General features: G+C 73.8%; 42 protein-coding genes and 1 rRNA gene (1 of these 43 running past the window's edge). 31 read left to right on the top strand and 12 right to left on the bottom strand.

The window, feature by feature from the left end; translation table 11 throughout:
• Nucleotides 1-87, top strand: a 5S ribosomal RNA gene (rrf, locus tag AC07BF_RS23140); the annotation flags it as partial.
• A 98-nt stretch (nucleotides 88-185) separates the two neighbouring features.
• Complete coding sequence (locus tag AC07BF_RS23145; protein WP_478317815.1) at nucleotides 186-1031, top strand: phosphatase PAP2 family protein; 846 nt, start codon at nucleotides 186-188, stop codon at nucleotides 1029-1031.
• Here AC07BF_RS23145 and AC07BF_RS23150 read toward each other — a convergent pair.
• Both AC07BF_RS23150 and AC07BF_RS23155 read right to left on the bottom strand, forming a co-directional pair.
• Nucleotides 1024-1587: a GPR1/FUN34/YaaH family transporter gene (locus tag AC07BF_RS23150; RefSeq protein ID WP_363584619.1), complete on the bottom strand. Its 564-nt coding sequence runs from the start codon at nucleotides 1585-1587 to the stop codon at nucleotides 1024-1026. The genes AC07BF_RS23145 and AC07BF_RS23150 overlap by 8 nt on opposite strands.
• A gap of 304 nt (nucleotides 1588-1891) precedes the next feature.
• Entirely contained in the window at nucleotides 1892-4453 is a 2562-nt protein-coding gene (locus tag AC07BF_RS23155; protein ID WP_400808589.1) for a SpoIIE family protein phosphatase, read from the bottom strand.
• Nucleotides 4454-5023: 570 nt separating this feature from the next.
• Between AC07BF_RS23155 and AC07BF_RS23160 the strand changes: the two genes are divergently transcribed.
• From AC07BF_RS23160 to AC07BF_RS23200, 9 genes are all read left to right on the top strand, one after another.
• Entirely contained in the window at nucleotides 5024-9532 is a 4509-nt protein-coding gene (locus AC07BF_RS23160) for a HAMP domain-containing protein (protein ID WP_400808729.1), read from the top strand.
• A 294-nt stretch (nucleotides 9533-9826) separates the two neighbouring features.
• Nucleotides 9827-10465 (top strand): response regulator, encoded by a 639-nt coding sequence (locus tag AC07BF_RS23165; RefSeq protein WP_063351395.1) that lies wholly within the window; start codon nucleotides 9827-9829, stop codon nucleotides 10463-10465.
• A 146-nt stretch (nucleotides 10466-10611) separates the two neighbouring features.
• The gene (locus tag AC07BF_RS23170; RefSeq protein WP_478333868.1) at nucleotides 10612-13299 is read left to right on the top strand and encodes a DNA translocase FtsK; all 2688 of its coding nucleotides are present in this window, start codon (nucleotides 10612-10614) and stop codon (nucleotides 13297-13299) included.
• Between the two features lie 263 nt (nucleotides 13300-13562).
• The gene (locus AC07BF_RS23175; protein ID WP_363584611.1) at nucleotides 13563-14426 is read left to right on the top strand and encodes a helix-turn-helix domain-containing protein; all 864 of its coding nucleotides are present in this window, start codon (nucleotides 13563-13565) and stop codon (nucleotides 14424-14426) included.
• Nucleotides 14427-14543: 117 nt separating this feature from the next.
• Nucleotides 14544-16037 (top strand): 30S ribosomal protein S12 methylthiotransferase RimO, encoded by a 1494-nt coding sequence (rimO, locus tag AC07BF_RS23180; RefSeq protein WP_363584609.1) that lies wholly within the window; start codon nucleotides 14544-14546, stop codon nucleotides 16035-16037.
• The gene (pgsA, locus tag AC07BF_RS23185) at nucleotides 16034-16672 is read left to right on the top strand and encodes a CDP-diacylglycerol--glycerol-3-phosphate 3-phosphatidyltransferase (protein WP_363374405.1); all 639 of its coding nucleotides are present in this window, start codon (nucleotides 16034-16036) and stop codon (nucleotides 16670-16672) included. Before rimO ends, pgsA begins: the two co-directional genes overlap by 4 nt.
• Before the next feature lie 32 nt (nucleotides 16673-16704).
• Nucleotides 16705-17181 carry a CinA family protein gene (locus AC07BF_RS23190; RefSeq protein ID WP_478333875.1) on the top strand — a complete coding sequence of 159 codons (477 nt, stop codon included), beginning with the start codon at nucleotides 16705-16707 and terminating at the stop codon, nucleotides 17179-17181.
• A gap of 381 nt (nucleotides 17182-17562) precedes the next feature.
• Entirely contained in the window at nucleotides 17563-17931 is a 369-nt protein-coding gene (locus AC07BF_RS23195; protein WP_049660741.1) for a helix-turn-helix domain-containing protein, read from the top strand.
• A 55-nt stretch (nucleotides 17932-17986) separates the two neighbouring features.
• Nucleotides 17987-18271, top strand: a complete 285-nt coding sequence (locus AC07BF_RS23200) for a hypothetical protein (protein ID WP_363584605.1) — start codon at nucleotides 17987-17989, stop codon at nucleotides 18269-18271.
• Between the two features lie 77 nt (nucleotides 18272-18348).
• Here the strand turns inward: AC07BF_RS23200 and AC07BF_RS23205 are convergent, their stop codons facing one another.
• The gene (locus AC07BF_RS23205; protein ID WP_478333869.1) at nucleotides 18349-23100 is read right to left on the bottom strand and encodes an ATP-dependent helicase; all 4752 of its coding nucleotides are present in this window, start codon (nucleotides 23098-23100) and stop codon (nucleotides 18349-18351) included.
• Nucleotides 23101-23272: 172 nt separating this feature from the next.
• Between AC07BF_RS23205 and AC07BF_RS23210 the strand changes: the two genes are divergently transcribed.
• The 7 genes from AC07BF_RS23210 to rny all read left to right on the top strand — a co-directional run bounded on the left by AC07BF_RS23210 (nucleotide 23273) and on the right by rny (nucleotide 31065).
• A complete protein-coding gene (locus tag AC07BF_RS23210; protein WP_478333870.1) occupies nucleotides 23273-24874 on the top strand; it encodes a S8 family peptidase in 1602 nt (533 codons plus the stop codon).
• Between the two features lie 53 nt (nucleotides 24875-24927).
• Nucleotides 24928-25518, top strand: coding sequence for a GNAT family N-acetyltransferase (locus tag AC07BF_RS23215; protein WP_363584599.1), 591 nt, complete (start codon nucleotides 24928-24930; stop codon nucleotides 25516-25518).
• A complete protein-coding gene (locus AC07BF_RS23220) occupies nucleotides 25515-25709 on the top strand; it encodes a DUF3046 domain-containing protein (protein ID WP_363584597.1) in 195 nt (64 codons plus the stop codon). The genes AC07BF_RS23215 and AC07BF_RS23220 overlap by 4 nt, the downstream gene beginning before the upstream one ends.
• A 207-nt stretch (nucleotides 25710-25916) precedes the next feature.
• Complete coding sequence (locus AC07BF_RS23225; protein ID WP_363584633.1) at nucleotides 25917-27050, top strand: AI-2E family transporter; 1134 nt, start codon at nucleotides 25917-25919, stop codon at nucleotides 27048-27050.
• A 177-nt stretch (nucleotides 27051-27227) separates the two neighbouring features.
• The gene (recA, locus tag AC07BF_RS23230) at nucleotides 27228-28346 is read left to right on the top strand and encodes a recombinase RecA (RefSeq protein WP_363630360.1); all 1119 of its coding nucleotides are present in this window, start codon (nucleotides 27228-27230) and stop codon (nucleotides 28344-28346) included.
• Between the two features lie 4 nt (nucleotides 28347-28350).
• Nucleotides 28351-29439 carry a recombination regulator RecX gene (gene recX, locus AC07BF_RS23235; protein WP_400808578.1) on the top strand — a complete coding sequence of 363 codons (1089 nt, stop codon included), beginning with the start codon at nucleotides 28351-28353 and terminating at the stop codon, nucleotides 29437-29439.
• A 156-nt stretch (nucleotides 29440-29595) separates the two neighbouring features.
• Complete coding sequence (gene rny, locus AC07BF_RS23240; protein WP_363630359.1) at nucleotides 29596-31065, top strand: ribonuclease Y; 1470 nt, start codon at nucleotides 29596-29598, stop codon at nucleotides 31063-31065.
• Between the two features lie 58 nt (nucleotides 31066-31123).
• Here rny and AC07BF_RS23245 read toward each other — a convergent pair whose 3' ends face one another.
• The 5 genes from AC07BF_RS23245 to AC07BF_RS23265 form a co-directional block, all read right to left on the bottom strand.
• On the bottom strand, nucleotides 31124-32872 hold the full coding sequence (locus tag AC07BF_RS23245) for an FAD-dependent monooxygenase (RefSeq protein ID WP_363584591.1): 1749 nt from the start codon (nucleotides 32870-32872) through the stop codon (nucleotides 31124-31126).
• A 122-nt stretch (nucleotides 32873-32994) separates the two neighbouring features.
• Nucleotides 32995-33846, bottom strand: coding sequence for an amino acid ABC transporter permease (locus AC07BF_RS23250; RefSeq protein ID WP_363584589.1), 852 nt, complete (start codon nucleotides 33844-33846; stop codon nucleotides 32995-32997).
• Nucleotides 33843-34493, bottom strand: coding sequence for an amino acid ABC transporter permease (locus AC07BF_RS23255; RefSeq protein ID WP_363623182.1), 651 nt, complete (start codon nucleotides 34491-34493; stop codon nucleotides 33843-33845). The genes AC07BF_RS23250 and AC07BF_RS23255 overlap by 4 nt, the downstream gene beginning before the upstream one ends.
• 55 nt (nucleotides 34494-34548) lie before the next feature.
• Nucleotides 34549-35451, bottom strand: coding sequence for a glutamate ABC transporter substrate-binding protein (locus AC07BF_RS23260; protein ID WP_363623184.1), 903 nt, complete (start codon nucleotides 35449-35451; stop codon nucleotides 34549-34551).
• A 120-nt stretch (nucleotides 35452-35571) separates the two neighbouring features.
• Entirely contained in the window at nucleotides 35572-36345 is a 774-nt protein-coding gene (locus AC07BF_RS23265; RefSeq protein WP_363584583.1) for an amino acid ABC transporter ATP-binding protein, read from the bottom strand.
• Between the two features lie 371 nt (nucleotides 36346-36716).
• Here AC07BF_RS23265 and AC07BF_RS23270 point away from each other — a divergent pair, with 371 nt between their 5' ends.
• Both AC07BF_RS23270 and AC07BF_RS23275 read left to right on the top strand, forming a co-directional pair.
• A complete protein-coding gene (locus tag AC07BF_RS23270; protein ID WP_478333871.1) occupies nucleotides 36717-37472 on the top strand; it encodes a response regulator transcription factor in 756 nt (251 codons plus the stop codon).
• A gap of 6 nt (nucleotides 37473-37478) precedes the next feature.
• Nucleotides 37479-38912 (top strand): sensor histidine kinase, encoded by a 1434-nt coding sequence (locus tag AC07BF_RS23275; RefSeq protein WP_363630357.1) that lies wholly within the window; start codon nucleotides 37479-37481, stop codon nucleotides 38910-38912.
• An 88-nt stretch (nucleotides 38913-39000) separates the two neighbouring features.
• Here AC07BF_RS23275 and AC07BF_RS23280 read toward each other — a convergent pair whose 3' ends face one another.
• Entirely contained in the window at nucleotides 39001-40020 is a 1020-nt protein-coding gene (locus AC07BF_RS23280) for a TAXI family TRAP transporter solute-binding subunit (RefSeq protein ID WP_363584579.1), read from the bottom strand.
• An 85-nt stretch (nucleotides 40021-40105) separates the two neighbouring features.
• Here AC07BF_RS23280 and miaB point away from each other — a divergent pair, with 85 nt between their 5' ends.
• Nucleotides 40106-41608, top strand: a complete 1503-nt coding sequence (gene miaB / locus AC07BF_RS23285) for a tRNA (N6-isopentenyl adenosine(37)-C2)-methylthiotransferase MiaB (RefSeq protein WP_363584577.1) — start codon at nucleotides 40106-40108, stop codon at nucleotides 41606-41608.
• 117 nt (nucleotides 41609-41725) lie between these two features.
• Complete coding sequence (locus tag AC07BF_RS23290) at nucleotides 41726-42424, top strand: class III extradiol dioxygenase subunit B-like domain-containing protein (protein ID WP_363584575.1); 699 nt, start codon at nucleotides 41726-41728, stop codon at nucleotides 42422-42424.
• Nucleotides 42425-42439: 15 nt separating this feature from the next.
• Here the strand turns inward: AC07BF_RS23290 and AC07BF_RS23295 are convergent, their stop codons facing one another.
• A complete protein-coding gene (locus AC07BF_RS23295; protein WP_363584573.1) occupies nucleotides 42440-42703 on the bottom strand; it encodes an antitoxin in 264 nt (87 codons plus the stop codon).
• Nucleotides 42704-42891: 188 nt separating this feature from the next.
• Between AC07BF_RS23295 and miaA the strand changes: the two genes are divergently transcribed.
• From miaA to hflX, 5 genes are all read left to right on the top strand, one after another.
• Nucleotides 42892-43857 (top strand): tRNA (adenosine(37)-N6)-dimethylallyltransferase MiaA, encoded by a 966-nt coding sequence (miaA, locus tag AC07BF_RS23300; protein ID WP_363584571.1) that lies wholly within the window; start codon nucleotides 42892-42894, stop codon nucleotides 43855-43857.
• 226 nt (nucleotides 43858-44083) lie between these two features.
• Entirely contained in the window at nucleotides 44084-44584 is a 501-nt protein-coding gene (locus AC07BF_RS23305) for a hypothetical protein (protein WP_363374361.1), read from the top strand.
• A gap of 98 nt (nucleotides 44585-44682) precedes the next feature.
• The gene (gene dapF, locus AC07BF_RS23310; RefSeq protein ID WP_363584569.1) at nucleotides 44683-45594 is read left to right on the top strand and encodes a diaminopimelate epimerase; all 912 of its coding nucleotides are present in this window, start codon (nucleotides 44683-44685) and stop codon (nucleotides 45592-45594) included.
• Between the two features lie 197 nt (nucleotides 45595-45791).
• A complete protein-coding gene (locus tag AC07BF_RS23315; RefSeq protein WP_363584567.1) occupies nucleotides 45792-48131 on the top strand; it encodes a RelA/SpoT family protein in 2340 nt (779 codons plus the stop codon).
• Nucleotides 48132-48235: 104 nt separating this feature from the next.
• Nucleotides 48236-49738, top strand: coding sequence for a GTPase HflX (gene hflX, locus AC07BF_RS23320; protein ID WP_363584565.1), 1503 nt, complete (start codon nucleotides 48236-48238; stop codon nucleotides 49736-49738).
• A gap of 142 nt (nucleotides 49739-49880) precedes the next feature.
• Here hflX and AC07BF_RS23325 read toward each other — a convergent pair whose 3' ends face one another.
• The gene (locus AC07BF_RS23325) at nucleotides 49881-51005 is read right to left on the bottom strand and encodes a trypsin-like serine peptidase (protein WP_478333872.1); all 1125 of its coding nucleotides are present in this window, start codon (nucleotides 51003-51005) and stop codon (nucleotides 49881-49883) included.
• A gap of 67 nt (nucleotides 51006-51072) precedes the next feature.
• Nucleotides 51073-52245: a trypsin-like serine peptidase gene (locus AC07BF_RS23330; RefSeq protein ID WP_363584561.1), complete on the bottom strand. Its 1173-nt coding sequence runs from the start codon at nucleotides 52243-52245 to the stop codon at nucleotides 51073-51075.
• A 334-nt stretch (nucleotides 52246-52579) separates the two neighbouring features.
• Here AC07BF_RS23330 and AC07BF_RS23335 point away from each other — a divergent pair, with 334 nt between their 5' ends.
• The 4 genes in view from AC07BF_RS23335 to AC07BF_RS23350 are tightly spaced (at most 9 nt apart) and all read left to right on the top strand, a layout consistent with a single transcriptional unit that may run on beyond the window.
• Nucleotides 52580-54376 carry an IucA/IucC family protein gene (locus AC07BF_RS23335; RefSeq protein ID WP_363630351.1) on the top strand — a complete coding sequence of 599 codons (1797 nt, stop codon included), beginning with the start codon at nucleotides 52580-52582 and terminating at the stop codon, nucleotides 54374-54376.
• Nucleotides 54373-54942 (top strand): GNAT family N-acetyltransferase, encoded by a 570-nt coding sequence (locus AC07BF_RS23340; RefSeq protein WP_478333873.1) that lies wholly within the window; start codon nucleotides 54373-54375, stop codon nucleotides 54940-54942. The genes AC07BF_RS23335 and AC07BF_RS23340 overlap by 4 nt, the downstream gene beginning before the upstream one ends.
• A gap of 9 nt (nucleotides 54943-54951) precedes the next feature.
• Complete coding sequence (locus AC07BF_RS23345; RefSeq protein WP_400988748.1) at nucleotides 54952-56391, top strand: lysine N(6)-hydroxylase/L-ornithine N(5)-oxygenase family protein; 1440 nt, start codon at nucleotides 54952-54954, stop codon at nucleotides 56389-56391.
• Nucleotides 56369-57671: the 5' portion of an IucA/IucC family protein gene (locus AC07BF_RS23350; protein WP_400335081.1), read on the top strand. Its footprint extends 521 nt past the window's final position; 1303 of the gene's 1824 nt are visible here — the first part of the coding sequence; it begins with the start codon at nucleotides 56369-56371; its stop codon lies beyond the right edge, outside the window. The genes AC07BF_RS23345 and AC07BF_RS23350 overlap by 23 nt, the downstream gene beginning before the upstream one ends.

Below are 57671 nucleotides of genomic sequence, written 5' to 3' on the forward strand. Positions count from 1 at the left end.
GGTTACATTCCGAACCCGGAAGCTAAGCCTTACAGCGCCGATGGTACTGCAGGGGGGACCCTGTGGGAGAGTAGGACGCCGCCGAACAATCATTCCGAAAAGACCCCCTCCCGTCCGGGAGGGGGTCTTTTTGCGTTAACCTCTGCCAACACACGAACCAGAGTTTGTCGGAGAGGCGCGATCCGTTGCAGAACCTGACCCTTACCTGGCAGTCCGCCGGGGGCGCCGCGGTCGCTCTCTACGGCGGGGCGTACGCCGCCGCCAGGGTCCGGAAGCCGTCCTTGTCGGCGCTGTTGCGGGAGGCCGGCACGCTGCTGGCACTGTTCGCGCTCTGGCAGCTGGTGGGTCACCTCTCGGTGATGAGCGGGGACCACGCGCTGGACCGGGCGGATTGGATCCACCGCACCGAGTCGGCGATCGGTCTACCGGACGAGGCGTCCTGGCAGGCGGCCGTCACGCCGTACCCGGTGCTGGTGAGGCTCGCGAACTACTACTACGCGGCGATGCACTTCGCGGTGATGCTGGCGGTGCTGCTCTGGGTGTTCGTGCGGCACCGGGAGCGGTACGCGTGGGTGCGGAACACGGTGGTGATCACCACGGCGGTCTGTCTGCTGGTGCAGTTCATCCCGGTGGCGCCGCCCCGGATGCTGCCGCAGCACGGGTTCGTCGACGTGGCCGCCGAGTACGGGCAGTCGGTGTACGGGGGCGCGGTGGGCGGTGTGGTGGTGGCCGACCAGTTGTCGGCGATGCCCTCGGTGCACGTCGCGTGGTGCGTGCTGGCGGCGGTCGCGGTGGTGCGGGTCTCGCGGAGCCCGCTGCGGTGGGCGATGGTGCTGCACCCGGTGCTGACCGTCGCGGTGGTCGTGGTGACCGCGAACCACTTCTGGGCGGACGGCATCGTCGCCGTCGTGATCCTGCTGTTCGCGTACGCCGCCCAGGCCCTGGTGGCACGTCGCCGGGGTCGGGCCTCCGTCGACACGGAGGTCCGACCCCGGCGCGCCACGGCGGATCAGCCGCAGCGGGTCACTTGACGGGCAGGGCGATCCTGCCCCAGGAGCCGTTGCTGAGCGCGGAGGTGGCCCAGTACCAGGCGGTGAGCCCGGAGACGGCCGCGATCCAGCCGGCGAACTTGGCGAGGCCGCTGTAGCCGCCGAAGGCGGCGATGGCGTTCAGCAGCAGGGACAGCGTCAGCAGGCCGTAGACGGCGCGGCTGAACAGGCCCGCGCCCCAGCTGGCGGCGGTCAGGGTGAGGGCGAGCAGGGCCCAGAGCAGGAGGAACAGGCCGGCGGCGTTCTTGCCCGCCCCGCCGGCCGCCGACCAGGTCGCCCAGAAGGCGCCGAGGCTGGTGAAGGCCGTTCCGGTGAAGCCCTCGCCGCCGCGGAGCTGCCACAGGCCCGCGATGAAGAGGGTGACTCCGCCGACCAGGTGGGCGAGGTGTGCCGCGTCCCCGACCCCGGTGCCGCTCAGGACGCCGGTGGAGAGCAGGCCGTAGGCGAGCAGTGTGAGGCCGAGTGCGAGGTAGCCGAGGTTACCCGCGTCGGCTCCGGTGGAGCGGGCGTTCGTTGCCCCGGTAGCTTCGTTGCTCACCGGAGGCTCCTTTCACTTTGGGCGCGCGCAGGGCGCAGTCAACGCAGTGGTGTGGTCCGATGAGGTGGATGCGCGCGACCGCGCCGAGGGCGCACGGCTGGAGCGTGCGCGGGCTGCGGTCAGAAGTGATGGGCCGGCGGAAGAGCCGCCGGTCGTGTCCCCGCCGGGGGATTCCCCGGTGAGATCGGTGTACCCGGCCGTACTCGCTTGTACCCTTGTGAATATAACAATTTGTGACGATGTCAGTTGTGGAACGCTCAGGGCCGACCGGGACGCCGGGGGCTGACCGAGAGGCGGCGTCGGCTCACGAGGTGCGCTGGGTCGGCACCCGCAGGGTCAGGATGGCCATGTCGTCGGACGGCGGTTCCGGGGCGAAGCGCTCGACGGCGCGCTGCACCCGCATCGCGACCGCCCCGGCGGTCAGGCCGGTACAGCCCGTGAGCACCTCGGCGAGGCCGTCGTCGCCCAGCATCCGGCTGCCCTCGCGGCGTTCGGTGACGCCGTCGGTGACGCACAGCAGGACCTCGCCGGGGGAGAGCACCAGGCGCTCGGCGGTGAGGTCGAGGTCCTCCATGACGCCGAGCAGCGGCTGCGGGGTGGCGGCCCGGTCGACCTGGCCGTCGGTGCGCAGCCGGAGCGGCAGCGGGTGGCCGGCGCAGACCAGGGACAGCTCGGTGCTGCCGTCCGGGCGGGGCGTCAGCTCGCCGTAGAGCAGGGTGAGGAAGCGGCTGCGCGAACCCTCGTCCAGGATGGCCGCGTTGAGGCGGCGGAGCACCTGCGGTGCGTCCAGGCCCTCGCGGGCGAGCAGGCGCAGCGAGTGCCGGGCGAGGCCGGTGACCGAGGCGGCCTCGGGGCCGGTGCCGCAGACGTCGCCGATCGCGAAGCCGTAGGTGCCCTCGCGGATGGTGAACAGGTCGTAGAAGTCGCCGCCGACCTCGTTGCCCTCACCGGCGGCCTGGTAGTAGACGTCGACCTCGACGCCCGGGATCTCGGGCAGGTCCGGCGGGAGCAGGCTGCGTTGCAGGGCCTGGCTGGTGGCGGTGCGCTCGGAGTAGAGGCGGGAGTTGTCGAGTGCGAGGGCGGCCCGGCGGGAGAGGTCCTCGGCGAGTTCGAGGATCTCCTGGCGGAACCGGACGCCGGCCGGGACGCCGAGCGCGAGCAGCCCGATGACCCGGTTGCGGGCGGTCAGCGGCAGGACGACGGTCTCGCCGAGCAGTCCGGCGAGTTCGGGGCTGTCGGTGAGGCCGCCGGCGGCGGCGGTCTCGGCGGGCGCTGACCAGAAGCGGACGCCGTGGGTCGGACCGGCGTCGGGGGCCGGGGTCTTGTCGAGCAGGTCGCGCAGCGGGTCGATCCGGTCCTCGTCCTCGTGCAGGACGAAGGCGAGGCCAGCCGCGGCGCGGTGGTCGCCCTTGGTGTAGACGGCGCACCAGGAGGCGAGGGTGGGGACGGCCATCTGGGCCATCAGGGCGAGGGTCTGCTCGTGTTCGAGGGTGCCGGCGAGCAGGTCGGAGGCCTCGACGAGGAAGGACAGCGAGCCCCGGCGGAGTCGTTCGAGCTCGGTCAGCCGGGTGCTCTCGACGGCGAGGGCGACCCGGTCGGCGGCGAACTGCAGCCGCAGGGCGTCCTCGTTGTCGTAGCGGCCGGGCGCGGCGGTGGCGATGCCGAGCGAGCCGATCAGCCGGCCCTCGACCTTGAGCGGGACGGTGACCAGGGAACGCATGCCGCTGCCGGTGAGCAGGGGCAGGCCGGTCGGGCGGGCGGTGAGGTCCTCGTGGACGGAGGGCAGCCGGGCGGAGTCGTAGCGGCTGCCGGTGTCGACCGGGAAGCGGGTGTGCCGACGGTGTCCGGAGGTGAAGCCGGTGGCGGCGCGGACCTCGAACTCGGTCTCGTCGTCGGTGGTCAGCAGCAGGTACGCGGCGTCGGCGTCGAGCAGGTCGCGGGCGCGTTCGACGGTGCGCTGGAGCAGGGTGTCGAGGTCGTCGGTGGCGACCGGGCCAGCCAGCAGGTCGAGTCGGGGGCCGGTCGGGTCGGAGCGCTCGCCGGGCAGGGCGCGGGCGGGGGAGCGGAGCACCGCGCGGTCGGGTTCGAGGACGAGCAGGCAGAGGGTGGAGGGGACGCCCTCGGTGTCGCGCACGCGGACCTGGACGCCGTACACCTCGACCTCGTGGCCGTCCGCGCGGCGGACGCCGTAGCTGCCCTCCCAGCGGGCCAGTCGCAGGGTGTCGGCGAGGCCGAGGCCGCGGCCGGCGGACTGCGGCCAGACGGCGAGGTCGGCCCAGGGGCGGCCGAGGACGGTGGTGGCGGGGTACTGGAAGAGCGCCTCGGCGTCCGGGTTCCAGGCGAGGACGCGGCCGTCCTCGTCGAGCTGGACGACGGCGACGTGCACCGGGCCGGGGCCGCTGGGCAGGTCGCTGCCGGGGGTCGCGGGGACGGCGTAGCGGGTGCCGGCCACGGGGGCGGGCAGGGCGAGCCGGAACCAGACGGTCTTGCGCCCGGCCGCGTACTCGACGCCCCAGCGCTCGGCGAGGGCGGAGCACATCAGCAGGCCGCGGCCGCCCTCGCCGTCGGGGTCGGCGTAGCGGTCGGAGGAGGTGACGGGGCCGTCGCCGAGGGAGGGCAGGCCGCGTTCGGGGTGGTGGTCGGTGACTTCGATCCGGACGGTGCCCTCCTCGCGCAGGCAGCACACCTCGGCGGCGGTGCCGGCGTGGACGACGGCGTTGGTGACCAGTTCGCTGACCAGGACGACGGCGTCGTCGACGACCTCGGGCAGACCCCAGCCGAGCAGCGCGTCCCGTACGAAGCCCCGGGCGGCGGCTGCGGACCGGCCGTCGGGGGCGAAGGTGGCGGCTGCGCGCGCGGTGACCACGTTGCCACTTCTCCTCTGCTGCTCTGGCCTTGACTGTCCGGGGCGTGGCGCCGACTCCCGGTGCGTGCCGCCGGGGTGGCGGCGCTGGGTCGGGTCATGGCCCGGTGCAGCGCTCCACCCTACTTTCCGCTTGGTTCCCCGTGGGGGCGGGGCGTTGAAACAGGCACCTGAGAGTGATTCTGCCCACCTGTTTCGGACGGTCGGCTACCAACCGGGCGCAACCGGCCGTATACCCGGCGCCGGTGCTGCCAGACTGGGGGGTCCGCGACGGCCGGTCGGAGCAGTACGGTCGATGCGGGTGCCGGTGTGCCGCGTGGGGCGCCGGTACGCAGCCCGACCGGGCCGGTGCCCCGGTGCGTGCCGTACCGGCACGGACGGTCACCGGAAAGTTCACGATGTGGGAGGGGCCCGTTGAGTTCGGCCACCAAGGACGCAACCGGTACGACGCCGCCCGTTCCGCGCGGTGGGCGGTCCGGGACCGCGCCGCGGAACGCGGCCGGCCGGCGAGTGAGCCACAACCGGGGGGCGGAGCCGGCCGAACTGCGGAAGCTGTTGGCCGCGCTGACCGCGATGCGGGACGGCAACTTCCGCCGCCGGCTGACGGTTCCGGGGGACGGGCCGCTGGCGGAGATCGCCGCGGTGTTCAACGAGGTCGCCGAGCGCAATCAGCACCTGACCGGAGAACTGGCCCGGGTGCGGCGGGCGGTGGGCCGCGAGGGCCGGCTGAACGAGCGGCTGGAGACCGGCGCGGGCGAGGGCGCCTGGATGGCGGCCGTCGACAACTGCAACGCGCTGATCGACGATCTGGCCCGTCCGATGGCCGAGGTGGGCCGGGTGCTCTCGTCGATCGCCGAGGGCGACCTGGACCAGAAGATGGAGCTGCGCTCGCTGCACAGCAACGGGGTGAGCCACCCGCTGCGCGGCGAGTACCTCAAGATCGGCCGGACCGTCAACGGGCTGGTGGACCAGCTCTCGGAGTTCACCGACGAGGTGACCCGGGTGGCCCGCGAGGTGGGTACCGAGGGCAAGCTGGGCGGCCAGGCCAAGGTCCGCAGTGTGTCCGGCAGTTGGAAGGACCTGGCGGATTCGGTCAACACCATGGCCGGCCGGCTGACCGCGCAGGTGCGCAACATCGCCCAGGTGACCACCGCGGTGGCCAAGGGCGACCTGTCCCGCAAGGTCACCGTCGAGGTGGCCGGCGAGATGCTGGAGCTGAAGAACACCGTCAACACGATGGTGGACCAGCTGAACGGGTTCGCCGCCCAGGTCACCGGGGTGGCCAGGGACGTGGGCACCGAGGGCCGGCTCGGCGGCCAGGCGCAGGTGCCGGGCGTGGCCGGGGTCTGGCGGGACCTGACCGACTCGGTGAACTTCATGGCCGACAACCTGACCGGCCAGGTGCGCAACATCGCCCAGGTGACCACGGCGGTGGCGCGCGGGGACCTCTCGCAGAAGATCGAGGTGGACGCGCGCGGCGAGATGCTGGAGCTGAAGAACACCATCAACACGATGGTCGACCAGCTCTCCGGCTTCGCCGAACAGGTGACCAGGGTGGCCCGCCAGGTGGGCACCGAGGGGCGGCTCGGTGGCCAGGCGCAGGTGCCCGGGGCGGCCGGGGTGTGGCGCGACCTGACCGACAACGTCAACTTCATGGCGAACAACCTCACCGATCAGGTGCGCAACATCGCGCAGGTGACGACCGCGGTCGCCAAGGGCGACCTGTCGCAGAAGATCCAGGTGGACGCGCGCGGGGAGATCCTGGAGCTGAAGAACACCATCAACACGATGGTGGACCAGCTGGGCGCCTTCGCCGACGAGGTCACCAGGGTGGCCCGGGACGTCGGCACCGAGGGCATCCTCGGCGGTCAGGCGAGCGTGCCCGGGGTGTCCGGGACGTGGAAGGACCTGACCAACAGCGTCAACCTGATGGCCAACAACCTGACCAGCCAGGTCCGCAACATCGCCGAGGTGACCACGGCGGTGGCGCGCGGCGACGTGTCGAAGAAGATCACCGTCGACGCCCGGGGCGAGATCCTGGAGCTGGTGACGACCGTCAACACCATGGTCGACCAGCTGTCGGCGTTCGCCGACGAGGTGACCCGGGTCGCCCGCGAGGTGGGCACCGAGGGGATCCTGGGCGGCCAGGCGCGGGTGCGCGGGGTGTCGGGGATCTGGAAGGACCTGACCGACAACGTCAACTTCATGGCCTCCAACCTGACCGGGCAGGTCCGCAACATCGCCGAGGTCGCCACCGCGGTGGCCCGCGGCGACCTGTCCAAGAAGATCACCATCGAGGCGCAGGGCGAGGTCGCCGCCCTCGCCGGGACCTTGAACACCATGGTCGACCAGCTCTCCTCCTTCGCGGTGGAGGTGACCAGGGTGGCCCGCGAGGTCGGCACCGACGGCACCCTGGGCGGTCAGGCGAGCGTGCCGGGCGTGGCCGGCATCTGGAAGGACCTGACCGACAACGTCAACCTGATGGCCAACAACCTCACCGGCCAGGTCCGCAACATCGCGCTGGTGATCACGGCGGTGGCCCGCGGCGACCTCTCGCAGAAGATCGACGTCGACGCGCGCGGCGAGATCCTCCAGCTCAAGACCAGCATCAACACCATGGTCGACCAGCTGTCGGCGTTCGCCGACGAGGTCACCCGGGTCGCCCGCGAGGTGGGCACCGACGGGCGGCTCGGCGGTCAGGCCCGGGTACCCGGCGTGGACGGCACCTGGCAGGACCTCACCGAATCGGTGAACGAACTGGCCAACAACCTGACCCGGCAGGTGCGCGCGATCGCCCAGGTCGCCACCGCCGTGACCAGGGGCGACCTGAGCCTGCGGATCGACGTGGACGCCGCGGGGGAGCTCGACGAGCTCAAGGACAACATCAACCAGATGATCGCCAACCTGCGCGAGACCACCCGCACCAACCAGGAGCAGGACTGGCTCAAGACCAACCTGGCGCGGATCTCCGGCCTGCTCCAGGGCCGCCGGGACCTGGAGGCCGTCGCCTCGCTGATCATGACCGAGCTGACCCCGGTGGTCTCCGCCCAGCACGGCGCCTTCTTCCTCGCCCAGCCGGCCGGCCGCACCGCCGAGCTGATCACCGAGGACGACGACGAGAACGACACCGTCCTGCGGCTGATCGGCAGTTACGGCTACCAGCGGCGCGCGATGCCGACCACCTTCCGGCCCGGCGAGTCGCTGATCGGGCAGGCCGCGGTGGAGAAGCGGGCGATCATCCTCAAGGAGGCGCCGCCCGGATACCTCAAGATCGCCTCCGGCCTCGGCGAGGCCTCGCCGGCCCACATCGTGGTGCTGCCGGTGCTGTTCGAGGGCCGGCTGCTGGGCGTGATCGAGCTGGCCACCTTCAGCTCCTTCACCACCGTCGCGCTGGACTTCCTCAACCAGATCGCCGACCTGATCGGCGTCACCGTCAACACCATCAGCGTCAACACCAAGACCGAGGGCCTGCTGCTGGAGTCCCAGCGGCTCACCGCCGAACTCTCGATGCGATCCGCCGAGTTGGAGGCGCGCCAGGAGGAACTGGAGCGCACCAACGAGGAGTTGCAGGAGAAGGCCGAGCAACTCGCCCAGCAGAACCGCGACATCGAGATCAAGAACAGCGAGATCGAGGAGGCCCGGCAGGTCCTGGAGGAGCGCGCCGAGCAGCTCGCCCTGGCCTCCCGGTACAAGAGCGAGTTCCTCGCCAACATGTCGCACGAGCTGCGCACCCCGCTCAACTCGCTGCTGATCCTGGCCAAGCTGCTCTCCGACAACAACGAGGGCAACCTCTCGCCCAAGCAGGTCGAGTTCGCCGACACCATCCACGGCGCCGGATCCGACCTGCTCCAGCTGATCAACGACATCCTCGACCTCTCCAAGGTCGAGGCCGGCAAGATGGACGTCCGCCCGGCCCGGATCGCCCTGGTCCAGCTGGTCGACTACGTCGAGGCCACCTTCCAGCCGGTCGCGCTGGACAAGAACCTGGACTTCGCCGTCCGGGTCTCGCCCGCCCTGCCGGTCACCCTGCACACCGACGAGCAGCGGCTCCAGCAGGTGCTGCGCAACCTGATCTCCAACGCCGTCAAGTTCACCGACGCCGGCGCGGTCGACTTCTCGATCTCCCCGGCCGGCGCGGAGGTCCCGCAGCACGTGCGCGAGCGGCTGCTGGAGTCCGGCTCGATCAAGGACCCGGACGACGAACTGATCGCCTTCGCGGTCTCCGACACCGGCATCGGCATCCCCGGCAACAAGCTGCGGGAGATCTTCGAGGCGTTCAAGCAGGCCGACGGCACCACCAGCCGCAAGTACGGCGGCACCGGGCTCGGCCTGTCGATCAGCCGCGAGATCGCGCGGCTGCTGGGCGGCGAGATCCACGCCGAGAGCGAGCTGGGCAAGGGCTCCACGTTCACGCTCTACCTGCCGCTGCGCACCGAGGCCCCGGACCCGACCCAGGTCGAGCGCCCGGTCGTGTCGAGCGTCCCGGCGCTGCGCGCCTCCGTCGGCGTGACCCCGATCGGGGTGCCCGTGCCGGTCGGCGAGAACCCGGCCGACCACTGGGCCCAGGAGGTCCGCGAGCTGGCCGAGGAGCGCCGCCGCGGCGCGGTGGAGCGCCGGCGCAGCGCCTCCCTGGAAGCCGCCGCCGGGACCCGCCCGGTGGAGCCCGCGCCGCCCCGCCCCAGCCGCAGCGACGTGCGTTTCGACGGCCAGCAGGTGCTGATCGTGGACGACGACGTCCGCAACGTGTTCGCCCTCACCAGCGTGCTGGAACAGCACGGCCTGACCGTCCTGTACGCCGAGAACGGGCGCGAGGGCATCGAGATGCTGGAGCAGCACGAGAACGTGGCGCTGGTCCTGATGGACATCATGATGCCGGAGATGGACGGCTACGCGACCACCGAGGCGATCCGCCGGATGCCCCAGTTCGCCGGCCTGCCGATCATCGCGCTGACCGCCAAGGCGATGAAGGGCGACCGCGAGAAGTCGCTGGAGGCGGGCGCCACCGACCACATCACCAAGCCGGTGGAGACCGACCACCTGCTGGCGGTGATGCGCGAGTGGCTGCGGGCGGACCGCGCGTAGCGCCAGGGGAGGGCGCGAACTCCGGGGCGGGCTCCGGAGTTCGCGCCGTCCGGTGGGCCGGTTTGCTGGCGGTCGGGCCCGGGAACCGGGTAGGGTCACCGATCGTTGCGAACAGTGACCGGACGGCGACACATTGCTGAGCGTGCGCCGGAGCACTGGGCGCGCGCCGCTCCGGATCGGGTCACGACGGAGCGATGTGCCGGGCGAGGGGGTGCGGCTAGCATGACCGGGGTAGCGGTGGGCAGTACGCGAGTGCCATCACCGGGCGGCAGGCAGGCGACAGGAGGGCGAGCCCTGATGCAGAAGGCGAAGATCCTCCTGGTCGACGACCGACCGGAGAACCTGCTGGCGCTGGAGGCGATCCTCTCCGCGCTGGACCAGACGCTGGTGCGCGCCGTCTCCGGCGAGGAGGCGCTCAAGGCGCTGCTCACCGACGACTTCGCGGTGATCCTGCTGGACGTCCAGATGCCCGGGATGGACGGCTTCGAGACGGCCGCCCACATCAAGCGCCGCGAGCGCACCCGGGACATCCCGATCATCTTCCTGACCGCGATCAACCACGGCCCGCACCACACCTTCCGCGGCTACGCGGCCGGCGCCGTGGACTACATCTCCAAGCCGTTCGACCCGTGGGTGCTGCGCGCCAAGGTCTCGGTCTTCGTCGACCTGTACGTGAAGAACTGCCAGCTGAAGGAGCAGGCCGCGCTGCTGCGGCTGCAACTGGAGGCGGGCGGCGGCGAGCCGCCCCTCGGCGGGGCGCTGCTGGGCGAGCTGTCCGCGCGGCTGGCGGCGGTCGAGGAGCAGGCGGAGGCGCTGGGCAAGCAGTTGGACGGCGTCGAGGACGCCGGGGTGGCGGCCACCGCGGCGCACCTGGAGCGCAAGCTGGCGGGGCTGCGCCGGGCCCTGGACGCGCTCCGGCCGGGAACCGCGTAACCGATCGTCGGGGTTCACTCCTGCGGGTGAATTTCCGACGCGGCCGGGTGAAACCGGGTCAGCGTGACGGTGTGTCTGCGACACGTCCCCGAGCCCCGGCTCGGGCACATGTGCACTGGTGGCCCACCCCGGTAGGCTGCTGACCCATGGCCACTCGTACGCCCGGAAGCGCGGCACGCAACCCGAGTCCGGGACCGTCCAAGAAGGCCGCGGCGAAGGCCCCGGGCAAGCCGCCCGCGAAGAAGGCGGCGGCCAAGAAGGCGGCCCCGGCGAAGAGGGCGGCGGCCAAACCGGCCCCGCCGTCCCCGCCGCCGCCCAAGCCGATACTCTTCCGGGCCGTCCGGGCCGTCTGGCTCGGCGTGGCGAACAGCATCGCCGCGATCTTCCGGGGCTTCGGCGACGGGGCCAAGAACCTCCACCCCGCCCACCGCAAGGACGGGCTGGGCCTGCTGCTGTTCGCACTCGCGCTGGTGACTGCCGCCGGCACCTGGTTCAGCCCGCAGGGCTGGCTGGGCGAGGCGGCCACCGCCGTGGTGTCCGGGCTGTTCGGGCGGCTCGACGTGCTGGTGCCGTTCCTGCTGGCCGGGATCGCGGTCCGGCTCTGGCGCCACCCGGAGCTGCCGGAGGCCAACGGCCGGATCATGATCGGCCTGAGCGCGCTGCTGGTCGGCGTCCTCGGCCTGGTGCACATCGGCTGCGGCGCGCCCATGATGGGCAGCGGCGCCTCGCGGATACGGGCGGCCGGCGGGATCATCGGCTGGGCCGTGTCCACCCCGATGATGGCCGCCGCCGGGCCGGCGCTGGCCGTGCCGCTGCTCCTGCTGCTGTCCTTCTTCGGCCTGCTGGTGGTCACCGCCACCCCGGTCAACCGCATCCCCGAGCGGCTGCGGTCGGCCGGCGTGCGGCTCGGCGTGGTGGAGCCCGGGCCGGAGGACGAGCTGCGCGAGGGGCGTACGCCGGAGCGCGACCTGTCCACCGAGCCGCCCGAGGACGCGGACCCCTCCGCGCTGCCGTTCACCGTGGGCAGCGAGGACCCGGGCGACGAGGTGGCGGCCCGCCGTCGGCGCCGCCGCCGCAAGCCGGCGGACGACGAGGACCAGCCCGATGCCGTCCGGGTGTCCCTGGACAAGGAGCCGCTGGACCCGTACGCCACCCGCGACCTCGCCGCCGGCGCCGCCGCCGACCTGGACGGGGCACTCGTCTACGGCGTGCCCGCCTCCTCGGCGGTGGCGAACATGATGCACCAGGTGCAGGACCGCACCGTCCCGCCGGAGGAGGCCGCCGTCCCGGCCGCCCGCAGCGCGGGCCCGGGCGCGCCCGAGGAGCACGGCCCGGCGCCGGTGCGGATGGAGCAGCTCCAGCTGGCCGGCGACGTCACCTACGCGCTGCCCCCGCTCGACCTGCTGGAGCGCGGCGGCCCGGCCAAGGCCCGCAGCGCCCTCAACGACGAGGTGGTGGCCCAGCTCAGCAGCACCTTCACCGAGTTCAAGGTGGACGCCAGGGTCACCGGTTTCACCCGGGGCCCGACGGTGACCCGCTACGAGGTCGAGCTCGGCCCGGCCGTCAAGGTGGAGCGGATCACCGCGCTCGCCAAGAACATCGCGTACGCGGTGGCCAGCGCCGACGTGCGGATCATCAGCCCGATCCCGGGCAAGTCCGCGGTCGGCATCGAGATCCCCAACCGGGACCGCGAGATGGTCAACCTCGGCGACCTGCTGCGCTCGCGCACGGCCGCCGAGGACACCCACCCGATGGTCGTCGGCATGGGCAAGGACGTCGAGGGCCAGACCGTGATGGCCAACCTCGCCAAGATGCCGCACATCCTGGTGGCCGGCGCGACCGGCGCGGGCAAGTCGTCCTGCATCAACTGCCTGATCACCTCGATCCTGGCCCGGGCCACCCCGGACGAGGTGCGGATGGTGCTGGTCGACCCCAAGCGGGTCGAACTGACCGCGTACGAGGGCATCCCGCACCTGATCACGCCGATCATCACCAATCCGAAGAAGGCCGCCGAGGCCCTCCAGTGGGTGGTCCGCGAGATGGACCTGCGCTACGACGACCTCGCGGCGTTCGGCTTCCGGCACGTGGACGACTTCAACGCGGCGGTGAAGGCCGGCACGGTCACCCCGCCGCCGGGCAGCGAGCGCGAGCTGACCCCGTACCCGTACCTGCTGGTGATCGTCGACGAGCTGGCCGACCTGATGATGGTGGCGCCGCGCGACGTCGAGGACTCGGTGGTCCGGATCACCCAGCTGGCCCGCGCGGCCGGCATCCACCTGGTGCTGGCCACCCAGCGGCCCTCGGTGGACGTGGTCACCGGTCTGATCAAGGCCAACGTGCCGTCCCGGCTGGCCTTCGCGACCTCCGCGATGGCCGACTCCCGGGTCATCCTGGACCAGCCCGGCGCGGAGAAGCTGATCGGCAAGGGCGACGCGCTGTTCCTGCCGATGGGCGCCGGCAAGCCGATCCGCCTCCAGGGCGCGTTCGTCACCGAGGCGGAGATCGCCGCGGTGGTGCAGCACTGCAAGGACCAGCTGACCGCCGTCTACCGGGACGACGTGACGGTCGGCGGCGGGGCCAAGAAGGAGATCGACGAGGAGATCGGCGACGACCTGGACCTGCTGATCCAGGCGGCCGAGTTGGTGGTCTCCACCCAGTTCGGCTCGACCTCGATGCTCCAGCGCAAGCTCCGGGTCGGCTTCGCCAAGGCGGGGCGGCTGATGGACCTGATGGAGTCGCGCGGGATCGTCGGGCCGAGCGAGGGTTCCAAGGCCCGCGACGTCTTGGTGAAGCCGGACGAGCTGGACGGGGTGCTGGTCGGCCTGCGCGGTTGACGACCCGCGCCCGCGGCGAGTGTTCACTCGTTCGGAGGAGGGTAGGCGCGTGCAGGGGAACCGAACGTCCGTACGCCGCGTCACAGGCCGGAAAGCGAACCCCCCGGGTTCCCCGTGCGGGCCCGCTGACGGCCGTTCAGCGGGGAGCCGGGCCCCCGTCGGGGCGGGCGCGCGCATTCGGGCCTGTTCCGCTTGAGAAACGATCCGCCCGCGCCCCTAGACTGTTCCCCAGCAGGTGGCCATCCGCTCGAAAGGCGTGCCCCGTGACCATCGGCAAGTCCCCCGACCGCGAGAACGCCCCGTCGTCCGTCGAGTCGACCGACGACGCGGTGCAGGCGGCCGATGCCCCGAGCATCGGCCGGGTGCTGTCCACCGCCCGGATCGAGGCCGGGCTCACGGTGGACCAGGTGAGTACGGCGACCCGGGTCCGGGTGCCGATCGTCCATGCCATCGAGGAGGACGACTTCGGCCGCTGCGGCGGCGACTTCTACGCCCGCGGGCACATCCGCGCGATCGCCCGCGAGGTCGGCGTCGACGGCGAGGCCCTGATCGCCCGGTACGACGCCGCGCACGGCGGCTCGCCCGCCTCCAAGCGGCCGACCCAGCTGATCGACAGCGGCCCGATCAAGGTGCCCGGCCGCGGCCGGCCGAACTGGGCGGCGGCCATGGTCGCCGCGATCGTCGTGGTGGTCGTCCTGATCGGCTTCAACCTGGTCAGCGGCAAGGACGGCCACACCGGCACCGGCTCCGCCAGCGCGCCGCTGCCCAGCGGCTCCGGCACCGGCTCGGTCGCCTCCGTGCCCTCGCCCACCGTGCAGCCGCCGGCGCCCGTGCCGAGTGCGGCCGCGATCGCCGCCGTCCCGGCCGACAAGGTCACCGTGAAGCTGGTCGCCGAGGGCAGCACCAGCTGGGTGTCCGCGGTGGACGGCAGCGGGAAGTCGCTGTTCCAGAACAACATCAGCGACGGCCAGGACCAGACCTTCACCGACGCCAAGCAGATCAAGCTGGTGCTCGGAAACGGCGGGGCCGTGCACGCGTACGTCAACGGCAAGGACCTCGGCCTCCTCGGCAAGGACGGCCAGGTGGTGCACGTCACGTACACCCCCGGCGATCCGCAGGCGGGCTGACCACAGGCCTGCGGAGGCCCTGGAGAGCGGCCCTGCGGCCTGGCGAAGATCTGGTAATCCGAGGCGCGCGGCCTCCGGGGCGAACGGCACCGGAGGCCGCGCGTTAATCTTGGCCCTATGCCTGAACGCCGTACTGTCGCCCTTGTCACGCTCGGATGTGCCCGCAACGAGGTGGACTCCGAGGAACTCGCCGGGCGACTGGAAGCCGACGGCTGGTTGCTCGTCGACGACGCCGCCGAAGCGGACGTCGCCGTCGTCAACACCTGCGGCTTCGTCGAGGCCGCCAAGAAGGACTCCGTGGACGCCCTGCTGGAGGCCAACGACCTCAAGGGGCACGGCCGCACCCAGGCCGTCGTCGCGGTCGGCTGCATGGCCGAGCGGTACGGCAAGGAGCTCGCCGACGCCCTGCCCGAGGCCGACGGCGTGCTCGGCTTCGACGACTACTCCGACATCTCCGACCGCCTCCAGACCATCCTCTCCGGCGGCCACCACGCCCCGCACCTCCCGCGCGACCGCCGCAAGCTGCTGCCGATCAGCCCGGCCGAGCGGCAGTCCGCCGCCGAGGCCGTCGCGCTGCCCGGCCACGGCGCTGCCGAGACCCCGGCCGAGCCGATCGCCGACCTGCCCGAGGGCCTCGCCCCGGCCTCCGGCCCGCGCACCCTGCGCAAGCGGCTCGACGACAACCCGGTCGCCTCGGTCAAGCTCGCCTCCGGTTGCGACCGGCGGTGCTCCTTCTGCGCCATCCCGGCGTTCCGCGGCTCCTTCATCTCCCGCCGCCCCTCCGACGTGCTGCACGAGGCCCAGTGGCTGGCCGAGCAGGGCGTGCGCGAGGTCGTCCTGGTGAGCGAGAACAACACCTCGTACGGCAAGGACCTCGGCGACATCCGGCTGCTGGAGACGCTGCTCGGCGAGATCTCCGCGCTCGAGGGCGTCGAGCGGGTCCGGGTCTCCTACCTGCAGCCCGCCGAGATGCGCCCCGGGCTGATCGACGCGATGACCGGGACCACGGACGTGGTGCCCTACTTCGACCTGTCCTTCCAGCACTCGGCGCCCGCCGTGCTGCGCCGGATGCGCCGCTTCGGCTCCACCGACCAGTTCCTGGACCTGCTGAAGACCATCCGCGACCGGGCCCCGCAGGCCGGCGCCCGGTCCAACTTCATCGTCGGCTTCCCCGGCGAGACCGAGGCGGACTTCGCCGAGCTGGAGCGCTTCGTCACGCACGCCGGGCTGGACGCGATCGGCGTCTTCGGCTACTCCGACGAGGACGGCACCGAGGCCGCGACCTACGACGGCAAGCTGTCCGAGGACGTGATCGCCGACCGGCTGAACCGGCTCAGCCGGCTGGCCGAGGAGATGACCGCCCAGCGGGCCGAGCAGCGCGTCGGCACCGAGGTCGAGGTCCTGATCGAGTCCATCGAGGACGGCGTGGTCGAGGGCCGGGCCGCCCACCAGGCCCCCGAGACCGACGGCCTGACCACCCTCACCGGCGTCGAGGACCCGCAGATCGGCCAGTTCCACCGGGCCAAGGTGGTCGCCAGCGAGGGCGTCGACCTGATCGCCGAGGCGCTGGAGCCGGTCCGGGTCCGTCAGGCCCCGGGAGCCGGGGAATGACCAAGGGGCCCGGCGCCCCGGCCGCGGCCCATCCGGGCAGACCGCCGGCCGCGGTGCCGCCGGCGCCGGCTGTCTGGAACATCGCCAACATGCTCACGATGCTCCGGCTGCTGCTGGTGCCGGTCTTCGTGTCGCTGCTGTTCGCCGACGGCGGGCACGACCCCAAGTGGCGCTCGGTCGCCTGGGCGTCGTTCGCCATCGCGATGATCACCGACCTGTTCGACGGCGAGCTGGCCCGGCGCAAGGGCCTGGTCACCGACTTCGGGAAGATCGCCGACCCGATCGCCGACAAGGCGATCATGGGCTCGGCGCTGATCGGCCTCTCGCTGCTCGGCGACCTGCCCTGGTGGGTCACCGCGGTGATCCTGGCCCGCGAACTCGGCATCACCCTGATGCGTTTCTGGGTGATCCGCTACGGCGTCATCCCGGCCAGCCGGGGCGGCAAGATCAAGACGCTGACCCAGGGCATCGCGGTCGGCATGTACGTGCTGGAGCTGACCGGCTGGCTGGCCACCGCCCGGGCCGTGCTGATGGCCCTGGCGGTACTGCTGACCATCGGCACCGCGCTGGACTACGTCGGACAGGCGCTGCGCATGCGCCGCGAGGGACTGGCCGCGGAGCGCGCGGGCCGGTGAGTGACGGGGGAGACCGGGTGACGGACCACGAGCTGGCGGTACGGGCGCACGAGGCGCTGCGCTCCAGGGGCGGCACGCTGGCCGTCGCCGAGTCGCTGACCGGAGGGCTGCTCGCGGCCGCCCTGGTCGACGTCCCCGGGGCGTCCGCGACCTTCCGGGGCTCGGTCACGGCGTACGCCACCGAGCTGAAGGCCTCGGTGCTCGGCGTGGACGAGGGGCTCCTGGCGGTGTATGGGCCGGTCCACCCGGTGGTGGCGGGGCAGATGGCCGAGGGCGTGTGCCGGCTGCTGGGGGCCACGTACGGGATCGCGACGACCGGGGTGGCCGGGCCGGACCCGCAGGACGGGCAGCCGGTGGGCACCGTACACCTGGCGGTCGCCGGTCCGGAGGGAACTCTGGTCAGTTCGCCCCGGCTGTCGGGCGGGCGTGCCAGAATCCGTCACGGGGCGGTGACCGCCGCTCTGGAGCTGTTCGTCGAGCGGCTACGGGCCGCTACGCCCACGACCTGAACCCCGCGGGGCCCGCACCCGGGCGTCCCGCAGCCCGTGTGGAGGCGCCGCGGAGGCGTGGTGGAGCCCCGATCGCGGCGATCTCCACCGAACCGCGATCTGCCGATCCGGTCCGCGGGCATGGCACAGCTGGAGGATCGTGTTACATCCAACGGCCTGGTTGGGCAGAAACCAGGTGGCGAACGAGTTGCGTGACGGTGGCCGGGCGGCCCACGGCGGGTACCACGAGGGGCCCGCGGACCCGGGAACGACACCGGAACGAGGAGGGGGACAGCCTTGCAGCCCAGAGTGAACACGACCAGGGTCCCCGCACGCGATGCGGGCAAGGCGGTACGGTGGGGTCGTGACATCTCGATCCGCAGTCCGAGGAGGGAGGCACCGATGATCCTGCTTCGTCGCCTACTGGGCGATGTACTGCGTCGGCAGCGCCAGCGCCAGGGCCGCACACTCCGCGAGGTGTCGGCGGCAGCCAGGGTTTCGCTCGGTTACCTCTCCGAGGTCGAGCGGGGACAGAAGGAGGCCTCCTCGGAGCTGCTCTCCGCCATCTGCGACGCGCTCGACGTCCGGATGTCCGAGGTCATGCGCGAGGTCAGCGACGAACTGTCGCTCGCCGAACTTGCGGCGATGGCCACCCTCTCCGAAGGTGATCTGCTGAGGCCGGTACTCGAACCGGTTCCGCTGCCCGCCCCCGGCACCGACCGGGCGAACATGTCGCCCAAGGCCGCCGCGATGGACGTGGTCGCCGCCTGAACCCGGCCTCGACTCCCGGGCTCCTGGTGCCCGGGGCGAGCGAAGGAGGGCGGTCGTGCGCAGAGCCGCGACGGCGTGCACGGAGGCTCGAATACGGCTGCGGCGACTGATGCCGTGGCCGGCCCGCCGGGTCCTGGTGATCCTGACGGCAGGGCTGGTCTGGTGGCTGCCGGCGGTCCGGGGACAGTTGGCCGACGGCGCCGCGCTGGGGTTGCTCGCGGCCGGCGGCTGGGGACTCGGCCTGATCCCGGTCCACGCCGACCGGGACGCCACCGGGCCGGAGCGGCGCCCATCGGCGGCCGTGGCCCGGGTGGAGGCGCAACCGCCGACGGTCGGCTGAGCCACTCGAACGGGTGATACGAGCGAACGAAGGCCGCGGGGCACCGGATGCCCCGCGGCCTTCGGTGTCGGCGGACCTCAGGAGGACCGCAGGCGCAGGCCGCGCGGGGTGGCGTGGAAACCGGCCTCCTCCAGCGCGGCGCCCAGCGCCGAGCCGAGGGCAGGCTCGCCGTTCGCCCGCTCGACCGTGACGCTGCCGAGCGCACCCTCGCGGACCGCGGCCGCCAGCGCGCCCACCGCCAGCGCCCGGGTGGCGCCGTCCTCCGGCCAGGCCAGCAGTGACTTGCCGCCCCGCTCGACGTACAGCGCCAACTCGCCGTCCACCAGCACCACCAGGGCGCCCGCCTTGCGGCCCGGGCGGTGCGCCCGGGCCTCCTTGGCTCCGGGGGCCGTCGGCGGCTCCGGCCAGGGCAGCGCGGAGCCGTAGGCGTTCGCCGGATCGGCGGCGGCCAGCACCAGCACCTGCGGCGGCTCGGTGGCCGGGGCGGCCGGCCACTCGGCGGCCCGGGCCCGCTCCAGTCGTCCGTTGACCGAGCGCAGCCGGTCGGCCGCGCCCTCCATGGCGAACTGGGCGCCGCCCAGCCCCTCGACGAAGTAGCCCCGGCGGGCCCGGCCGCGCTCCTCCATCGCGGCGAGCACCCGGTACACCCCGGCGAAGCCGCCCGGCACCCGCTCGGCGGCCACCGCGCCCCGGGTGACCAGGCCGTGCCGGTCCAGCAGGCTCTGCGCCTGGGTGGTGGCCCGGACCGTCGGGTCGGTGGTGAAGGCGGGCAGCAGTGACCAGCGCCCGGCCACCGTCGGCGGGCCGCTGCGCAGCGCGCCGCCGACCCGGCCGAAGGCGCGGCCGGCGCCGCCGTAGCGGCCGCGCGGGGTCGCCCGGGGCGCGCGGTGGGCGGTGGCACCGGCCGTCCGGCCGGAGCCGAGCAGGGCGCGCAGCGGGGCGAGGGTGTCGTTGGTGACGTACCCGGCCCAGACGAGGTCCCAGAGCGCCTCGACGACCTCCGGCTCCGGGGTCTCCTCCGGCAATTGCTGGACCAGCTGGCGGAAGAACAGGCCGTAGCCGCCGGCCAGTGCCGCCATCAGCGCGCTGTGCACGGGGGTGAGCGCGGGCGGGACGGGCTCGGGGCGCAGCAGGTGGGCGTGCTCGGCCAGGTGCAGGCTGAGCCAGCCGTCCTTGCCGGGCAGTGCGCCGGCCCCGCACCAGCCGATCTCGCCGGCCGCCGTCAACTCGTCCAGCAGGCCGGGGGAGTAGTCGGTGAGCCGGGCCGGGAGGATCAGCTTCTCCAGGGCGGAGGCGGGCAGGGCGGTGCCCTGGAGCTGTTCGACCACCCGCAGCAGGCCGTCCGGGCCGCGCAGTCGGTGGCCGGCCAGGTGCTGCCACTGCGGGAGGAACGCGGCCAGGGCGCGCGGTGGGACGGGTTCGACCTCCTGGCGCAGGGCGGCCAACGAGCGGCGGCGCAGCCGGCGCAGGACCTCGGCGTCGCACCACTCGGTGGTGGTGTGGTCGGGAGGGGTGGTGTGGAGCGCCTCCGGCGAAGGGTGTTGGCGGGCGACGGGTGGGCGGAACTGGCCCTGGACCAGTCGGCCGGCGGCGGTGAGCCGGTGCAGGGTGCCGGTGACGACGGCGGTGCCGAGGCCGAAGCGGGCGGCCGCCTCGGCGGCGGCGAACGGGCCGTGGGTGCGGGCGTGGCGGGCGAGCAGGTCTCCCAGCGGATCCTTGACCGGCTCGGTGAAGGCCTCGGGGACGCCGACCGGCAGCGGGGTGCCGAGCGCGTCGCGCAGCCGCCCGGCGTCCTCGACGGCGGACCAGCGCCGCTCGCCGGCGATCCGGACCTGGATCACCCGGCGGGCGGCCTCCAACTCCAGTGCCCAGAGCGGCTCGGCGCCGCGGGCCGCCAGCTCGGCCTCGGTGAGCGGGCCGAGCAGGCGCAGCGCGTCGGCGACGCCCTCGGCGTCCTTGATCCGGCGCTCGGGGGTGAGGCGCTGGAGCTCGGCCTCCAACTCGGCGATGACCTGCGGGTCGAGCAGTTCGCTCAGCTCGGCCTGGCCGAGGAGTTCGGACAGCAGCCGGGAGTCGAGCGAGAGGGCGGCGGCGCGGCGCTCGGCGAGCGGGGAGTCCCCCTCGTAGAGGAACTGGGCGACGTAGCCGAACAGGAGGGAGCGGGCGAAGGGCGAGGGCTCGGGGGTGGTGACCTCGACCAGGCGGACGGCGCGGGATTCGAGGTCGCCCATCAGCTCGACCAGGCCCGGCACGTCGAAGACGTCCTGGAGGCACTCGCGGACGGCCTCCAGGACGATCGGGAACGAGCCGTACTCGGAGGCGACTTCGAGCAGTTGGGCGGCGCGCTGGCGCTGCTGCCAGAGCGGGGTGCGGCGGCCGGGGCTGCGGCGCGGGAGCAGCAGGGCACGGCCGGCGCACTCGCGGAAGCGGGAGGCGAACAGGGCGGAGCCGCCGACCTGGTCGGTGACCAGCTGCTCGATCTCGGCGGCGTCGAACAGGGCGGCGTCGGCGCCGACCGGGGCCTCGTCCGAACCGGACCGCTCCGAAGGGCTGTTGAAGTCGAAGTCGGTGGCGAGGAGGTCGGCGTCCGGCAGGCGCAGCACGATGCCGTCGTCGGCGTGCATGACCTGGGGGTCGAGGCCGTGCTTCTCGCGCAGCCGGGCGCCGAGCGCGAGCGCCCAGGGGGCGTGCACCTGGGCGCCGAAGGGGGAGTGGATGACGATCCGCCAGTCGCCGAGCTCGTCCCGGAAGCGCTCGACGACGATGGTGCGGTCGTCCGGGAGGTGGCCGGTGGCGGCGCGCTGCTGGGCGAGGTAGTCGAGCAGGTTGGCGGCGGCCCAGTCGTCCAGGCCGGCCCGGTGCAGCCGGGCGGTGGCGGCCTCGGGCGTCAGGGCGCCCAGCTCGCGGGTGAACGCGCCGAGGGCGCGGCCGAGTTCGAGTGGGCGGCCGAGGGTGTCGCCCTTCCAGAACGGGAGCCGGCCGGGCACGCCGGGGGCGGGGGTGACCAGCACCTTGTCGTGGGTGATCTCCTGGATCCGCCAGGAAGTGGTGCCGAGGGTGAACACGTCGCCGACGCGGGACTCGTAGACCATCTCCTCGTCGAGCTCTCCGACCCGGCCGCCGCCCTTCTTGCCCGTCTTCGAATCGGACCCGGTGGCGCCGGCGATGAAGACGCCGAACAGGCCGCGGTCGGGGATGGTGCCGCCGGAGGTGACGGCGAGCCGCTGGGCGCCGGGCCGGCCGGTCACGGTGCCGGCCACCCGGTCCCAGACCACCCGGGGGCGCAACTCGGCGAAGGCGTCCGAGGGGTAGCGGCCGGCCAGCATGTCGAGCACGGCTTCGAAGGCGGACTGCGGGAGGGTGGCGAAGGGCGCGGCGCGGCGGACCACGGTGAGCAGGTCGTCCACCGGCCAGGCGTCCAGCGCCGTCATCGCGACCAGTTGCTGGGCGAGCACGTCCAGCGGGTTGCGCGGGACGCGCAGCGCTTCGATCCGGCCGGCCCGCATCCGCTCGGTGACCACGGCGGACTGCACCAGGTCCCCGCGGTACTTGGGGAAGAAGACGCCGGTGGAGACGGCGCCGACCTGGTGGCCGGCCCGGCCGACCCGTTGCAGGCCGGAGGCGACCGAGGGCGGGGACTCGACCTGGACGACCAGTTCGACGGCGCCCATGTCGATGCCCAGTTCCAGGCTGGAGGTGGCGACCACGGCGGGCAGCCGGCCAGCCTTCAACTCCTCCTCGACCAGCGCCCGCTGCTCCTTGGAGACCGAGCCGTGGTGGGCGCGCGCGATGACCGGCGGGGCGCCCTTGGCGACGCCGGACTCGGCCATCAGCTGGGCGGGGGAGTGCGCCTCGGGCAGCCGCTCACCGGTGGCCCGTTCGAGGGCGATCTCGTTCAGCCGGTTGCACAGGCGCTCGGCGAGGCGGCGGGAGTTGGCGAAGACGATGGTCGAGCGGTGCGCCTGGACCAGGTCGACGATCCGCTCCTCGACGTGCGGCCAGATCGACGCCTGCCGCTGCGGGTCGGCGTCGGAGGAGGCGCCGGTGGCCGGGGCCGCGGGCAGGTCGTCCAGGTCGGGGACGGGGACGACCACCGACAGGTCGAACTCCTTGGCGGCGGCGGGCTGGACGACGACGGCGCCGCGCTGCGGGCTGAGGTAGCGGGCCACCTCCTCGACCGGGCGGACGGTCGCGGACAGGCCGATCCGGCGGGCCGGGCGCTCCAGCAGTTCGTCCAGCCGCTCCAGGCTGAGCGCGAGGTGGGCGCCGCGCTTGGTGCCGGCGACGGCGTGCACCTCGTCGAGGATCACCGTGTCGACGCCGCGCAGTGCCTCCCGGGAGGCGGAGGTGAGCAGCAGGAACAGCGACTCGGGGGTGGTGATCAGAATGTCCGGCGGGTGGGTGGCGAAGCGGCGGCGGTCGGCGGCGGGGGTGTCGCCGGAGCGGGTGGCGACCTGGACCTCCGGCTCGGGCAGGCCGAGCCGGACGGCGGCCTGGCGCAGGCCGGTCAGCGGGGCACGCAGGTTGCGCTCGACGTCCACCGCGAGGGCCTTGAGCGGCGACACGTACAGGACCCGGCAGCGGCGCTTGGGGTCCGCCGGGGGCGGGGTGCTGCTCAGCCGGTCCAGGGCGGAGAGGAAGGCGGCGAGCGTCTTGCCGGAGCCGGTGGGGGCGACCACCAGGACGTCGGTGTCCTGCCGGATGGCGCGCCAGGCCTCGGCCTGGGCGGTGGTGGGGGCGGAGAAGGCGCCGGTGAACCAGGCCCGGGTGGTCGGGGCGAATCCGGCCAGGGGGTCGTCGTTCGGCGGGGTCGGGTGCGGGGGCGCCATGCCCCCATGGTGCCGGGTGGCACCGACAACCGGGGTGGGGGAGCGGAGGTCGCACGGGTGTGGTGAGCCCGGGTGTAGTTAAAGGAGCAAAAAGGCAAATCCGCTCATATGGTGATGAATCAGGCCAGTGATCCACCCCCGACCCACCGGACCGACGAGCGGAGACCGTGCGATGGCGCAGGTGAACCCGTCCGGCAGTCCCGCCCGTGCCGCCCGCCGCCGCGTCCGCGGGCCCGCCCGGGCGCTGCTCGCGATGCTGCTCACCGCACTCGTGGTCGGCGGCGCCGTCCCGTACGTGTCCGGATCCGGCCGGCCCTACCTCAGCTACCTGGTGCTCGCCGGGCAGGAGGACGCCGCCGGGGCCGCCCTGGCCGGGGCCGAGAGCCGGGCGGCGGGCGGGCAGGTGGTCCAGGAGTACCCGCAGATCGGGGCCGTCCTGGCGTACGCCACCGGCGGCTTCGCGGGCACGCTGCGGGCCCGGCCCGGGATCGCCGCCGTCGGCACCACCCGGACCGAACCGGTGGTCGCCCCGCCCCGCCTGCTGGACGGCGCCGGGGACTTCGCCGCCGGTACCGACCGCGCCGACCGCGCCGGCCGCAGCAGCACCGATCAGGCCCGTCGCGACAGCGATCACGCCCGTCGCAGCAGCACCGACAGGGCCCGTCGCGACAGCACCGACCGGCAGGACGGCGGCACCGTCACGGTGCCAGACCCGGGCGAGGGCGACCCGTGGAACCTCGCCATGCTCGGCGGCGCCGGCGCCCGGGCCGGCGACGCCTCCACCGGGATCCGCGGTCCCGCCGGCGCGCCGACCGCCGACGCGCTGCACAAGGTGCTCGTCGCGGTGCTCGACTCCGGCGTCGACGACACCCACCCGGACCTGCGCGCCGCCGTCGACCCGAAGGCCTCCGTCTCCTGCGCCGACGGCCGGCCCGACGCCCGCTCCGGCTCCTGGCGGCCCGACCCCGGGGTCAGCGAGAGCGGCCACGGCACCCACGTCGCCGGGATCGTCGGCGCCACCCGGGACGGCCACGGCGTCACCGGGGTCGCGCCGGGCGTGCGGATCGCCGCCGTCCGGCTGCTCGGACCGCTCGGCCAGTACTACGCCGAGAACATCGTGTGCGGCATGCTCTGGGCCGCCGACCACGGCGCCAAGGCGATCAACAACAGCTACTTCGCCGACCCGTGGAAGTACAACTGCCCGGAGGACCAGGACCAGGCCGCGCTGATCGCCGCCGTCGGCCGGGCCTCCGCCTACGCCCAGCGCAAGGGCGCCGTCGTGGTCGCCTCGGCGGGCAACGACGGGCAGGACCTCGGTGCCGCCCGGACGGACGAACGCAGCCCCAACGACCGGGTCTCCGGCCCGGCCCGCTCCCGCTACCTGGGCACCGAGTGCATCCGGCTGCCCGGCGAACTGCCCGGCGTCGTCACCGTCACCGCCGTCAACCGGGACGGCCGCCCGTCCGGCTACTCGAACTACGGCCGCGGCCGGGTCTCGCTGGCCGCCCCCGGCGGCGACCCGGACAGCGGGCCGCAGGGCGCGGTCGTCTCCGACTGGCCGGGCGGGCAGTACGCGGCACTGGCCGGCACCTCGATGGCGGCGGCGCACGTCACCGGCGTGGTCGCGGTGGCCGCCGCCCTGCACCCGGACTACGGCTCCGCCCCGCTCGCCGCCCTGCTCGCCGGCACCGCGGCGGCCGCCTGCCCGCCCGGGCCGTACGCCTGCGGGGCCCGGCAGTACTTCGGTGCCGGGCTGCTCGCGCTGCCGCGCTGAGGCGGGCGGAAAACCGGGTGACGCCGCCCGGGCCGGCGGGTGAGGATCGGGGCGTGACCGTCTTCCTCACCACCGAGCGGCTGGTGCTGCGCCGCTTCACCGCAGCGGACGTCGACCACCTGGTCGAACTGGACGGCGACCCGGAGGTGATGCGCCACCTCACCGGCGGGCGGCCGACCGCGCGGGAGCGGGTCGAGGGCGAACTGCTGCCGCTGTACCTCGCGCACCACCGGCGGTACGGAGACCTCGGCTGGTGGGCGGCCGAGGAGCGGGACGGCGGGGCCTTCCTGGGCTGGTTCGAGTTCCGGCCGACGCGGGACGGCGACCGCTCCGAGGTCGAGCTGGGGTACCGGCTGCGCCGGGCCGCCTGGGGGCTCGGGTACGCGACCGAGGGGGCGCGGGCGCTGGTCCGCCGCGGCTTCACCGAACTGGGCGTGCGGCGGGTGGTGGCGTACACGATGACGGTCAACGCGGGCTCGCGGCGGGTCATGGAGAAGACCGGGCTGTCGTTCGTCCGCACCTTCCACGAGGACTACCCGGAGGCGATCCCCGGCAGCGAGCACGGTGAGGTCGAGTACGCGCTGACGGCCGGGCAGTGGCGGGCCCGGAGCGGGGCCGCGCGGTCCGGGATACTGGAGCCATGAGGCTGACGGAGTTCTGGCGACGGATGCACGCGCACTTCGGGGAGGCGTACGCGGAGTCCTTCGCCTCCGACCACGTGATGAGCGAACTCGGCGGGCGGACGGTGCGGCAGGCGCTGGAGGCGGGCTGGGAGGCCAAGGACGTCTGGCGGGTGGTCTGCGAGACCCAGGGCGTCTCCGGCGTGCTGCGCTGACCACCGCCCGCCCGCGGGACCGACCCCGCCCCGGCGGGGTGCCCGGTGCTCGGGCGGTTCCGGGGGATGGGTGAGACTGTCGGAGTGACAAGCAGCGCAGAAGCACAGAATTCGGACAGGACGGCGCGGGTCGCCGACGAGGCTCCGGGCCCGCCGCCCGAACCGCGGCTGCCGGAGGGCGCGGCCGGCGGCCTCTGGGGTGGCGGGATGCCGCGCTGGCTGCCCCGGGCGATGGTGCTGGCCCTGGTGCTGGTCGGGCTGTTCCAGCTCGCCGACTGGGCCTTCCACCAGCTGATCGACCTCTTCGTGATGCTGCTGGTGGCCTTCTTCCTCTCGCTGGCGCTGGAGCCGGCCGTCGACCGGATGGCGGCGCGCGGGGTGCGTCGCGGGATCGGCACCTTCCTGGTGTTCGTCGCGGTGGGGATCGCGGTGATCGGGTTCCTCGCGGCGCTCGGCACGCTGCTGGTCGATCAGGTCGCGAAGATCGCCGGGGACCTGCCGCACCTGGTCGACAACCTGATCAACTGGGTGAACCGGACGTTCCATCAGGACCTGTCGCTGGGCGAGCTGCAGAAGAAGCTGCTCAAGGACTCCGGCGCGATCGAGAGCTACGCCCAGCAGGCCGCCGACAACGTCTGGGGCCTCTCCTCCACCGTGATCGGCGGGCTCTTCCAGGCCTTCACGGTCGGGCTGTTCACCTTCTACTTCACCGCCGAGGGCCCGCGGGTCCGCCGGACGGTCTGCTCGATGCTGCCGCCCGCCAAGCAGGGCGAGGTGCTGCGGGCCTGGGAGATCGCACTCGCCAAGACCGGCGGCTACCTGTACTCCCGGGCGCTGCTCGCGGTGGTCTCCGCGATCGGGCACTGGGTGATGTTCGCGCTGCTCGACCTGCCGTACGCGGCCGCGCTGGCGGTCTGGGTCGGCGTCATGTCGCAGTTCGTGCCGACCATCGGGACGTACCTGGCCGGCGCGCTGCCGGTGCTGGTGGCGCTCACCGTGCAGCCGGTGGACGCGCTCTGGGTGCTGATCTTCGTGGTGGTCTACCAGCAGGTCGAGAACTACCTGCTGCACCCGAGGATCACCGCGCGGACGGTGGACGTGCACCCGGCGGTCGCGTTCGGCGCGGTGATCGCGGGCGCGGCGCTGCTCGGCGCGGTGGGCGCGCTGATCGCCATCCCGGCGGCGGCCACCTTGCAGGGCTTCGTCGGGACGTACGTGCGGCGGTACGAGGTGGCCACCGACCCGCGGATCGACCGGGGCGAGCAGCGGCGGGCCCGGCGGGAGCTGCGCCGGGAGGCGGCGCGGCGGCTGCGGCGGATGGTCGGCGGCGACGGGAGGTGACCCGGCCGGCGGTGGCGGTACCGTTCGGACGTGCGAGGCTTGAATCGAACAGTTGTTCTCTATACTCTCCGGCGAGGAGTTTTCCACAGGCGGAGCCGGGTCGGGCTCGTTTGTCAGTGGGACGCGCTAGCGTCGAGGACGATGAAGCGCACAGCACAGAACCCGAGGGTGGAAGCCATGGCAGGTACGGACCGCGAGAAGGCCCTTGAGAACGCACTCGCTCAGATCGAGCGGCAGTTCGGCAAGGGCTCGGTGATGCGCCTGGGCGAGAAGGCCAACGAGCCGATCGACGTGATCCCCACCGGGTCCACCGCCCTGGACGTCGCCCTCGGTGTCGGCGGTATCCCGCGCGGCCGGGTGGTCGAGATCTACGGCCCCGAGTCCTCCGGCAAGACCACCCTGACCCTCCACCTGGCGGCCAACGCCCAGCGGGCCGGCGGCACGGTCGCCTTCGTCGACGCGGAGCACGCGCTCGATCCCGAGTACGCCAAGAAGCTCGGCGTGGACACCGACGCCCTGCTGGTCAGCCAGCCGGACACCGGTGAGCAGGCGCTGGAGATCACCGACATGCTGATCCGCTCCGGCGCGGTCGACCTGATCATCATCGACTCGGTCGCGGCGCTCGTCCCGCGCGCGGAGATCGAGGGCGAGATGGGTGACTCGCACGTCGGTCTGCAGGCCCGGCTGATGAGCCAGGCGCTGCGCAAGATCGCCGGTGCGCTGAACCAGTCGGGCACCACGGCGGTGTTCATCAACCAGCTGCGCGAGAAGATCGGCGTCATGTTCGGCTCGCCGGAGACCACGACCGGTGGCCGGGCGCTGAAGTTCTACGCCTCCGTCCGGCTGGACATCCGCCGGATCGAGACCCTGAAGGACGGCACCGAGGCGGTCGGCAACCGCACCCGCGTCAAGGTGGTCAAGAACAAGGTCGCCGCGCCGTTCAAGCAGGCCGAGTTCGACATCCTCTACGGCGTCGGCATCAGCCGCGAGGGCGGCCTGATCGACATGGGCGTCGAGCACGGCTTCATCCGCAAGTCCGGCGCCTGGTACACCTACGAGGGCGACCAGCTCGGCCAGGGCAAGGAGAACGCCCGCAACTTCCTGCGGGACAACCCGCAGCTCGCCGACGAGATCGAGCGGAAGATCAAGGGCAAGCTCGGCATCGGCCCGAAGACCGAGGAGCCGGCAGAGGGCGAGGCCGCGGCCGCTGCCGCCGACGGCGCCGCGAAGCCGATCACCGCGACCGCCGCCAAGACGGCCGCGGCGAAGAAGACGGCGGCGGCCGCCAAGGCCTGAACCGTTGACGCAGCACGACGCAGTGGGTGAGGGCGGACCGGCGGGTCCGGACGGCGACGACTACGGGCCGCCGGACTGGTTCGCCGCCGTGGCGGGGGAGCCGGAGCCGCCGTTCGAGGCGACGCCCCGGGCGCGGTCGCAGTCCCGGAAGGGGCGGCGGCGGGAGCGGTCCTCCGCCGCACAGTGGGCATCCGGTCCGGAGCCGGAGTTCGACCGGGCGCCGGCCCGGGCGGTGCGCGGCGCGGCGCCCGGGCCGGCTCCGGCGGAGCCGACGGTGGACGAGCTCGGGCTCGTCTCCGCCTCCGAACTGCCCACCGGCCGCCGCAGGCGGCGATCGGCACTGGCGGCCGAGGAGTTCGACGAGGCCGGCTCCGCGACGGCGGGCAGCGGCCGGGGCGAGGCCGGGGCGGTCGGTCACGGGGGTGTGACCGCCCCGGCCCCGCGCACCGGTGCCGGGGCGCGTCGTGGGCGGCGCACTGCGGCCGGGCGCTCCGCCGGGCACGCCTCGGACGAGGCGGGCGCTCCGGGTGACGAGCGAGACCCCTCCGCCCGTACCGGCCGAACCGCGCGGAAGCGGGCCGGGGCCGAGGAGACGGCCGATCCCGAGGGCCGTGCCCGCGACATCTGCCTGCGGCTGCTCACCGGCGCCGCCAAGAGCCGCAAACAGCTCGCCGACGCCCTGCGCAAGCGGGAGATCCCGGACGACGTCGCCGACGAGGTGCTCACCCGGCTCGAAGAGGTCGGGCTGATCGACGACGCGGCCTTCGCCGCGGCCTGGGTGGAGTCCCGGCACGCCGTCCGGGGGCTGTCCCGGCGGGCGCTGGCCCAGGAACTGCGCACCAAGGGCGTGACCGCGGACCTGGTCGAACAGGCCGTCGCCCAGCTCGACCACGACGACGAGACCGAGGCCGCCCGGGCGCTGGTGGACCGCAAGCTGCGGTCCACCCGGGGGCTGGACCCGCAGGTCCGGATACGGCGGCTGGTCGGCGTGCTGGCCCGGCGCGGCTACTCCGAGGGGCTGGCGTTCCGGGTGGTGCGGAGCGCGCTGGACGAGGAGGAGCCGGGCGAACCGTCGGGAACCGGGAGGGACTAGTGGCCGTCCGGTAGCTATTGCGTACGCTTCTTGGTCCAGTCCAGGTCGAGTCTTGACCGTTTCGTGACCCGCGCCTAGCCTCGCACTCAGTGCGGGGGCGCTTCCGGACGGCGGTCCACGCCGGGCGGCGGACAGCGGTGACGGGGAGTGGGCGGCATGAGGATCTCTGCGGGCACCGGATCGGACGCCTCCCTGCTGCTCCTCGCCGGGTCGGCCGGCGCCGTCCTGCTGCTCCTCGCCGTCCTGGTCGGGTTGCTGGCCAAGCGGCTCCGGGCCGCCCAGCGGCGCGCCGGCGTCGAGGCCGAGCGCGTTCGCGGCTGGGCCGAGCAGCAGACCTCCCGGCAGCGGGCCGAACTCGACCGGCGTGAGGAGCAGTTGGCCGAGGAGCTGCGCCGGGTCCGGACCAGGGAGGACGAACTCGCCGCGCGCTCCGCCGAGCTGGAGCGCGCCCGGGGCGAGGCCGAGGCGCTGGTGACCCGCCGGGTGGCGGTGCTGGAGCGGGCCGGCGGACTCTCCGCCGAGCAGGCCCGCGCCGAACTCCTGCGCGAGGCCGCGACCACGGCCCGGCGGGAGGCCGCGGTCACGGTCCGGGAGCTCGAGCGCGAGGCCAGGGAGGAGGGCGAGCGCCGGGCCCGGGGCATCCTCGCCGGGGCGATCCAGCGGCTGGCGACGGTGCAGACCGCCGAGACGGCGGTCACCGTCTTCCGGCTGCCGAGCGAGGACATGAAGGGCCGGATCATCGGCCGCGAAGGCCGCAACATCCGTGCCTTCGAGGCGGTCACCGGCGTCAACCTGATCATCGACGACACCCCCGCGACGGTGCAGCTCTCCTGCTTCGACCCGGTCCGCCGGGAGACCGCCCGGCTCACCCTGGAACAACTGGTCGAGGACGGCCGGATCCACCCGACCCGGATCGAGCACGTCCACGAGCGCAGCCGCGAGGAGGTCGAGCAGTGCTGCGTCCGGGCCGGTGAGGACGCCCTGCTGGACGCCCGGGTCGGCGGGATGCACCCCGAACTCGTCCGCACCCTGGGCAGTCTGCGCTACCGGGTCTCGTACGGGCAGAACGTGCTCGGGCACCTGCTGGAGTCCGCGCACCTGGCCGGGATGATGGCCGCCGAGCTCGGGGTGGCCCCGGAGCCGGTACGGCGGTCGGCACTGCTGCACGACATCGGCAAGGCGCTCACCCACGAGGTCGAGGGCAGCCACGCGGCGGTCGGCGCGGACTTCGCCCGCCGGCACGGGGAGTCCCCGGAGGTGGTGCACGCGATCGCCGCGCACCACGGCGAGGTGGAGCCGCGCACCGTGGAGGCCGTGCTCACGCAGGCCGCGGACGCCTGTTCGGGCGGGCGGCCCGGGGCGCGCAAGGAGTCGCTGGAGGTGTACGTGCGGCGGCTGGCGCGGCTGGAGGAGATCGCCCGCGCGCACGAGGGCGTGGCCGAGGTGTATGCGATGCAGGCGGGGCGCGAGGTACGGGTGATGGTGCGGCCGGAGGAGGTGGACGACCTCGGGGCGCAGCTGATCGCCCGCGAGGTCGCCCGGCAGGTCGCCGAGGAGCTGACCTATCCCGGCCAGATCCGGGTGACGGTGGTCCGGGAGAGCCGGGCCATCGCGGTGGCGAGTTAGGCCCTGCCCGGCCCTGCCAGGCCCTGTCCGGCGCACGCCCGGGGCGCGCGCCAGGGCCCTACGCGCGGGGTGAGTCCACCTGCCGGGGCGCCTGGCGGACGGCGGGCTCCGGCGCGGGGTCCTGGTCGGGCTCGGCTTCGGGTGCGCCGGCGAGCGGGGCCGGCCCGCCCCGGGCGCGGTCGGCGAGCGCCAGCAGGTCTTCGGCGGCGGCGCCCTGGGTGGCGCCGACCAGGTGCCCGTCCGGCCGGATCAGCAGCACGGTGTGCGGCCCGGCCTCCGGGTACTCCTCGGTGACCAGCACTTCGGCGGGCACCGGCAGCGCGGCGGCGACCTCGGCGAGCCGGGGCATCAGGCCGGCGCCCAGCCAGTGCTCGGCGGACCAGACGGCGGTGCCGGGGGCGACCAGCAGCAGCAGGAAGGTGACGCCGAGCCGGGCGTGCAGGTGGTCCGGGGTGCCGTCGGCGGCGAGCACCGGCAGGTCCGGGACGAGCACGCCGGGGGCAGTGGCCGGCAGCAGTTCGCTGAGCGAGGTGGTGCCGCGGGCGCCGCGCTGGACCGGCACCCGGCCGGGGACGCCCGAGGGCGCGGCCGGGTAGGCGGGCGCGCCGCCGAAGCGGCCGGTGCCGAGCTGTCCGTCGGCGAGCAGCGGTGCGTGCTTGCGGAAGCCGCCGACCAGCAGCGAGCGCCGGGTCTGCTGCCAGCCGCGCAGCGGGCGTAGCAGCGGCATGGACTGGTCGACGGCGCGCAGCCGGGCGCCGACCGCGCCGCGCCGTTCGGCCTCGTAGCCGTCCAGCAGGGAGCCTCCGGGTTGTGGGCCGCCGGAGTGGAGGTGCCAGGCGAGGGAGAGCCGCCAGGCGAGGTTGTCGGCGTCGCGCAGCCCGTCGGCCAGGTTCTGCATGCCGAGCGCGCCGTGCAGGTGGGCGGCGTCGCCGGCGAGGAAGCAGCGGCCGCTGCGGAACCGGGCGGCGAGGCGCTGCTGGGCGGTGTGGTCGGCGGCGGCGAGCAGGTCGAAGCGGGGGAGTTCGCCGCACCAGCCGGTGAGGGTGGCGGTGACCCGGGTGAGCAGGGTGTCGCCGGTGACGACGCCGGGCCAGGTGGCGTGCGGGTCGACGGTTTCGGTGGGGGCGGGCCGCCCGGGGGGCAGCCGCCAGTCGAGCCGCCAGACGCCGTCCGGCAGCGGGCGTGCGGAGGCCTCGCGGTCGCCGCGCCACGGGGGCTCGCGGTGCAGCCGGGCCTCGTGGAAGGGCAGGTCGACCCGGACGGTGGCGATGGCGTTGCGGTCGACGGCGGGGCGGCCGGGGAAGCGGATCTTCAGGAGCTTGCGGACGGCGGATCTGGCGCCGTCGCAGCCGACCAGGTGGCTGCCGCGCCACCAGGTGCTGGAGCCGTCCTGGGTGCCGTGGGTGCGGACGCTGACGCCGTCGCGGTCCTGTTCCAGTTCGACGACCCGGCTCAGCGGGACCAGCCGGACCAGCGGGGTGCCGGTGAGGGCGTCGCGCAGGCCGCGCTGGAGGCGGTGCTGGGGCAGGTGGAAGGCGGGGGAGTCGGTGAGGTCGATCCGCAGCACCTCCTGGCGGCGGCGCCAGACGGTGAAGGAGTCCCAGAGGGCGGAGTCCGAGACGGCCCGCGGGTAGCCGATCCGGGTGAGGAAGGCGGCGGTGTCGGCCCCGAGGACGACGCTGCGCGGGCCCTCGGGGCAGAGCCCGGAGCCCTCGTCCAGGACGATGGTCGGCACCTCGTGCCGGGCGAGGGCGAGGGCCAGGGCCAGACCGACCGGTCCGGCCCCGACCACGATCACCGGGTCCATGTGGTGACCTCCGGGCACGAACCGGCCGATGGGCCGGCGTCAGTTACCGCTGCCGCATATGCCGCGTGGATGCTCCCGGGAGGTGTCACGAAGAGCAATGCAACAGTTCACCTGCGTGTGCGTCAAGCAGCAGCTGAAGTGCGCCGGTTCGCGCCGCGACGGCCGCGCGCTTCGATCCACCGGGCGAGGGCGGTCAGCAGCAGGCACATGGCGATGTAGATCGGACCGATCACCAGCACCACGGGGATGTAGGGGAAGCCCGCGGCGTTGATCGGCTGGCTGGCGATCGCCTTGCCGACGAACAGCAGCTCGTGGAAGGTGATGACGAAGCCGAGCGAGGTGTCCTTCAGGGTGACGACCAGCTGGCCGATCATCGAGGGCAGCATCGAGCGGATCGCCTGCGGCACCAGGATGCCGGCCATCACCTGGGTCTTGCGCATGCCGAGCGCGTAGGCCGCCTCGGCCTGGCCGCGCGGGACGGCGTTGACGCCGCTGCGGATGATCTCGGCCTGCACCGAGCCGTTGTAGAGGGTGAGGCCGAGCACCAGCGCCCACATCGGCTCCTTCGCGAAGAACGCGTAGTAGAGCGCGACGATCAGGATCAGCAGTGGCATCGCCCGGAAGAACTGGACGAAGCCGACGGCCGCCCAGCGGACCGGCTTGTGGTCGGAGAGCTGCCCGGCGGCGAGCAGGCCGCCCAGGGCGAGCGAGAACAGTGCGGCCAGGCCGAAGGCCTCCAGGGTGGAGAGCAGGCCGTCCACGATGCGCTGCTGGACGGTGTTGTACTGGAACGCGTCCCACATCTGCGGGTCGAACTGGCCGTTGTCGGAGAGCGCGGCGAAGACGTACCAGAGCAGGGCGGCGACACCGATCAGCGCCAGCACCCCGAACAGCCGGTACCGGGTGCGGGCCCGCGGGCCGGGGGCGTCGTAGAGGACGCTGGCCGTGGGGGTGCGGGTGAAGAGGTTGCTCATCGGGCCACCGCCAGTCGGGATTCCAGGACGCGGAACAGCGTGGCGACCGTGGCACTGATCACCAGGTAGGCACAGGCCACCCAGAAGAAGATCCCGAAGATCGCGTAGCCGCGCTCGGAGAGGGTCTGCTGCACGCTGTACAGCTCGCTGACGCTGAACGCGCCGGCGATCGCCGAGTTCCTCGGCAGCGCGATGAACACGCTGCTCAGCGGGGCCAGGACGGTCCGGGTGGCCTGCGGCAGGATGACCAGGGTGAGGGTCTGGCCGAAGCTCATGCCGAGGCTGCGGGCCGCCTCGGCCTGGCCGAGCGGCACGGTGTTGATGCCCGAGCGGATCACCTCGCAGACGAACGAGGCGGTGTAGCCGCCGAGCGCCAGCACCGCGAAGGTGAGGTGGCCGAAGTGCACCCCGAGCGGCGGCAGGCCGAAGGTGACGGCGAAGAACAGCAGGGTCAGCGGGGTGTTGCGGAACAGCGTGACCCAGGCGGTGCCGAAGGCACGCAGGACCGGCACCGGGGAGACCCGGAAGGCCGCCAGCAGGGTGCCCAGCAGCAGGGCGAGCAGGGCGCTGAGCGCGCTCAGCTCGATCGTCTGCAGGAAGCCGTCGCGGAACAACGCGAAGTTGTCCTGCTCGAACAGGAACCCCATCCGGCGGCCCTCCTCTCATCAGATGGTCAGGACGGATGGTCGGGCGTGGACCGGATCAGTAGCGTTCGAGGGCCGGCACGGCCGGCGCGGCGGAGCCGGACGCGCCCAGGGTCGCGTCGTAGGCCTTCTTCCAGTCGCCGTTGTCCTCGTGGGCCTTGAGCGCGTCGCTGATGGCGTTGCGCAGGACCGCGTCGTCCTTGTTGAGACCGACGCCGTAGTTCTCCTTGGTGAACGGCTTGCCGACCACCTTGAGCTTGGGGGCGTACTTGGAGGCGTAGCCCTTGAGGATCGCGTCGTCGGTGGTGACCGCGTCGACCTCGCCGGACAGCAGCTTCTCGACGCAGGCCGAGTAGGTGTCGAACTGCGTGATCTTCGGGTTGTACTGCTGGATGTTCTTGATCGAGGTGGAGCCGGTGGCGGTGCAGATGTTCTTGCCGCCGACGCTCTCCGGGCCGGTGATCGAGGTGTTGTCGGCCTTCACCAGGAAGTCCTGGCCGGCGATGTAGTACGGGCCGGCGAAGGAGACCGTCTTCTTGCGCTCGTCGTTGATGCTGTAGGTGCCGACGTAGAAGTCGATCTGGCCCTTGGCGATGGCCGGCTCGCGCTGCGAGGAGACCAGCGTCTGCCACTTGATCTGCTGCGGGCTGAAGCCGAGGTCGGCGGCGATCATCTTGGCGATCTCGATGTCGAAGCCGCTGCGGTCGCCGCTGGCGACGTCCTCGAAGCCCAGGAACGGCTGGTCGGCCTTGGCGCCGATGATCAGCTGACCGCGCTTCTTCGCCTCGGCGAGGATCGCCGAGTCGATCTTGACGTCGGTCTTGACCGTGTAGGTGGGCAGCGCCGGGGCGTTGCCGCTGCTCGCGGCGGTGGCGCCGGGGGTGCCGTCCTTGCCACAGGCGGCGGTGGCGGTGAGCGCGACGGCACAGAGCGCGACGGCGAGGGTGCGACGAGTCCTCATGAGGGTTGTTCTCCTGGGAGCTGGGCCACGGCTAACCGGGCTCTGGCGTCTGGAAGGTGCGTGCGCGGGCAGGGCCGCCCGGCGTCCTTGCCGGCGGCGGTCCCGCGTGGTCTCGAAGCGTCAGTGGTGGAGGATCTTCGAGAGGAAGTCCTTGGCACGGTCGGAACGCGGCGCGGTGAAGAAGGCGTCCGGGGTGTTCTGCTCGACGATCCGGCCGTCGGCCATGAACAGCACGCGGTTGGCGGCGGAGCGGGCGAAACCCATCTCGTGGGTGACCACGACCATCGTCATGCCGTCGGCGGCCAGCTGGCGCATGACCTCCAGCACCTCGTTGACCATCTCCGGGTCGAGGGCCGAGGTGGGCTCGTCGAAGAGCATCACCTTGGGCTTCATCGCCAGCGCCCGGGCGATCGCCACGCGCTGCTGCTGGCCGCCGGAGAGCTGGGCGGGGAACTTGTCCGCCTGTGCGCCGACACCGACCCGCTCCAGCAGTTCGCGGGCGGTCTTCTCGGCCTGCGCCCGGGCGATCCCGCGCACCTTGACCTGGCCGATGACGACGTTCTCCAGCACCGTCTTGTGCGCGAACAGGTTGAAGCTCTGGAACACCATGCCGACCTCGGCGCGCAGCCGGGCCAGCTCCTTGCCCTCGGCGGGCAGCGGGCGGCCGTCGATGGTGATCGTGCCGGAGTCGATGGTCTCCAGCCGGTTGATCGTCCGGCAGAGCGTCGACTTGCCGGAGCCGGACGGCCCGATCAGGACCACGACCTCGCCCTGGACGATCTTCAGGTCGATGTCCTGGAGGACGTGCAGCGCTCCGTAGTGCTTGTTCACGCTGCTCAGCACGACCAGGGGGGCGGCTGCAGGGGTGGAGTCCTCGACCGGATTCTCGGCCATCGCGCCTGCTCCCTCGTGTCGGCCCGTGAAAGTCTGAACTCCCTTGGGCGGCAATGGTGGTACGAAATCCGGGAGCCGCGACCGGCGGAGCCGCAGCCCCCGGTGGGCCGACCATAGGAGTGATGACGACGTGCCGTCAGCCGATCTGAGCGGAACTTGAGGATCACGAAACGGCCACACGCTGCTCGCGGGCTGTTCGCCGGGTCGCCAACGGGGCATGTGAAAGCGGGCGTCCGCGCCGGCGCGCCCCGCCCCGTGGCAGCCGTCGGGCGACCGAGCCTGGCGCCGGGCCGCCCACTGGCTCATACTGCGCAGGACCGGGGCCCGACCGGGCGGTCCCGGTGATCAGGTGGGGGAAGGAGGAGAACAGGATGCGACTGCTGCTCGTCGAGGACGACGAACGCGTGGCCGCCGCGCTGGTCGTGGTACTGGGCCGGCACGGCTTCCAGGTCCGGCACGCCCGCAGCGGGCACGAGGCGCTGGACGCCCTGGTGCCGGACGGGAACGACCCGTACCGGGTGGTGCTGCTCGACCTCGGGCTGCCCGACCGCGACGGCTTCGAGGTGTGCAGCCGGATCAGGGCCGGCAGCGGCGTCCCGGTGATCATGGTCACCGCCCGCGCCGACATCCGCTCCCGGATCCACGGCCTCAACCTGGGCGCCGACGACTACGTCACCAAGCCCTACGACATGGGCGAGCTGCTCGCCCGCATCCACGCGGTGGCCCGCCGCGGCGCCGCCCCCGCCTCGGTGGCGGTGCCCGCGCCCGACGCCGTCCCGCAGCAGCGCGGCCCGCTGGAGTCCCGCGGCATCCGGATCGACCGGGAGCGCCGCCGGGTCAGCGTGGACGGCCGGGACGTGCCGCTCACCCGCAAGGAGTTCGACCTGCTCGCCCTGCTCGCCCAGAGCCCCGGCGTGGTCTACCGGCGCGAGCAGATCTTCAGCGAGGTCTGGCGCAGCGGCTGGGAGGGCAACGGGCGCACCCTGGAGGTGCACATCGGCTCGCTGCGCAACAAGCTCGCGCTGCCCGGCCTGGTCGAGGCCGTCCGCGGCGTCGGCTACCGCCTGATCCCGGAGTCCCCGGCGCCCGCCGCGGACCCGGCCCCGCCCGCCCCCGCGGAGCGCTGACCGCACGTGCGCACCCGCCTGCTCGGCATCCTGATCGCCCTCATGCTCTGCGTCCTGGCCGCCCTGGGGCTGCCGCTCGCGGCGGCGGTCGCGGCGGCCGAGCAGAGCAAGGTGGTCGTCGACCGGCTCGACGACGCCGCCCGCTTCGCCCAGGACCTGCCCACCTCCGGCCCCTCGGCGGTGGAGTCCGCGCTCAAGGGCGACCCGGAGCCCGCCCCCGGCGACGTCAGCCGCCGGCACGCGATCGACGCCGAGGTCCGCCGCTACCACGACCTGTACGGCGTGCGGCTGGGCATCTTCCAGCGCGACGGCGTGCCGATCGCCGCCGCCCCCGCCGACTGGCGGGTGCCCCCCGGGGGCTGGGGCGCGCAGGCCTTCCAGGAGGCGCTGGACGGGCGGCGCAGCCACAACCCGCCCCAGGTCTGGCCGTGGACCGACGACCGCACCCTGACCGTCGCCACCCCGGTGGTGCGCGACGGCGACGTGGTCGCGGTGGTGCTCAGCGAGTCCCCCACCGGGGCGCTGCGCACCCGGATCCTGCACAGCTGGCTGGTGATCGGCGCCGGCGAGGCCGCCGCGATGATCGTCGCGGTGCTGCTGGCCGGTCGGCTCACCGAGTGGGTGCTGCGCCCGGTCCGCACCCTCGACCGGGCCACCCACGACATCGCCACCGGCCGGATGGCCGCCCGGGTCGCGCCCGGCGGCGGCCCGCCCGAGCTGCAGCGGCTGGCCCGCTCGTTCAACGAGATGGCCGACCACGTGGTGCTCGCCATGGACCAGCAGAAGGCCTTCGTCGCGGACGCCTCGCACCAGCTGCGCAACCCGCTGGCGGCCCTGCTGCTGCGGGTCGAGGTGCTCGGCCTGGAACTGCCCGAGGGGCACGAGGAGGAGCTCGGCGGCGTCCGGGAGGAGGGCGTCCGGCTGGCCCGGGTGCTGGACGACCTGCTGGGCCTGGCCACCGCCGAGCACGCCCGCCCCGAACCCGAGCAGACCGATCTCGCCGCGCTCACCCTGGCCCGGGTCGACGCCTGGCGGCCGGTCGCCGAGCAGCGCGGGATCGAGCTGCGCTGGGAGGGCCCGGCGCTCGCCGTCGGCATGGCGGACCCGATCGGCTTCGGCTCCGCCCTGGACGCCGTGCTGGACAACGCGCTCAAGTTCGGCCCGGCCGGCAGCGGGGTGCGGCTGAGGGTCTCGGTGCGCCGGGACGAGGTCGCGGTGACCGTCACGGACGCCGGGCCCGGCCTCGCCGAGGACGAGCTGCCCCGCGCCGGGGACCGCTTCTGGCGCAGCCCGCGGCACCAGAACGTGGACGGCTCCGGGCTCGGCCTGTCGATCGCCCGCACCCTGCTGGCGGCGGGCGGCGGTTCGCTCGCCTTCGCCCCGGTCCAGCCGACCGGGCTCGCGGTGACGCTGGCGGTGCCGCGGCCGGAGAAGCGGTAGCCCGTACGGGCCCACGGCGCCCGTGCGGCGTCAGGGCTTCCGGGCTTCAGGGCTTCACCTTCAGGGCTCCACCTTCAGGGCTCCACCTTCAGGGCTTCACCGAGCGGTAGTAGCGGGCCGCGCCCTCGTGCAGCGGGAGCGGGTCGGTGTAGACGGCGGTGCGCAGGTCGACCAGCTGGGCGGCGTGCACCTGAGCGCCGATCTGGTCGCGGCTGTCGATCACCGCCCGGGTCATGCCCTCGACCAGGCCCGGGTCCACGTCGTCCCGGGTGATCAGCAGGTTGGGCACGGCCACGGTGGAGACGGCGTCCTTGGGGTCGGCGTTCGGGTAGGTGCCCTTGGGCATGGTGGCCGCCCGGTAGGCGTCGGTGCCGCCGCCCTCCATCTTGTGGATGGCCCCGGCGAGGTCCCCCAGCGGCACGACCCGCATCCGCATGTGGTCGGACAGGTCGGTGAGGGCGCTGGTCGGCAGCCCGCCGGACCAGAAGAAGGCGTCGAGCTTGTTCTCCCGCAGCTGGTCGGCGGCGTCCCCGACGCCCGCCGACACCGGGACGATGTCGTGGTCCGGGTCCAGGCCGGCCGCGGCCAGCAGCCGCCTGGTCACCAGGTTCACCCCGGACTGCGGCAGGCCCACGCCGACCCGCAGCCCCTTGAGGTCGGCCGTGCGGTGCACCGTCGAGGAGGACGGGACGATCAGCTGGAGGTAGTCGTCGTACAGCCGTGCGATCGCCCGCAGCCGGTCCTTGCCCGGGCCCTGGTAGTCGGCGACGGCGTCGGCGGTGGCGATCGCGAAGTCGTCCTGGCCGCTGGTCACCCGGGCCAGGTTGTCGATCGAGCCCTCGGTGTTGTCCAGGGCCAGCCGCACCCCCGGCATGGCCTTGGCGACGTGGGCCTCCAGCAGCTGCCCGTACCGGTCGTAGACACCGCGCTGCACGCCGGTCGCGAAGCGCGTCTCGCCGCGCGGGTAGCCGGGCGAGCGGCCCGCCGACAGCCACCAGCCGCCCAGCCCCGCGACCAGCAGCACCAGCACCAGCACCGTCCGCCACAGCGGGCTGCGGGCCGCGGTGCGGACGGCGGCGCCGAGACGGGACGGGGTGGTGGGGGTCATGCAGGGATACTGCCAGGCGCTCCGCCGGAACGGGAGGGGAAACGGTGGGGGAAAAGCGCTTCGCGGCTGCCCGTACCCTGGTCTGGTGAGCGGTGAGAGCGGATTGAAGAGCTACAAGGTCGTCACGTACGGCTGCCAGATGAACGTCCACGACTCCGAGCGGCTGTCCGGCCTGCTGGAGGACGCGGGTTACGTCAAGGCCGGGCAGGACGGCGACCCGGACCTGGTCGTGTTCAACACCTGCGCGGTGCGGGAGAACGCCGACAACAAGCTGTACGGCAACCTCGGGCAGCTGGCGCCGGTCAAGAGCCGCCACAAGGGCATGCAGATCGCCGTCGGCGGCTGCCTCGCCCAGAAGGACCGCGACACCATCGTCCGCAAGGCCCCCTGGGTCGACGTGGTGTTCGGCACCCACAACATCGGCCACCTGCCGGCGCTGCTGGAGCGGGCCGCGGTCGAGCGCAAGGCCCAGGTCGAGATCCTGGAGTCGCTGGAGACCTTCCCCTCCACCCTGCCGACCCGCCGCGAGTCCGCGTACGCCGCGTGGGTCGCCATCTCCGTCGGCTGCAACAACACCTGCACCTTCTGCATCGTCCCCGCGCTGCGCGGCAAGGAGGAGGACCGCCGCCCCGGCGACGTCCTCGCCGAGATCGAGGCGCTGGTGGACGAGGGCGTCATCGAGGTGACCCTGCTCGGCCAGAACGTCAACGCCTACGGCTCCGACCTGGGCGACCGCGAGGCCTTCTCCAAGCTGCTGCGCGCCGCCGGCCAGATCGAGGGCCTGGAGCGGATCCGCTTCACCTCGCCGCACCCGCGCGACTTCACCGACGACGTGATCGCCGCGATGGCCGAGACGCCGAACGTGATGCACCAGCTGCACATGCCGCTGCAGTCCGGCTCCGACACCGTCCTCAAGGCGATGCGCCGCTCCTACCGCCAGGAGCGCTTCCTCGGGATCATCCGGAAGGTCCGCGAGGCGATGCCGGACGCGGCCATCTCCACCGACATCATCGTGGGCTTCCCCGGCGAGACCGAGGAGGACTTCGAGCAGACGATGCACACCGTCCGCGAGGCCCGCTTCACCAACGCCTTCACCTTCCAGTACTCCAAGCGCCCCGGCACCCCGGCCGCCGAGATGGCGGACCAGGTGCCGAAGGCCGTCGTGCAGGCCCGCTACGACCGGCTGATCGCCCTCCAGGAGGAGATCTCCTGGGAGGAGAACAAGAAGCAGGTCGGCCGCACCCTGGAGATCCTGGTCGCCGAGGGCGAGGGCAAGAAGGACGACAAGACCGACCGGCTCTCCGGCCGCGCCCCCGACAACCGGCTGGTGCACTTCACCAGGCCGACGGAGCCGGTGCGCCCGGGCGACCTGGTGACCGTCGAGATCACCTACGCCGCCCCGCACCACCTGCTCGCCGAGGGCCCGTCGCTCGCGGTGCGCCGCACCCGGGCCGGCGACGCCTGGGAGAAGCGCCAGGCCAAGCCCGCGGCCAAGCCGGCCGGGGTGATGCTCGGCCTGCCGGGCATCGGTGCCCCGGCCGCGCTGCCCCTGGCCGCTCCGGCGGGCGGGGCCTGCTGCGGCGACTGACGGCCCGCTCCTCGAACGGGTCCCGCTCCTCGAACGGCGGCCCGCTCCTCCACCGGCGGCCCGGCGGGACTTCGAGTCCGGCCGGGCCGCCGTCGCCGTTTGGCTAGAGTGATCCGCATGCTGGTAGCCGCCGCCGTGTGCCCCTGTCCGCCGCTGCTCGTCCCCGAGGTCGCCGCCGGGGCGGCCGCCGAACTGGACCCGCTGCGGGCCGCCTGCGACGAGGCCCTCGCGGCGCTGATCGCGGCCGGACCGCAGCTGGTCGTGGTGGTCGGCGCCGGCCCGGAGGCCGAGGTGTGGACCGAGGGCGGGGCCGGCTCCTTCCACCGCTACGGGGTGCCGCTGGTCGCCAAGCTGCCCGGCGGCCGGGTCGAGGGGCCGGAGCTGGCGCCCTCGCTGACGGTCGGCGCCTGGCTGCTGGAGCGCGCCGGGGTGACGCTGCCGACGCACGCCTGCGCGGTGCCCGCCGACGCGCCCGCCGACCGGATGCTCGGGCTCGGCCAGGGCCTGGCCCAGCTGGCCGACCGGGTCGGCCTGCTGGTGGTGGGCGACGGCAGCGCCTGCCGCTCGGTGAAGGCGCCCGGCTACCTGGACGAGCGCGCCGAGGGCTTCGACGCCGCCCTGGCCGCCGCGCTGGGCTCAGCCGACCTGCCCGCGCTCGCCGCTTTGGACGCCGGGCTGGCCGCCGAGCTCAAGGCCGAGGGCCGGGCGCCCTGGCAGGTGCTGGCCGGCGCCGCGGAGGGCGCCGGCCTCACCGCGCGGCTCGGCTACCAGGACGCCCCGTACGGGGTCGGCTACGTCGTGGCGTCCTGGAGCTGATCGGAGCGCGGGGCGTCAGGCCCGCGGCGCCTGGCCGTTGCCGCCGGCCGGCCCCTCCTCGCCCGGCTTCGGCTTGTGGGCGAAGTCGTCCACCGCGCCCTTGGCCTTGCTGGCGCCGTGCTCGATCTTCTCGCTGTACTTGCCCTTGGTCGCCTTGTCGATCGCGCCGCCGGCCTTGTCCACCGCGTGCTCGATCTGCTCGCTGTGCTTGCCGGCGAGCTCACTGGCCTTGCCCTTGAGCTCTTCGGCCTTGCCCTTGAGGTTGTCCATCAGACCCATGGCGATCTCACCCTTTCGTCCCTGTCTCCTGCCCAACGTCCGTCACCGCCGAACCGTTCGCAAACCGGCTCAACTGCGGAAACGGCGGAGATGGCCGGAGACGGCTGGACACAGTCACATCGTCGCGCAGTCGGGGCCGACGGGCAGCCCGGTCACCGGTGCGGCGGCGGTTTTGCGAGACTGGAGCGGTGAGCAGCTCCCGTACCGACCAGTCCCGCGCCGCCCAGCCCCGAGTGGTCTGCATCGTCGGCGCGACCGCCGCCGGCAAGTCCGACCTGGCCGTCGCCATCGCCCGCAGCCTCGGCGGCGAGGTGATCAACACCGACTCGATGCAGCTGTACCGGGGCATGGACATCGGCACCGCCAAGCTCACCCCCGCCGAGCGCGGCGGCGTGCCGCACCACCTGCTGGACGTCTGGGACGTCACCGAGGCCGCCAGCGTCGCCGAGTACCAGCGGCTGGCCCGGGCCGAGATCGACCGGCTGCTCGCGGCCGGGCGCACGCCCGTCCTGGTCGGCGGCTCCGGGCTGTACGTCCGGGCGGCGATCGACGAGATGGAGTTCCCCGGCACCGACCCGGCGGTCCGGGCCCGGCTGGAGGCCGAGCTGGAGGAGGCCGGCCCGCTCGCGCTGCACCGGCGGCTGGCCGAGCTGGACCCGGCGGCCGCGGAGGCGATCCTGACCGGCAACGGGCGGCGGATCGTCCGCGCGCTGGAGGTCATCGAGATCACCGGGCAGCCGTTCACCGCGAACCTGCCCGGCAACACCGCCGTCTACGACGCGGTGCAGATCGGGGTCGCGGTGCCGCGCCCCGAACTGGACGAGCGGATCACGCTGAGGGTCGACCTGATGTGGCGGGCCGGACTGCTGGACGAGGTGCGCGCGCTGGAGCGGGTCGGGCTGCGGGAGGGGCGGACGGCCTCCCGGGCGCTCGGCTACCAGCAGGTGCTGGACCACTTCGCCGGCGAGTGCACCGAGGACGAGGCACGGGCGGAGACCGTCCGGGCCACCAAGCGCTTCGCCCGCCGTCAGGAGTCCTGGTTCCGCCGCGACGGCCGGATCAACTGGCTGTCCCGGCCGGCCGGCACCGACCCCGTCGAGCTGCTGGAACGCTCCCTGGAGCTGATCGACCGTCAGGAGCGTCCGGCCGGGTAGGCGGGTTCCGGCCAATCCGGCGGTGCACCTGCGCGCGCAGGTGGCCGTGCAGGACGAACCGGCGGTCACGGCCCGATCACGTGATGGCCACGGATCACCCGTCGACGCCGGTCAGGCCCGGAACGCCCGTCTGGACATGCCATCATCGAAGGCGTAGGGGTCGGCCGCGCGGGCCGACCGTGCCCGACCGCGAGTCCGCTCGTGTCGAACTGTCAGGGGAGGCCGCGTGTCGACGGGTACCGGCCCCGAACCCGGCCAGAGCGGGAGTGTCACCGCACCGGCCGACGAGTCGACGATGGGTGACCTCCCCGTGCTGACCGGCCTGGAGGCGCCCACCTCCTACGCGGTCGCACTGCCGGCCCTGGACACCCGCACCCCGGCGGGCGCGGTGCACGAGCGGGAGATCCGACCGCTGCGCCGGCTCCGCTGGTGGCAGACCCTGCCGATCGCCCTGCTGGGCATCCTCGGCTCGCTGATGTTCGCCTTCCCGCTCGCCTTCGGCTCGGCCGGCGCGCGCGCCACCATGGTCGGCATGCTCGGGCTGCTGCTCACCGCCGCCTCGGTCGGCTGGGGGGCGATGGCCGCCCGGCACGCCGGGTACAAGTGGCCGGGCCTGCCGCGCCGCGGCTCCGGGCAGCGGGCCGGCTGGAAGGCGATCGCGCTCTACACCCTGATCGCGCTGGTGGCCTGTGCGCTGGCCGTCTGGCGGGTCGCCTACCTGCGCTGATCCGTGGGCTGCCGGTGTCGCCCCCCCTGCTGCCCCGCGCCGATCCACCGGTCGGACCGCCCGGGTGGCCGGTGCGCCCGTTCAGTACCATCGGGAGGGTGAGCGCATCCTCCCCGCAGCCGGTCGGCGTCCCCTTCTTCAAGGGGCACGGCACCCAGAACGACTTCGTCATCGTCCCGGACCCGGACGGCGCGCTGGAGATCGGCCCCGCGGCCGTCGCCGCGCTGTGCGACCGGCGGGCCGGCATCGGCGGGGACGGGCTGCTGCGCGTGGTGCGCTCCGCCGCCGAGCCGGCCGCCGCGGACCAGGCCGACCGGGCCGAGTGGTTCATGGACTACCGCAACTCCGACGGCAGCATCGCCGAGATGTGCGGCAACGGCGTGCGGGTCTTCGCCCGCTACCTGGTCGAGGCCGGCCTGGCCGAGCCCGGCGAGTTCGCGGTCGCCACCCGCGCCGGGGTGCGGACGGTGCGGGTCGCCGAGGACGCCGGGGACGGGACGCCCGGCGAGGTCACCGTCGACATGGGCCGGGCCCGGCTGCCCGGGCCGGACGGCGTCGAGGTCGCGGTCGGCGCGCGGCGCTGGCCCGCGCTGAACGTCAACATGGGTAATCCGCACGCGGTGGCCTTCGTGGACAGCCTCGACCACGCCGGGGACCTGCTGTCCGCGCCGCTGACCAGCCCCGAAGGGGCCTACCCGGAAGGCGTGAACGTCGAGTTCGTGGTGGACCGCGGGCCGCGGCACGTCGCCATGCGGGTGTACGAGCGCGGCTCCGGCGAGACCCGCTCCTGCGGGACCGGCACCTGCGCCGTCGCGGTGGCCGCCATCCGCCGGGACGGCGTCGACCCGGCGGTCACCGGCGAGCCGGCCACCTACACCGTGGACGTGCCGGGCGGCCGACTGGTCATCACCGAGCACCCGGACGGCCGGATCGAGAAGACCGGCCCGGCGGTCATCGTGGCCGCCGGCGAGATCGACGCCCGCTGGTGGGCCGAACTGGGGCGGGTCTGACACGCCTGGGGCGCGGCTCGGACAGCTGACGGCCCGGTTTGCCCATTTCGCGCGGCGGTGAATCCGCCCGTTCGAGTGACGCGTGTCGCGGACGGGAAGCAAGGCATCGCGGAACGTGCTCTGCTCGGTAGCATGGACCACCGGGAAGGCGCCCCTCGGCGGGGTGGCGGCCGGTGATCGCTGCCGGAGGTGCGCCGATGACCATCGAAGCCGGGCAGTCCCTGACGGGGCAGCCGACGTCCGCACGGCAAGCCGGGGCCAGGCGGCCCTTGGGGGAGCTCGGCCGGGCCGCGCTCGGCCGGGCCGGGCGGGCCGCCCTGCTGGCCACCGGCCGGCCGCCCGTCCCGGACGCCCTCGAACCGCTCGTCCGAGTCCACCGCGAGCACCATCCGCAGGCCGACCTCGGCCTGCTCGCCCGGGCCTACCGGCTCGCCGAGGCCAGCCACCGGGGCCAGAAGCGCAAGAGCGGCGGGCCGTACATCACCCACCCGCTCGCCGTCACCATGATCCTGGCCCAACTCGGCGCCGGGACAACCACCTTGGTCGCCTCGCTGCTCCACGACACCGTCGAGGACACCGAATTGACGCTCGATCAGGTGAGTGCCGGCTTCGGGCCCGAAGTTGCCTACCTGGTCGACGGGGTGACGAAACTGGAGAAGGTCGACTTCGGCGCCGCCGCCGAGGCCGAGACCTTCCGCAAGATGCTGGTCGCCACCGGCGACGACGTCCGGGTGATGGTGATCAAGCTCGCCGACCGGCTGCACAACATGCGCACCATCCGGCACATGAAACCGGCCAGCCAGGTGCGGATCGCCAAGGTCACCCGGGACGTGCTGATCCCGCTGGCCGAACGGCTCGGCATCCAGGTGCTCAAGGCGGAGCTGGAGGACATCGTCTTCGCCACCCTGCACCCCGAGGAGCACGCCCGCACCCGGGCCCTGATGGCCGGTCACGAGGGCGAGCCGGACACCCTGCTGGCCCCCTTCGCCCGGCTGCTGGCCCGCCAGCTGTCCGAGACCGGGGTGGCCGCCGAGGTCACCGTCCGGCCCCGGCACTGCGTGTCGCTGCACCGGGTGCTGCTCAAGCGGGCCGCCGCGCCCGGCCCGGACGGGCGGCCGCAGGGGCCGCAGCCCGCCGACTTCGGGCGGCTGCTGGTGGTCGTCGAGGAGAACGCCGACTGCTACGCCGTGCTCGGCGAGCTGCACACCTGCTGGACGCCGCTGCCCGGCGAGTTCAAGGACTTCGTCGCCGCCCCCAAGTTCAACCTCTACCAGTCGCTGCACACCGCCGTGGCGCTCAGCGGCGGCACGGTCGTCGAGGTGCTGGTGCGCACCCGGCGGATGCACGAGGTCGCCGAGACCGGGGTGGTCGCGCTCGGCGACCCGGAGCCGGCCGGCGCCGTCCAGGACGCCGACGAACTCGACCGCACCGACCCGGCCCGGCCCGGCTGGCTCAGCCGGCTGCTGGAGTGGCAGCAGGAGACGCCCGACCCGGACGCCTTCTGGTCCGCGCTCACCGCCGACCTGGCCGGCGACCGCGAGATCACCGTCGTGACGGAGAGCGGCGAAACGCTTCAGCTGAGGGCCGGCGCCACCTGCGTGGACGCCGCCTACCTGCTCGGCGAGGAGACCGGCCACCGGTGTATCGGAGCCCGGGTCAACGGCCGGCTCACCGCGCTCTCCACCGTCTTGCAGGACGGCGACCTGCTCGCCGTGCTCACCGAGGCCGTGCCCACCGGAACCGTGCTCACCGAGGACGGGCCGCGCCCCGCCGAACCCTCCGGGCCCGCGCCCGAGTGGCTCGCGCACGCCCGGACCCCGGCCGCCCGGCTGGCCATCGAACGCTGGCTCGCCGACCACCCGGCCCGGCTCCCGGCGGTGCGCACCGGCCCCTCCAGCGGCCAGCCCGTCCCGCCCGCGCACCGCACCACCGAGCGCCGGCCGGCCCCGGTCGCGGTGGCCGGCCGGCCCGGGGCGCCGGTCCGGCTGGCCCGCTGCTGCACGCCCGTGCCGCCGGACGAGGTGGCCGGCTACCCGATCCGCGGCGGAGCCGTCGCCGTGCACCGCACCGGCTGCCCGGCCGGGGAGCGGATGCGCGCGGCCGGGCGCGCCGAGCTGGAGGTCCGCTGGCGGCCGGAGGGAACCCCGGCGGCCGGCCACCGGGCCACCCTGCGGGCCGAGGCGCTCAACCGGCCCCGGCTGCTCGCCGACCTCACCGCGGCCATCTCCGCCGAGGACGTCGGCATCGTCTCGGCCGAGGTCGAACCGCCGCAGGAGCTGCGGGTCCGGCACACCTACACCGTCGAACTGCCCGAGCCGGCCGCGCTGCCCGCGCTGATGCGGGCGATGCTCAAGGTCTCCGGGGTGTACGACGTCAGCCGGCCGCAGGCCCCGGACACCGGCGGGGCCCGCCACTCCGGGGAAAATGGGGATGACCGGTCCGCGCCGGGCGTGGGACCATCATGGGGAATTCACGGCCGGTCCACGGCGTTCTCAGGGCACAGGAGCCCCGATGGCACCCGAGGACCTGAGGGGTAGCTCACCTCGCCCGGCGGTAACCGGGGCGGCAGCTGGGCAGACTCCGGGTGGGACCGCACAGGGCGGTCCCCACAGGCCATCCGCACCAGCGACCAAAGGACAGAATGACCTCCACGTCCGACACCCGCGACCACGCCGACGCCCCGCGCCGCCTGAACGGTCTGCGGGCGGAAGCCCTCATGGACGAGGACCTCGCGGCCATCGACGAGGACCGCGGCCACCACTACGACGGCGACCAGTACGACCGCAGCGAGCGTGCCGCCCTGCGCCGCGTCGCCGGCCTCTCCACCGAACTCGAAGACGTCACCGAGGTCGAGTACCGCCAGCTCCGCCTGGAGCGCGTGGTGCTCGTCGGCGTCTGGACGGACGGCACCCTGGAGGAGGCGGAGAACTCGATGGCCGAGCTCGCCGCCCTCGCCGAGACGGCCGGCTCCCAGGTGCTGGACGGCGTGATCCAGCGCCGCGACAAGCCCGACGCGGCCACCTACATCGGCTCCGGCAAGGCGAAGGAACTGCGCGACATCGTGGCGGCCACCGGCGCCGACACCGTGGTCTGCGACGGTGAGCTCACCCCCGGCCAGCTGATCCACCTGGAGGACGTGGTCAAGGTCAAGGTCGTCGACCGGACGGCCCTGATCCTGGACATCTTCGCCCAGCACGCCAAGTCCCGGGAGGGCAAGGCGCAGGTCTCGCTCGCGCAGATGCAGTACATGCTGCCGCGCCTGCGCGGCTGGGGTCAGTCGCTGTCCCGGCAGATGGGTGGTGGCGGCTCCGCCTCGTCCGGCGGCGGCATGGCGACCCGTGGTCCCGGTGAGACCAAGATCGAGACCGACCGGCGCCGGATCCGCGAGAAGATGGCGAAGCTCCGCCGCGAGATCGCCGAGATGAAGAAGGGCCGCGACACCAAGCGCCAGGAGCGCAAGCGCCACCAGGTGCCGTCGGTGGCCATCGCCGGGTACACCAACGCCGGCAAGTCGTCCCTGCTCAACCGGCTCACCGGGGCGGGCGTCCTGGTGGAGAACTCCCTGTTCGCCACCCTGGACCCGACCGTCCGCCGGGCCCAGACCCCGAGCGGGCGGCTCTACACCCTGGCCGACACCGTCGGCTTCGTCCGGCACCTGCCGCACCACCTGGTCGAGGCCTTCCGCTCGACCATGGAGGAGGTCGCCGACGCGGACCTCATCCTGCACGTGGTCGACGGCTCGCACCCCGAGCCGGAGACGCAGCTGGCCGCCGTCCGCGAGGTCATCGTCTCGGTCGACGCGCAGAACGTGCCGGAGATCGTGGTGATCAACAAGGCGGACGCCGCCGACCCGCACGTGCTGCAGCGCCTGCTGCTCCGCGAGCCGCACGCCATCGTGGTGTCGGCCCGCAGCGGCGAGGGCATCGAGGAGCTGCTGAAGCTCATCGACGACGAGCTGCCGCGCCCGGCGATCGAGGTGCGGGCCCTGGTGCCCTACACCCAGGGCGGGCTGGTCTCCCGGGTGCACGCCGAGGGCGAGCTGCTCGGCACCGAGCACACCGGCGAGGGCACGCTGCTGCACGCCAAGGTGCCGGCCGAGCTGGCCGCCGAGCTGGAGCGCTACGCGGTGGCGCTGCAGGTCTGAGGCGACGGGCCGACGAAGGGCCCCCGGACGCGACCGTGATGCCGTTGGGCATCGCGCGAACGTGCGGGGGCCCTTCGCGTGCGCGAGCGTGCGGGGGCCGTGCGGGGGCTTGTCCGGGCGTCCGAGCGTGCGGGCGTGCGGGCTACTTCACGTTCTTGGCGAAGTAGTCGAAGGCCTGCTTCGCCTGGTCCTGGAGCGACGGGCCGGCCAGGTACCCGGGCGGGTTGCGGCTGCCGATCGCGGTGACGCTGATCAGGTTGGGCTTGCCGTCCTTGGTGATGAACCAGCCGCCGCCGCTGGAGCCGCCGGTCACGGTGCAGCCGGTGACGTACATCGGCGGGCGGCTCCGGTCGGGGGAGAGCCTGGCCGGCGGGACCGGGGACTCGCAGCGGGAGAGCTCCAGGCCGTCGGACGGCCGATCGGTCGGGTAGCCGTACGCGGTCGCCGAGCCGATCTGCTCGCGCGGGGCGTTGAACCAGACCGGGACCGAGCCGCCGACCGCCTCCTCCAGCGACGCGCCGGAGCCGCCCTCGCCGCGCACCCGGATGATCCCGTAGTCGTACTGGTGGTGGGCGCCGACGCCGCCCTCCCCGAGCCAGGTCGGCGACACCAGCGCGCGCACCGCCACCCACCGGCCGTACGGGGCCGCCTGCTGCTCGGTGAGCGGTTTGCCGCGGGCCGCCTGGCCGTCCCGGTTGAAGCCGGGCACGAAGGTGATGTTCCGCAGCCAGCCGCCACCCTTGCCGTCGTGCAGGCAGTGCGCGGCGGTGTAGACGAGGTTGCTGCGGCCCGGGTTGGCCGGGTCGGAGACCACCGTCGCGGAGCAGACCGCGTCGCCCTGGGGCGTGGTGACGAAGAGCCGGCCGACCACGGCGGTGGCCGGGCCGTACGGGTGCGGCTGCGGCGTGGCCGCGACGGCCGCGGGCGGGGCGTCCGGCCGGCCGCCGTCCGGTGCGGCGGTGAGCGGGTACTCCGGGGTGGGCCGGCCCTTGGCGGCGGCCATCCGGGTGGTCGACCAGAAGCCCGGGGCCACCTCGTTGGCGAAGCCGCTGCCGGAGACGAACCGGGCCCAGTCCTCCACCTTCCAGCCCGTCAGGTCGCCCAGGCTGGTGGGCGCCGAGGTGGGGAGGGCGGGCGGTGGCGCGGCCGCCGCGGCGCCGGAGTCGTCCGGCCCGCAGGCGGTCGCGGCGAGCGCGAGCACGGCGAGCACCGCGGCGCCGGTCGGTCCGGATCGGCGCCGCGGTCCGCGGCCGGTGTGCTTCGGCATGCTGCATCGTCCCCCGGGGGCGGCCTCCGCCGCCCGTACGGCTTGGTCCGGTCCGACCGGAAAGGGCCTACGGCTTCTTGGAGATCCAGTCCAGCGCCTGCTTGGCGACCGTCTCCAGGTACGGGCCGCTCAGCGAGGTGTGGTCCTCGGTGCCGATGGACGTGTTGCTGACCAGGGCGGTCTTCCCGTCCGGCATGGTGGCGAACCAGCCGCCGCCGCTGGAGCCCTGGGTCATGTTGCAGCCGATGGTGAGCATCGACGGGCGCTTGGCGTCGAACGACAGCCGGGTCGGCTTGCCGCCGTCGCACCTGTACAGCTCCTGGCCGTCGAACGGCTTGTAGAGCGGGTAGCCGACCGCCGCGACGGACACCTTGTCGCGCGGGGCGTCGAACCAGACCGGGACGGCCGAACCGACCGTCTCCTCCAGCGACTTGCCGGAGTCGTTCTGGTTGTGCACCCGCATGACGGCGAAGTCGTACTGGTTCGCGGCGTCACCGGTGCCGCCGCCCTCGACCATCCACTGCGGCGAGGTGGTGACCAGGTCGGCCCACCAGGTGCCCAGCGGGGCCAGTTCGGACAGCGGGGCCTTCTTGCCGCCGCTGGAGGCGCCCGAGTTGTTGTAGGCGGGAACGAAGACCAGGTCCTTGAAGAAGTCGCCGCCCTTGCCCGCGTGCACGCAGTGGCCGGCCGTCCAGACCAGATTGCTCCTGCCCGGGTGCTGCGGGTCGGTGATCACCGTCGCCGAGCAGTTGCCCCGGCCGCCCTGGGCACTGAAGAACACCTTCCCGGACGGCTGCTTGGTGTACGGGCGGGGCACCGGCACGGCCTTGACCACCGGCGGGTCCGGGTCCGTCACGCCGTTGTCGGCGGCCGGCTTGGCGGTGGGCGGAGCCGGATCGGCGGGCTTGGAGTCGCCCATCTTGTCCGGGTTCCAGAAGTCCTTCACCACCGGGTTGTTGAAGACGTGCTTGGACGCCCACGAGTCCCAGTCCTCGAACTTCCACTTCTTCAGGTCGTCCCAGGACTTCGGCAGGCCCTCCAGCAGACTGGTCGGGATGCCCGACGGGAGGGTGATCCCGCCGATCACGCCGCCCCCCGGGGCGGCGGTGCCGGACGCGGGCGGCGGCGCGGCGCTGCCGCCCCCGTCGCCCGCCGGGCCGTCCGGCCCGCAGGCGCTCGCCGCGAGCAGCGCCCCCGTGACGAGGGCGACGGCCATGGCTGACCGGTGGATCGATGGCATGTGTGCGCTTCCCCCTGTGCTCGATCGGGCTGTCGTGCGGCGACTCGCCGCTGTGGAGTCTTCCACCGGTCACCAGGACGGCGGCGGTCGCCCCCCGGGTTGCGGCCCCGACCGGAGGTCACCGATCCGTGACGTGGCCGCCGACGGCCCGTCGGCCCAGCAGGGCCCCGCGCGCCGGACGCGGACAATCCCCGATCTTCACCCGGACGAGTGAGTCAACCTTGTGATCACCCGTCAGGGATAGGTAACCCTTACCTGACGCGACGGTGCGAGCGCCCGCCGATCCTCTCCACCACCCGTGCGTCCGCACCCCCACGCGCCCCAAGGAGCAGCCTTGAGCACCGCCCTCACCGGAGCCCCGCCCGCCCCGCTGCTGCCCGCGGACCGGCCGGCCGAGCCCGATCCGCTGCTGCACCCGGACCCCGCCGTCGCCGCCGAACAGGCCGCACTGGAAGCCCTGCTGCGCTGCTGGACACGCGAGACCGGCGCCCGCCCCGGCCCCGACGGTCGGCTGCGGATCGCCGTCCTCGGTGGCGCCGCCCGGCTCTCCGCCCCCGTCCGCTACTGGTCGCCCGGCGGCTGGCACCGGTTCGGCCCCGCCGTCCTCTCCGCCGGGGAGGGCACCGCCGACGCCCCCGTGGACGCCGTCACCACCGCCGCGCTGCTCGCCGCCGCGGCCGCCGACCGCCCCGACCCCGGGCAGGTCGCCGACCTCGCCGCCCGGGTCGCCGACTCGGTCGTCCGCACCGCCGACATCCTCGCCCACCGCCGCACCGCCGCCCCCGCCGGCGGCCCCGAACGCTCGCACTTCCTCGCCGCCGAACAGTCCCTGCTGCTCGGCCACCCGCTGCACCCCACCCCGAAGAGCCGCGACGGCCTCGGCCCGGCCCAGAGCGCCGCCTACTCGCCCGAACTGCACGGCTCCTTCCAACTCCACTGGTACGCGGTCCACCGCGACCTGCTCGCCGCCGGCTCCGCCCTCACCGAGAGCGCCGACCGGATCACCGCGGACCTGCTCGGGGACCATGCCGCCCTGCCGCCCGGCACCGCCGCCCTGCCGCTGCACCCCTGGCAGGCCCGCGAACTCGCCCACCGCCCGGCCGTCGCCGCCCTGCTCGCCGACGGGCTGCTGCACGACCTCGGCCCGGCCGGCGAACCCTGGCACCCCACCTCCTCGGTGCGCACCGTCTACCGCCCCGGCACCCCCTGGATGCTCAAGCTCTCGCTCGGCCTGCGGATCACCAACTCCCGCCGGGAGAACCTGCGCAAGGAACTCCACCGCGGCCTGGAGGTGCACCGGCTGCTGGAGAGCGGCCTGGCCGCCGAATGGCACCGCGCCCACCCCGGCTTCGACATCGTCCGCGACCCGGCCTGGATCGGCGTCGACCACCCCGCCCTCGGTGACCCGGGCGGCCTGGACACCGTGCTGCGTGCCCAGCCCTTCGCCCCCGCCGACCGCGCGCTGTGCGTCGCCGGGCTGGTCGCCGAACAGCCGCTCGGCACCGGCGACACCGTGCCGTCCCGGCTCGGCGACACCCTGCGGGCGCTCGCCGTCCGCTGCGGCCGTCCGCTGCGGACCGTCGCCGCCGAATGGTTCCTGCGCTACCTGGACGCCGTCGTGCTGCCCGTCCTCTGGCTGGACGGCACGGCCGGCATCGCCCTGGAGGCGCACCAGCAGAACAGCCTCGTCCTGCTCGACGCCGACGGCTGGCCCAGCGGAGGCCGCTACCGCGACAACCAGGGCTACTACTACCGGGAGAGCGCCGCCGACCGGCTCACCGCGCGGCTGCCCGGGCTCGGCGAGCACAGCGACACCTTCCTGCCCGACGAGGTGATCGACCACCACTTCGCCTACTACCTCGGCATCAACCACGTCCTCGGCCTGGTCGGCGCCTTCGGCAGCCAGGGGCTCGCCGACGAGACCGTGCTGCTGGCCGGGCTGCGCCGCTTCCTGGCCGGCCCGCGGGCCGCCGCCACCGGCTCGGCGCTGCCCGGGCTGCTGCTCGACGCGCCCACCCTGCCGTGCAAGGCCAACCTGCTCACCCGGATCAACGGCCTGGACGAACTGGTCGGCCCGGTCGCCACCCAGTCCGTCTACGTGGACATCCCCAACCCGCTGGCGGGCGCATGAGCCTGCTCGACGACCCGCCGGGATGGGGCGCGATCCCCACCCCGGCCGGCGAGTTCCGGCTCAGCCCGGTCCGGCTGCCCGCCGACCTGGGCCTGCTCGCCGGGTGGATGAACGATCCCGAGATCGCCGCGTTCTGGCAGCTCGCCGGGCCGCCCGACGCCACCGAACGGCACCTCCGGGCCCAACTCGACGGCGACGGCCGCAGCGTGCCCTGCCTCGGCCTGCTCGACGGCGCCCCGACGAGCTACTGGGAGGTCTACCGCGCCGACCTCGACCCGCTCGCCCGGCACTACCCGGCCCGGCCGCACGACACCGGCGTCCACCTCCTGCTCGGCCCCGCCGAGAGCCGCGGCCGGGGCCTCGGCGCCGTCCTGCTGGCCGCCCTCGCCGAGCGGATCCTGCGGCAACGGCCCCGCTGCGAACGGGTCGTCGCCGAACCGGACGTCCGCAACCGGCGCTCCGTCCGGGCCTTCGAACGGGCCGGATTCCGGCTGGACACCGAACTCGACCTGCCCGACAAGCGCGCCGCCCTGATGGTCCGTGCCCGCGTCCCCTTCGTCGCCTAGGACACCCCCGTGGACACCCCAGCACCCCAGCCGCCGTACGACCTGCTCGGCGTCGGCATCGGCCCCTTCAACCTCTCGCTCGCCGCGCTCGCCGCGCCCGTCCCCGGCCTGCGCACGCTCTTCTGCGACCAGCGCCCGGAGTTCCGCTGGCACCCCGGCATGCTGGTGGACGGGGCCCGGATGCAGGTGCCGTTCCTCGCCGACCTGGTCTCCCTCGTCGACCCGACCAACCCGTGGTCCTTCCTCAACTACCTGCGCGACCAGGACCGGCTCTTCCCGTTCTACTTCGCCGAGCGCTTCCAACTGCCCCGCCGCGAGTACGACCACTACTGCCGGTGGGCCGCCGAACGGCTCGCCAACTGCCGCTTCGGCACCGAGGTCACCGCCCTGCACTGGGAAGCCCCGCACTTCCGGGCCGAGCTGACCGACACCGCGACCGGGCGGCGGACCGAGGTGCACGCCCGCAACCTCGCCCTCGGCGTCGGCACCCGGCCCGTCCTGCCCGAGGCCTTCACCGCCCTCGACGGTCACCCGCGCGCCTTCCACTCCGCCGACTACCTGGACCGCCGCGGCGACCTCGTCGGCGTCCGGGACATCACCGTGGTCGGCAGCGGGCAGTCCGGCGCCGAGGTCTTCCTCGACCTGCTCCGCCGCCACGACGGCGACGGCGTCCGGCTGCGCTGGCTCACCCGGACCAGGGCGCTCGCGCCGATGGAGTACTCCAAGCTCGGCCTGGAGCACTTCACCCCCGACTACACCCGCTACTTCCACAGCCTGCCCGAACCCGTCCGGGACACCCTGGTCGCCGCCCAGTGGCAACTCCACAAGGCCGCCAGCGCCGAAACCCTCGCCGAGATCCACGACCACCTCTACGAACGCACCATCGGCCGCCCGATCGACACCGCCCCGGTCGACATCACCCCCGGCACCGCCGTCACCGAAGCCCGCCCCGGCCCCTGCGGCGGCCTCGAACTGCACTGCCGGCACGGCGACTCCGGCGCCGAACACGTCCTGCGCACCGACGCCGTGGTGCTCGCCACCGGCTACCGGGCCGCCCGGCCGGCCGCGCTCGAACCGCTCGCCCGGCTGATCGACTGGGACCGGGGCGGGCGCTACCGGGTCGACCTCGACCACCGGGTCGCCACCCGGCCCGAACTCACCGGCGGCCTCTACGTCCAGAACGCCGAACTGCACACCCACGGCGTCGGCGCCCCCGACCTGGGACTCGGCGCCCACCGGGCCGCCGTGATCCTCAACGCCGTCACCGGCCGGACCGTCCACCGGCTGCCCGCCCGCACCGCCTGGACCGGCTTCGCGCCGCCCGGGACCGCCCCCGCCGCGGGCGCTGCCGCCGCTGCCGCCGCTGCCGCCGAGGGCACCCCCACCGAGAGCACCCCCACCGTCCCCCGTCCCCAGGAGCTGACCCGTGCCGCAACCGTCGGCCGCTGAACCGCCGTTGTACCTGCCCCCGCACCTGACCGCCGGGCACTGGCGGCGGGCCGGGCGCGCCCTGCTGGCCAAGATGCTCGGCGAGTTCGCCTACGAGGAACTGCTCACGCCCGTCCGCGCCGCCGCCGACGGCGAGTACCTGCTCTGGCTGCCCGAGGCCGAGTACCGCTTCACCGCCCGCCGCGGCGCGTACGGAAGCTGGCGGGTCGACCCGGAGTCGGTCCGCTGCTCCGACCCGGACGGCCTCGACCCGCTGCGCTTCCTCCCGCACGCCCGGCACGCCCTCGGCCTGCGCGGCGAGACCACCGGCCACCTGATCCGCGAACTCACCGCCACCCTGACCGCCGACGCGCACCAGCTCGCCACCGCGCTCACCGCCGCCGAACTCGCCGACCTCGACCACCCCGCCCTGGAGGGCCGCCAGGACGGCCACCCCTGGATCGTCCCCAACAAGGGCCGGATCGGCTTCTCCGCCACCGACGCCGCCCGCTGGGCCCCGGAGGCCCGCACCCCGCGCCCGCTGCCCTGGATCGCCGTCCACCGCCGGCTCGCCGAGTACCGCGGCGTGCCCGGCCTGGAGCGGCCCGAGCAGCTGTACGCCCGCGAACTCGACGACCCGGACGCGCTGCGCGCCGCCCTCGGCCCGGCCGCCGACGACTACCTGCTGCTGCCCGTCCACCCCTGGCAGTGGGACGAGACGATCGTCCCGCTGTTCGCACCCTGGATCGCCTCCGGCGAGATCGTCCCGCTGCCCTCCGACGGCGACCCACGGCTGCCCCAGCAGTCCATCCGCTCCTTCTTCAACACCGCCCACCCCGAGCGCTGCACCGTCAAACTGCCGCTGTCCGTCCTCAACACCCTGGTCTGGCGCGGCCTGCCCACCGAACGCACCCTCGCCGCGCCCGCCGTCACCGCCTGGATCCACGGTCTGCGCGACGCCGACCCGTACCTGCGCGACGAGTGCCGGGTGATCCTGCTCGGCGAGATCGCCTCCGTCACCGTCGACCACCCGCTCTACCGAGAGCTGCCCGAGGCGCCCTACCAGTACAAGGAACTCCTCGGCGCGATCTGGCGCGAACCCCTCGGCCCCTTCCTGGCCGGCGGCGAACGCGCCCGCACCCTGGCCGCCCTGCTGCAGACCGGCTCCGACGGCCGGGCGCTCGCCGCCGAACTGATCGCCCGCTCCGGGCTCACTCCCGCCGCCTGGACCGGCCGGCTGTTCGGCGCGGTGCTGCCGCCGCTGCTGCACTTCCTCTACCGGTACGGGCTGGTCTTCTCCC

The sequence above is a fragment of the Kitasatospora sp. NPDC043950 genome (assembly GCF_056435345.1).

What these genes read in the sequence shown, in the direction of transcription:
- AC07BF_RS23270 (WP_478333871.1), top strand. Translation starts at nt 36,717, where the DNA reads ATGCGACTGCTGCTCGTCGAGGACGACGAACGCGTGGCCGCCGCGCTG.
- AC07BF_RS23220 (WP_363584597.1), top strand. Translation starts at nt 25,515, where the DNA reads ATGAGGCTGACGGAGTTCTGGCGACGGATGCACGCGCACTTCGGGGAG.
- pgsA (WP_363374405.1), top strand. Translation starts at nt 16,034, where the DNA reads ATGACCAAGGGGCCCGGCGCCCCGGCCGCGGCCCATCCGGGCAGACCG.
- AC07BF_RS23210 (WP_478333870.1), top strand. Translation starts at nt 23,273, where the DNA reads ATGGCGCAGGTGAACCCGTCCGGCAGTCCCGCCCGTGCCGCCCGCCGC.
- hflX (WP_363584565.1), top strand. Translation starts at nt 48,236, where the DNA reads ATGACCTCCACGTCCGACACCCGCGACCACGCCGACGCCCCGCGCCGC.
- AC07BF_RS23340 (WP_478333873.1), top strand. Translation starts at nt 54,373, where the DNA reads ATGAGCCTGCTCGACGACCCGCCGGGATGGGGCGCGATCCCCACCCCG.
- recA (WP_363630360.1), top strand. Translation starts at nt 27,228, where the DNA reads ATGGCAGGTACGGACCGCGAGAAGGCCCTTGAGAACGCACTCGCTCAG.
- AC07BF_RS23255 (WP_363623182.1), bottom strand. Translation starts at nt 34,493, where the DNA reads ATGGGGTTCCTGTTCGAGCAGGACAACTTCGCGTTGTTCCGCGACGGC.
- rny (WP_363630359.1), top strand. Translation starts at nt 29,596, where the DNA reads ATGAGGATCTCTGCGGGCACCGGATCGGACGCCTCCCTGCTGCTCCTC.
- AC07BF_RS23170 (WP_478333868.1), top strand. Translation starts at nt 10,612, where the DNA reads ATGGCCACTCGTACGCCCGGAAGCGCGGCACGCAACCCGAGTCCGGGA.
- AC07BF_RS23315 (WP_363584567.1), top strand. Translation starts at nt 45,792, where the DNA reads ATGACCATCGAAGCCGGGCAGTCCCTGACGGGGCAGCCGACGTCCGCA.
- AC07BF_RS23265 (WP_363584583.1), bottom strand. Translation starts at nt 36,345, where the DNA reads ATGGCCGAGAATCCGGTCGAGGACTCCACCCCTGCAGCCGCCCCCCTG.
- AC07BF_RS23260 (WP_363623184.1), bottom strand. Translation starts at nt 35,451, where the DNA reads ATGAGGACTCGTCGCACCCTCGCCGTCGCGCTCTGTGCCGTCGCGCTC.
- AC07BF_RS23225 (WP_363584633.1), top strand. Translation starts at nt 25,917, where the DNA reads ATGCCGCGCTGGCTGCCCCGGGCGATGGTGCTGGCCCTGGTGCTGGTC.
- AC07BF_RS23160 (WP_400808729.1), top strand. Translation starts at nt 5,024, where the DNA reads ATGCGGGACGGCAACTTCCGCCGCCGGCTGACGGTTCCGGGGGACGGG.
- AC07BF_RS23195 (WP_049660741.1), top strand. Translation starts at nt 17,563, where the DNA reads ATGATCCTGCTTCGTCGCCTACTGGGCGATGTACTGCGTCGGCAGCGC.
- AC07BF_RS23290 (WP_363584575.1), top strand. Translation starts at nt 41,726, where the DNA reads ATGCTGGTAGCCGCCGCCGTGTGCCCCTGTCCGCCGCTGCTCGTCCCC.
- AC07BF_RS23205 (WP_478333869.1), bottom strand. Translation starts at nt 23,100, where the DNA reads ATGGCGCCCCCGCACCCGACCCCGCCGAACGACGACCCCCTGGCCGGA.
- AC07BF_RS23325 (WP_478333872.1), bottom strand. Translation starts at nt 51,005, where the DNA reads ATGCCGAAGCACACCGGCCGCGGACCGCGGCGCCGATCCGGACCGACC.
- AC07BF_RS23245 (WP_363584591.1), bottom strand. Translation starts at nt 32,872, where the DNA reads ATGGACCCGGTGATCGTGGTCGGGGCCGGACCGGTCGGTCTGGCCCTG.
- AC07BF_RS23280 (WP_363584579.1), bottom strand. Translation starts at nt 40,020, where the DNA reads ATGACCCCCACCACCCCGTCCCGTCTCGGCGCCGCCGTCCGCACCGCG.
- AC07BF_RS23250 (WP_363584589.1), bottom strand. Translation starts at nt 33,846, where the DNA reads ATGAGCAACCTCTTCACCCGCACCCCCACGGCCAGCGTCCTCTACGAC.
- rimO (WP_363584609.1), top strand. Translation starts at nt 14,544, where the DNA reads ATGCCTGAACGCCGTACTGTCGCCCTTGTCACGCTCGGATGTGCCCGC.
- AC07BF_RS23295 (WP_363584573.1), bottom strand. Translation starts at nt 42,703, where the DNA reads ATGGGTCTGATGGACAACCTCAAGGGCAAGGCCGAAGAGCTCAAGGGC.
- AC07BF_RS23330 (WP_363584561.1), bottom strand. Translation starts at nt 52,245, where the DNA reads ATGCCATCGATCCACCGGTCAGCCATGGCCGTCGCCCTCGTCACGGGG.